We start from the raw sequence: 54953 nt of genomic DNA, 5'->3' as shown, positions 1-54953 counted from the left end.
TCGGCATCGAAATAGCCCCAGCCGTGGCGCATCTTGCGCCGGGTGATGCCGGGGGTCTGGTCTTCGACATAGACGATGTCGGCGCTGTCCATCGCACTTCCTTGGGCTGAGTCTGGGCAAATGCGCCGCAGCAACAATTCGTTCCGGAACAAGGTGAGGGGCCTTCGGGTTGGCCCGGCATATCTCGAACACGGGAAAGGATGCCCCATGGCCAATTTGCAGAATGCGCGCGTGCTGATGCTCGCGACCGACGGCTTCGAGGAATCGGAGCTGTTCGAACCGCGCCAGGCGCTGCTCGATGCCGGCGCGCAGGTGACGCTCGCCTCGATCAAGACCGATCCGATCACCGGCGAAAGCGGCGGCGAGAAGGGCAAGAGCATCACGCCGGATGCGACGCTGGATCAGGTGGAGCTCGATCAGTTCGACGCGCTGGTGCTGCCGGGCGGCGTCGGCAACCCGGACAAGCTGCGGATGAATACGACGGCGGTGGAGATCGTCCGCAGCTTCATGGATTCGAACCGGCTGGTCGCGGCGATCTGCCACGCGCCGTGGCTGCTGGCCGAGGCCGACGTCGTCGCCGGGCGCCGGCTGACCAGCTGGCCGTCGATCCGCACCGATCTCGCCAATGCCGGCGCCGATGTGGTCGACGCCGAAGTGGTGAGCGACGGCAATTTGATCACCAGCCGCAAGCCGGACGATATCCCCGCGTTCAACCGCGCGGTGATCGCCGCGCTGGAAGACGTGACCGCCCCGGCCTGAACCCGAGGCGGTTGATCCAGCGCTGTGCGGGGCGCTCCACCCAGCGGTGGAGCGCCACCGACGCGGCAAGGACCAGCAGCAGGTAGAGCGTGGCGCGCGGCCAGCCGATCGTCCCGGTGTGGACGAGTGCCAGCTTGAAGGCGAACCACAGCAGGAAGTGGCTGAGATAGGTGGCGTAGCTGATCTCGCCGAGCCGGTGGAGCAGGGCGTTCTCCAGCGGATTGCCCGCGCGGCCGGCGGTGAACGCCAGCCCCAGCAACAGGGCGGCGAGCCCGGCGGGGACCGCCAGCGTTTCCGGGACCCCCATCCACCAGGCGGCACCGAACAGCGTCGCGATGCCGAAGCTTCCAGTCGCCGCGCGGCGGCCCTGCCACCGCCGCCACAGGGCATGCAGCACGGTGCCCGTGGCGAACTCCAGCAGGCAGCGTACGAGTCCGAGAAGGGCGATGTCCCGCCCGAGCAGGTCGGCGCCGCGCAGTGCGAACGCTGCCCATAGGGACAACAGCAGGAACGTGATCGCACCCAGCAGCGCGGGCGTGGTGCGGCGGCGCCAGTCGATGGCCATCACCCAGAGCGGGAACAGCAGATAGGCGGCCAGTTCGCACGAGATCGACCAGGCAGGATCGTTCCAGCGCAGCGGATCGGCGACCCCCCAGGACTGGACGAGCAAGAGATGCGCCGGCAGGTCGCGCAACGGAAACTCCGCCACGGCGCGCCCGCTGGCGCGGAGGACCAGCATCAGCAGCAGCGCGAAGCCCAGCATCACCGCGTGCAGCGGCCAGATCCGCGCGATGCGACGGCGGAGGAAGCCGGGCATCGCCGCCAGCCCTCCGGCGCGCAGCCGCTCGCCATGGCTGAGCGCGAGCACGAAGCCGGAAAGCAGGAAGAAGAAATCGACCGCGAGGTAGCCTTTGGCAAACACGGCCTCCGCCGCGCTCGGCAGGTCGGAAAGCGATCCGCGCAGATGGTAGAGCACCACCCACCACGCCGCGATGCCCCGCGCCGAGGTGAACGCGCGCAGTTCGGTCCGCGCGTTCATTCCGTCGCGGCGCGGGCCTTGCGCAGCGGCCGCCAGTCCGCGGCGGCGCGCTTGCGGGCGCAATAGGTGTCGAGCCCGATCTGCGCGCCGATCAGCATGTAGATGAAGGGCTGGAAGGCGATCGCCACGAACGCGGCGCCGAGCAGGTAGACGAGATGCCCGTTCTGCAGCGCGGCGGCGAGCGGGGCGATCCACGCCGCGTCGCCTTCGGCACGGGCGTAGCGGCGGCGCAGCACCTCCATGCGGAACAGGCCGGACAGGTTGATGAGCAGCCACAGCGCGAGGCCGGGATAGCCCTGCTCGCCCAGCATCTCGAAATAGGCGCTGTGATAGGCGCGCGCCTTGTCGACCTCGAGCGAGCGATCGACCACCGCGACGCCGCCCTCGTCCGCCACCGCGACCTTCTCGTAGCGGATCTGGTTCTGGCGATAGGCCTCGAACCCGCCGCCCAGCGGGTGCGCGCGGGCATAGTCCATGGTCCATTGCCACACCGCGAGGCGCGTCGAGGCGGAGGCGTCGCCCTGATAGGTCTTGATCGTCCCCATCCGCTCGGTGAACGCAGAGGGCAGGAAGGGCAGGGCGATCAGCGCCAGCGCCGCCACCCCGCCGAGATAGCGCAGCTTCTTCTGCGAATCGCGCAGCATCAGCAGCGCGACCAGCCCGATGCACAGCAGCCCGGTGCGCGTCGCGGTACCGATCGGGATCAGCAGGCAGGCGAAGCACAGCGCGTACGCAAAGGCCTTCACCCGCCAGTCGGGCGCGAAGAGCGTGCCGTGCCGGGTAAACCACAGGATCAGCGGCAGGATCGCGATCGCGACGGTGGAGATGGTGCTGCCCTCGTACAGCCCCGAATTGTTCGCGACCATCAGGTTCAGCTCGCCATAGCCGCCGCCGGACAAGATCGTCTTGATCGCGCCGACGATGATGATCGAGCTGGCGGAAAGCACCATGAACAGCAGCAGCGCCTCGATCCGCAGCCGCGTGCGCAGCGTGAGCGGCAGGAAGGCGGCGAAGGCCAGCGCCTTCCACACCCAGTCCCATTTGTCGCGGGCCTCGACCGGGAAGTCGGCGTGGAGCGTGGTGAACCAGCAATAGCCGATCAGCGCGACGATCAGCAGCTGGCGCGGCGCCACGCGCACGTCGCGCTTGTCGTCGAACAGCAGGAACCCGCCCAGCGCCAGCGCCGCCGCCATCGCCGAAATGGGGAGGGAATTGAGCAGCAGATAGGTCAGCCGTTGCGGCGCGACGATGTCGATATAGGCATAGACCAGCACGAACAGGAACGGCTTGCGGAAGCCGCTGCCGAAGAACGCCGCCAGGAACAGCACGAAGACCCAGTCACGCACCGCGCTTGCCCCAGCGCTTGCGCGGCTGCTTCTCCACGGTGGCAGCATCCTCCTTGTCGAGATCGGGGCGGCGGAGCAGCAGGAAGGCCGCCAGCAGCATCAGCCCATGGGTGAGCGCGAGCGAGAGATTGTCGATCATCGGGCGTGCCGTTCCTTCCGCGCCCGCTCTACCGCAGGTGCAGTTGACGTGCCGTTAAGCGCGGCGTGGCATGCAGGCCGGCATGCGAGTTCTGCACCTTCTGGACCATGGCCTGCCGCTCCACAGCGGCTATGCGTTCCGCACCCGCGCGATCCTGAAGGCGGAGCTGGCGCGGGGCTGGGAGGTCGCGGCGGTCACCGGTCCGCGCCACGGACCGGCCCCTGCGAGCGAAGAGGTGGTCGACGGCCTGCGCTTCTTCCGCACGCCTCCCGTGGCGTCGCGGCTGCCGGGGCTCGGCGAGTGGCGCGAGATCGATGCCTTCGCCCGGCGCATCCGCCAGGTGGTGCAAAGCTTCCGGCCGGATGTGCTGCACGCCCATTCGCCGGTGCTCTGCGCGCTGGCCGGCCTGCGGGTGCGGCGCTGGAGCGGCGTGCCGTTGCTCTACGAGATCCGCGCCTTCTGGGAGGATGCCGCCGTCGGCAACGGCACGGGCCGCGAGGGCAGCCTCCGCTATCGCATCACCAAGGCGCTGGAGACCCACGCCGTGCGCCAGGCCGATGCGGTGGCGGTGATCTGCGAGGGGCTGCGCGGCGATCTGGTCGCGCGCGGCATCGATCCGGTGAAGATCGCCGTCTCCCCCAACGGCGTCGACATGGGGCTGTTCGGCGAACCCTTGCCGCACGACGCCGCGCTGGCCGCGCAACTGGGCCTGGAGCGGGCCGAGACGATCGGCTTCATCGGCAGCTTCTACGACTATGAAGGGCTGGACGTGCTGATCGCGGCGATGCCGGCGCTGGTTGCGGCGCGGCCGGCGATGCAGTTGCTGCTCGTCGGCGGCGGCCCGGCCGAGCCGGCGCTGCGCGCGCAGGCAGCAGCTTCGGGCGTCGCGGACCGCATCCATTTCCTCGGTCGCGTGCCGCACGACATGGTGGAACGCTACTACAGCCTGATCGACGTGCTGGTCTATCCGCGCAAGAAGATGCGGCTCACGGATCTGGTCACGCCGCTCAAGCCGCTCGAGGCGATGGCGCAGCAGCGGCTGGTCGCGGCATCGGATGTGGGCGGCCACCGCGAACTGATTGTCGACGGCATCACCGGCAGCTTGTTTCCGGCTGACGATCCGCTCGCGCTCGCGAAAGTGCTTGAAAATATTTTTTCCAAGCGCAATCAATGGGATGACCGCAAAAAGCGGGCGCGTGCGTACATCGAGGCCGAGCGTAACTGGTCTGTAAATGTTGCAGTCTATGACAGTTTGTATGAAAACCTTGCCATAAAGATGGCATGAGAACCACGTGGTCGCACACGTACCGGGTGAATGCATGAAGATGCCGCTCGTACCCCTGGCCGCCGTATTCCTCGGCGGCGCCTCGGCGCTGACAGCGTTCGCCCTTCCGGCGACGGCGCTGGAGGCCATGATATCGGCAAGTGACGGCGCGGGCTGGAGCACGCACGCCGCTCCCGCGGTGGCAGGCACCGCTCGTCTCGTGTTGGCGATTGCTACCGGTGCCATCGGCGCGGGCGCGGGGGCGCTCCTCTCCCACCGGCTGCTGCGCCGGGCCGAGCCCGCAGGGGCGACGGCCAGCCTCGACGTGCTGCCGATGCCGCGCATCCGCCGCGCCGATTCCCATCCCGACGCCCGCCCGCGGCCGCCGCTGCGTGCGACGCACGAACTCGACGCCCCCGCCTGGGCCGCGCCGGCAGCGCCCGCCGCCGAGGCCTCTGCGGCCGCCGAGCGCGATCTTCCCGCGGATCTGGACCAGCCGCTCGCGGCGTTCGATCCGCTGGCGATCCCCCAGGTACCGCTGCCGCCCCCCGTGCCGCCGCGCCGCGAGCGGGCGGCGAGCGCCGCGTTGCGCAACGCGGCCGGCCGCGACCCCGCCGATCGCCTCGTCCGCCCCGAAACCGACGCCACCGTCCATGCGCTGCTCGAGCGGCTGGAGCGGGGCGTGGTGCGGCGCAACCAGGTGGTGCCGGCCCGCGGCCGGGTACGCCCCGATCGCGGCCTGGACGATGCGCTCGCCGCGCTGCGGAGCCTCGCGCGCCAGGCCTGAGCGTCGATCAGCATTCCTCGACGGTCAGCGCCTCCAGAACGACGTGCAGCCGGCCGTTGCGGGTCTCCCGGGACGCGAGCTGCAGGTCGGCAACAAGATGACCGGGCAGCGGCAGATCCAGTTCGGGAAGCGCGTCAAGCCACGCCTGTGCCGCTGGCGTCCGCGCGAGGTCCAGTGCCAGCCGGTGCCGGGCCCCCGTGAAGGTCGCGCTGGCCCAGGGGATCCAGCTCGCTTCTGTCACCGACACCGTGCCTCCCTGCGCCGCGGCCGAGGCGATCAACGCCCGTTCGAGCCGCGCCCCGACATCGCGCCGCCGCGCCGCCCGGGCTGCCATGCCGGCGGGGCGGCGAGGAACGCGCGCAGCCGCGCCGCCAGTGCCGGCCCCGGCACGCGGCCCAGCCGCAGATCGCCGACCAGCCGCGGATCCCCGGCCGCCAGTCGCCCGAACCGTGTCGCCGGCATCCGCGTCCGTTCCAGGAACGCTTCGATTTCCCCATGCAAGGACATCCATGTCCTCCTCCTTCGACTCGGATGATCACGATATGTTCTCATCTAAGCCTTGCGTAGGAAAAATCCTAAGTGTAGGAAAGAGGGTATGGAAGCCGATGTGCAACGGGCAAATTTTGCGAAGCTGGTCACGGCGCGGGGACTGCGTCTGGCGACGCTTTCGCGCGTGCTCGGGCGCAATCCGGCCTATCTCCAGCAATATCTGATGCGGGGCTCGCCGCGCGAACTGGCGGAGCGGGATCGCGCGCGGCTGGCGGAATATCTGGGCGTGGACGAGACGCTGCTCGGCGGGCTGCGCCAGCCCGAGCTCGTCGTGGTGCCGCGGATCGACCTGGCGGCATCGGCAGGCCCCGGCGGATGGGCCGAGGACGAGGCGCTGCGCGCGCCGTTCGCCTTTCCCCCGGCGCTGTTGCGGCAGCTGGGCGTGCGGCCGGAAGCCGCGTCGATGGTATGCGTCGCGGGGGATTCCATGGAGCCGACGCTGCGCGATGGGGACGAAGTGCTGATCGATCGCGATCGCTGCCGTGCCGATCCGCGCGGCATCTTCGTGCTGCGGGTGGAGGGCGAACTGGTCGTGAAGCGGGTGCGCGCGGCGGTGGGCGGCGTGGAGCTGGTGAGCGACAATTCCGCGCATCCGGTGCGCTTCGCCCGCGCCGGCAGCTTCCAGCTGCTTGGACGGGTGGCGTGGCTGGGGCGCGTCCTGTGACGGACGACGCGGCGGCGGTCGCAGCGTTCATCCAGGCGCGCCTGCCCGTCACACCCGTGCCCGGCTTGCCCCAATTGTGCCTGCACAAGGCGGACCCGGCGAGCGGGGTCGGCCGCCTGGCCGATACCGCGCCCTATTGGGCCTATTGGTGGGCAGGCGGGCTGGCGCTGGCCCGGCACCTGCTCGCCCATCCGCATCTGGTGGCGGGGCGGCGCGTGTTCGATCTGGGTGCCGGATCCGGGCTGGTCGGGATCGCCGCCGCGCGGGCAGGGGCCGCGATCGTCACCGCGTCCGAGATCGACGTCCATGCGCGGACGGCGATCGGGCTGAATGCTGCGCTGAACCAGGTGGCGATCGCCGCCATCGTGGGCGACTGCACCGCCGGCCCCGTGCCCGATGTCGACCTGCTGCTGGTGGGCGACGTCTTCTACGCGCCCGACGTGGCGGCGCGGGTGATCGACTTTCTCGATCGCTGCGTGGCGGCGGGCGTGGAGGTGCTGGTGGGCGATCCCGGGCGCGCGCCGCTGCCCCTGGAGCGATTGACGCTGCTCGCCAGCTATGAGGTGGCCGAAGCCGGTACGGCAAGGCGCGCGGGCGTGTTCGCCTATCGCGCGGCGTGAGGCCGGGGGCGGGTAGCCCCCGGCGCTCGCTTACCAGACGTGTACCCGTGCCTCCGGCGCAAGGTACAGCGCGTCGCCCGGCTTCACCCCGAAGGCCGCATACCATTCGTCCATGTTCCGGACGATGCCGTTGACGCGATACTTGTCCGGGCTGTGCGGATCGGAGAGCAGCTGCGCCCGCACCGCGCCTTCGCGCGCCTTGCCCTGCCAGCTGGCGGCATAGGCGAGGAAGAAACGCTGGTCGCCGGTCAGCCCGTCCAGCACCTTGGGCTCGCCGTGGCGGGCGACATAGCGGCGATAGGCGGCATAGGCGACTTCGAGCCCGCCCAGATCGGCGAGATTCTCGCCCAGCGTCAGCTGGCCCTTGATGTGGACGCCGGGGATCGGCTCATAGGCGTCGAACTGCTTGACCAGCGCCTGGGCGTGGGCGGTGTAGCGTTCCGCCGATTGCGCCGTCCACCAGTCGCGCAGCTTGCCGCTGGCATCGAACTGGCGGCCTTCGTCGTCGAAGCCATGGCCCATCTCGTGGCCGATCGTGGCGCCCGTCTCGCCATAATTCACCGCCGGATCGGCGGCAGGATCGAAGAAGGGCGGCTGGAGCTGGGCGGCGGGGAAGGTCACCTGGTTCATCACCGGGTCGTAATAGGCGTTCACCGTCTGCGGGGTCATTGCCCATAGCGAGCGGTCGACCGGCTTGCCGAGCCGCGACAGCTCCAGCTTCCACTCGAAATCGTCCGATGCGAGGTCGTTCGCCAGCGGATCGGTAGCGCTGACCTGCATCGCGGCATAATCGACATATTTGTCAGGATGGCCGATGCGCGGATCGAACGCGGCGAGCTTGGCGAGCGCTTCCTTGCGGGTGGGCGCGTCCATCCAGGCGGCTGCCTTGATCTTGTCGGCATATGCCGCCCGCAGATCCTCGACCAGTTCCTTGGACAGCGCCTCGGCATCCTTGCCCCAATGGCGCTCGGCGTAGATCTTGCCGATCGCCTCGCCCAGCGCGCCGTTCACCAGGCGAACGCCGCGCTTCCAGCGCTCCGACTGCGCCTGCACGTCGCGGAGCGTGCGGCTGTAGAAATCGAACTGCGCGGCGTCGAACGCCTTGGGCAGATAGGCGGCATGATCGCTGACGAAGCGGAAGCGCAGCCAGTCCTTCCAGGTGGCGAGCGGCACGTCGCCCAGCCGCTTGGCGGCGGCGGTAACCGCCGTCGTCTCGCGCACGATGACGGTCGGCATCTTGCCCAGCCCCTGATGGGCGAGCACCGCGTTCCAGTCGAACTCCGGCGCCAGCTTGGCGAGCTGGGCGCGGGTCATCGGGTTGTAGGTCTTCTGCGGATCGCGGCGCGCCTCGGGCGTCCACTGGTCCTTGGCGAGGCTGGTCTCCAGTGCCAGGATCGCGTCCGCCTTGGCCTCGGCATCGGGGATTCCGGCCAGCTGCTGGATCTTCACGATATAGGCGCGGTAGGCCTTGCGGATCGTCTCGTACTTCTCGCCGGTGAGCAGATAATAATCGCGGCTCGGCAGGCCCAGCCCCGCCTGGCCGGCCATCACCGTGTAGCGGGTCGGGTCCTTCTCGTCGGCGGAGATGCCGATGCCGATCGGGCTGGCATAGCCATGATCGGCCATCAGCAGCTCGAGCCCGCGGCGATCCTGCACCGCGTCGATACGGGCGAGATAGGGCTTGAGCGGGGCGGTGCCGCGCGCCTCGATGCCGGCCTCGTCCATGAACGCATGGTAGAAGGTCGCGACCTGGCGGAGCACCGGGTCGCTCGGCGACGTGCCGGCATCCTCGATCAGCTTGCGCACCTCGACCTCGGTCTCGTCGGGCAGGTCGTAGTTATAGCCGATGCGGGCCTTGTCCGGCGCGATCGGCGCGTCGCGCAGCCAGCTGCCGAGCGCGAACGCATAGAAATCGTCGCCCGGCTTCACGGTGCGGTCCATCGTGGCAAGGTCGACGCCCCAGCTGCCATATTTGGCCTGGGATGCGGTCTGGGCGAGGGCGGGAGTGGCGAGCAGGGAAGTGCCGAGCAGCAACGCTGCGAGACGCGGGAGACGCATGGATCGGGTGGTCCTCGAAGTGATATATCTCGCTAGCACGGTGGAGGCGGCGACTCAATTCTTCGCGCGCGCAATCCCCCCCGTTCGTGCGGTGCCCGTTCCAGCCCGACGGACTCCGGCAAGCGGCGCCGCGCGGGCGGCCTCGCTTGCCGGTGTCGCTCGCATCGCTCAGGCGTGGAGGGGCCGCGCGCGCCGCCGCCGCAGGCCGTGGCCTGCCAGCCCCATGCCGAGCACCATGGTCGCCCAGGTGGCGGGCTCGGGCACGCCGGTGGTGGTGGTGATGATCGGCGTCTGCGTCATCGTCACGGCACCGCCCGCAACGAAGGTGAGGCCGGTCACGAAGGCGCCGCTGTCGGTCGGGTCGAGCGCCGCCGTCAGGTCGATGTCCTTCAGCTTGAACCCGGTGACGCCGCCCGCGAACAGCGTGGTGAAATCGAAGCTGTAGACGCCGTGCGCCAGCAGCACGTCGTTCAGGCCGTAGACGTCATAGCCATCCACGTCGCCGGCGATGGTCGGGAAGATCGCGCTGGCGATGTTCGGACCCGACAGCACGTCGTAGATATAGCCGGTCGCATAGTCCGGATCGATATAGATCGGCGTGGCCGGCGTGGCGACGAAATCGAAGGTGAACGCCTTCGTCACGGGGTTCTGGGGCGCGCTCGGCTGGAAGGGGCTGAACGGGGTACTGCCGGTCTGGGTGCCGTTCACGAACACGCCGGTAAATGCCATGCCGGTGTCGAGCGCCTGGTCCGACCAGTTCGCGGCACCGAACCGCAGCTGGTAATTGCCCGCCGCCGTGATGGTGTATTCGGACTTGATCCAGCCGGTATAGCCGCAGCCGACATCATAGCAGCTGCCGCTGCCGGGGCCGAGCGGCGACCAGATCGGGCCGCCGCTGATGATCGGCACGACCGACGGGGTCAGTACCGCAGTCACCGATGGCATGCTCTGGCCCGGAACGATCGTGCCGCTCGGCTTGGTGCGCGCCGTGAACAGGTTGATCGCCAGGCTGTCATCGGCGGCGCCGGCGGACAGCAGCTGCGCAAAGGCGTAATCGGCGAATCCGGCCCCGTCCGTTGTGACATAATTGAAGTAGAAGGATATCTTGTCTCCAACCCTCGCGGCAAAAGCCGATGACCGCAGCTCCGATCCGTTGGTGGAGCCGTTACTATAACCGGTGATCTTGGCGGCGCCGCTCTGCCCCAAATAGGTCGAAACCCAGTTCCAACTTGCCGCACCCCCCGGTGGCGCCGTGACGACGCCATCCGCAGCCGTTGCGGTGCCACAATTACCCGTGCAGGTGTCTGCCAGTGCTGCGCAAGGTGTAAATGCCACCGCGAGCGCAGGCGCAATACATGCGCGTTTCCAGTGCCCCATCAGGTCTCTCCAGGTTAATATATTATGTACGAGTACCCCCTGGACGAGGATATTCGAGCTGGGGCGGGGATGCTACCTGTTCTGTATTGGATGGCGGCGAATAGCTTCGGTACGGATATTGTTACGTGACTTGCGGCGTAAACGCGTTGCCCGGCCTGGTGCCGCAGGGCCGGAAAGCCCCAGTTCGGCGGTATCGGCAGCCCGCACCACCGGCTCCGACGTGCGAAGCGGATACCCGAAGCTGGGCGAAACGGAAAAGGGCGCCCGGATCGCTCCGGACGCCCCTTCCTGAAACCGATCCCGAGAAGGATCAGCTCGAATAGTACATGTCGTACTCGACCGGGCTCGGGGTCATTTCCCAACGGGCCACGTCGGCGCGCTTGATCTCGATATAGGCCTCGATCTGGTCCTTCGAGAACACGTCGCCCTTCAGCAGGAAGTCGAAATCGGCTTCCAGGCTGTCCAGCGCCTCGCGGAGCGAACCGCACACGGTCGGCACTTCGGCCAGCTCGGCCGGGGGCAGGTCGTACAGGTTCTTGTCCATCGGGTCGCCCGGGTGGATCTTGTTCTGGATGCCGTCCAGGCCGGCCATCAGCAGCGCCGAATAGCAGAGATACGGGTTGGCCAGCGCGTCCGGGAAGCGGAACTCGACGCGCTTCGCCTTGCTGCCCGTGCCGTACGGGATGCGGCACGAGGCCGAGCGGTTGCGGCTCGAATAGGCGAGCAGCACCGGCGCCTCATAGCCCGGGACCAGGCGCTTGTAGCTGTTGGTCGACGGGTTGGTGAAGGCGTTGAGCGCCTTGGCGTGCTTGATCACGCCGCCGATGAAGTAGAGGCAGGTGTCGCTGAGGCCCGCATAGCCGTTGCCGGCGAACAGGGGCTGGCCCTTTTCCCAGATCGACATGTGGGTGTGCATGCCCGAGCCGTTATCTTCCTTGATCGGCTTCGGCATGAAGGTCGCGGTCTTGCCATAGGCCTGGGCGACCTGGTGCACGACATACTTGTAGATCTGCATGCGATCGGCGGTGGTCACCAGCGTGCCGAAGGTCAGGCCCAGCTCGTGCTGCGCGGCCGCCACTTCGTGGTGGTGCTTGTCGCACGGCAGGCCCATTTCGAGCATGGTCGAAACCATCTCGCCGCGGATGTCGACGGCGCTGTCGACCGGCGCGACGGGGAAGTAGCCGCCCTTGGCGCGCGGACGGTGGCCGAGGTTGCCGGCCTCATATTCGCGGCCGGAGTTGCCCGGCAGCTCGATGTCGTCGATCTTGTAGTAGCTGGTCGAGTAGCTGTTCTCGAACCGCACGTCGTCGAACATGAAGAACTCGGCTTCCGGGCCGACATAGATGGTGTCGCCGATGCCGGTGGTCTTCAGGTAGCTCTCGGCGCGCTTCGCGGTCGAGCGCGGATCGCGGGCATAGAGCTCGCCGGTCGACGGCTCGACGATGTCGCACACCAGGATCAGCATCGGGGTGGCCGAGAACGGATCGATCCACACCGCGTCCAGATCCGGCTTCAGGATCATGTCGGACTCGTTGATCGCCTTCCAGCCCTCGATCGACGAGCCGTCGAACATCAGACCGTCGGTCAGCTCGTCCTCACCGAGGATCGAGGCGACCATGGTCAGGTGCTGCCACTTGCCCTTGGGGTCGGTGAAACGCAGGTCGATCCATTCGATCTCCTGGTCCTTCACCATCTTCAGGATGTCACTGGCCGAATTCGCCATCGTAGGTGCCCTTTCGCTCTCTTTCGTGTACCCGACGAATCGGGCAATAAAATTTCTCGTGCGGCGGCCTCATCGCTGTCGCCTACCGCTACGTCAAACGGCGTTTTCGTTCCGCTCCCCGGTGCGGATGCGCAGCGCGGTCTCGACCGGAATGACGAAGATCTTGCCGTCGCCGATCCGGCCGGTCTGCGCGGCGGCGGCGATCGCCTCCACCACGCGTTCGGCCAGCGTATCCTCCACCACCACTTCCAGCTTCACCTTGGGCAGGAAGTCCACGACATATTCGGCGCCGCGATAGAGCTCGGTATGGCCCTTCTGGCGGCCGAAGCCCTTGGCCTCGGTGACGGTGATCCCCGAGACGCCCACTTCGTGCAGCGCCTCCTTCACTTCATCCAGCTTGAACGGCTTGATGATGGCTTCGATCTTTTTCACGTTTTCCCCCAGGCAGCGGTTTCGGGCCGCGACAGGTATGATTCACGAGTGTTTAGCAACCTGCATGCCAGAACGGGAATAGCCAGCGTGCCGCCACGCGCCGAACGGATTTCGGCGCGGGAATCTGCCTGATTATCGGGCAGCACCTGCCCAATCGCGCGGCATTTCAGGCGGCGCGGACCTCGCTCAGGAAGCGATCGACCCCTTCGGACAGGGCCTCCGCCTCACCAAGCAAGGCGGTGGAGAGCTCGGCGATCGCCTGGGCATTGCCGGACGCCGCCTGGGCGGACGCACGGACGCGCTCGATATCGTCCTGCACGCCGCGCGTCCCGCAGACGCTTTCGTTGACGTTGCGGGCGATGCTGTGGGTCGCGTGGTGCTGCGCGTGTACGGCGTGTTCGATGCTGGCCGAGAGGCCGGCGATCCCGGTGATCGCCTGCTCTACCCGGCCGTGGTTGGTCGTGACCCGGTCCACCACCGCGCGGACGCCGGCGACCTTGGTGCCGATGCTGTGCGCGGCGTGACGGACCTGGCCCGACAGCGCCTTGATCTCCTTCGCCACAACGGTGAAGCCGCGCCCGGCTTCGCCTGCGCGGGCGGCCTCGATCGACGCGTTGAGCGCAAGCAGGTTCACCTGCCCGGCGATCTCCCCGATCGTCGACGTGACCGCACCCACCGTCCGGGCGAAGGCGTCGAGCTCGGCAGTGCCCAGGCGGCTGTCCTCGACCAGCGCCACGGCTTCGGCCGCCGACGCGCGGGCGAGCACCGTGTCGTGGCCGATCGCCTCCAGCGTGGCCGCCAGCGCGTCCGATTCCTGTGCGATCGCGGCCAGATTGTCGCGGCTCTGCGCGACGGCCGCGGCGAGGGCGGTTGCCGAGGCGCTGTTGGCGGCGGCGCGCTCGGCGGTGGCGCCGGCACTCGATCGCAGCGTGCTGGCAAGGTCGCGCAGCTGGCCGGCCATCGCGCCGACCTCCGCTTCTATCCGCGCCCCGGCGGCTTCGATGCGGCGCGCGCGTTCGGTCTGGAGAGCCGCCTCGCGAACCCGGTCCTCGGCGGCGAGCTGGATGATACGGCGGTTGCTGATCGCCGCGAAGAGCTGCCCGCCGCGCGTCAGGATCATGCCTTCCTGCCCCTCGGCGGCGGCATAGGCATCGACCAGCGCGCGCAGCGGCTGGGCATGATCGGCGGTGGGGCAGGGGCGCACCATCGACTCCAGCCGGCGCCCATAGGCGGGGTTGCGGAGCAGCGCATGGCCATAGGGGTTTAGCAGCAGCCGCCGCACATCCTTCTCGAACAGCGCCCCCAGCGGCCGGCGAGCGGAATCGAGCACCGGCAGCAGACGCAGCGACGGATCGTCCTGAAAGCAGCGCACGGCCTCGCCGAGCGGCGTCTCCAGCGTCAGCCAAGGCGGCGCACGCTCGGCGGCGGTGAGCCATTCGAAGAGGAAGCGGAGATGGGCTGGTGTGTCGAGCATCGGCGCCCCGGTAGGGCAGCGCGGTAAACGAGCGATTAGTGTTTGATGACAGGTTTACGACATATGGTATCAGATCTTCGAACATTTGCGGCCGATGCTCGTTGAAGGGCTTGGTGGGGTTTGGTCCCATCGCCCGGCAGGGGATTTCCGATGCGGTTGCCGCCGATGCATGCGCCAGCCGAATTGCGACGCCGGATCGCCGATACGGTGGCGCCGGCGGGCGTGCGCGTCGTCACCGTCGCGCGAGGTTCACTGGTGCTGATGGTGCACGGCTTGTGCGCGGTCGAGCCCATGCAGCGCAGCGACTGCTGGATCGAGGCCGGTGGCGGGACGCTGGATGCCGAGGACGCCCAGGCGCTGCTGCAGCACTGGACCACCGGTGCCCCGGTGGGGCGCTGCGTTTAGCGACCTGAAGCGCTACTTTCTGGACGTGGACGGCTTCCGGTGGCACAGGGCCGCCTTCGTGTTTTCCCATCCCGGCCCCGCATTGCGGCCGTCCGGGCGATAAGAGCGTTACGAGGACCCGCTTTCATGACCGTCGACACGCGCGCGCCCGCGCTGCTTCCCGAACATCCCGCCTTCGCCACCGCCAAGGTGCTGTGGGTCCGCCACTGGAACGAACATCTGTTCAGCTTCGCGATCGAGCGGCCGGCCAGCTTCCGCTTCCGCTCGGGCGAGTTCGTGATGATCGGCCTGCAGGGCGAAGGCGACAAGCCGCTGATGCGGGCCTATTCGGTCGCCAGCCCGTCCTGGGCGGAAGAGCTCGAGTTCCTCTCGATCAAGGTGCAGGACGGTCCGCTGACCTCGAAGCTGCAGAAGATCGTGGCCGGCGACGACATCTATCTCGGCAAGAAGTCGACGGGGACGCTGGTCGCCGACGCGCTGCTGCCGGGGCGCCGGCTGTTCATGCTGTCCACCGGCACCGGCCTGGCGCCGTTCCTCAGCGTGGCGCGCGACCCCGAGATCTACGAGCGGTTCGAGCAGGTGATCGCGGTGCACAGCGTGCGCCGGGTGAGCGACCTTGCCTATCATGAGGAGCTGTCCGCCAAGCTGGCCGAGGATCCGTTGATCGGCGAGCAGGCCGCGCAGCAGTTCCACTATGTGCCGACGGTGACGCGCGAGCCGTTCCACACCAGCGACCGAATCGGTACGCTGATCGAGAACGGCAAGCTGTTCGAAGGCGTGCCCGGCGATCCGGTGCTGCACCCGGAGACCGACCGCGTGATGCTGTGCGGGTCGATGGACATGATCCGCGATTTCGCCACGCTGCTCGAAGGCAAGGGCTTCAAGGAAGGCTCGAACAACGCGCCCGGCGACTTCGTCATCGAGCGCGCCTTCGTGGGGTGATCATTAGCGTCTCCTCCCCCGGAGCTGCGCTCCGAGGGAGGAAACGCTCTTGCGGTCAGGCCGCCAGCGCCGTCGTGTCGCTGACCGCGCGGATATCGGCTGCCAGCTGGTCCACCCGCGCCGGATCGGCATCCCAGGCGAACATGAAGCGGGCGCCGCCGCCGATGAAGGTATAGAAGCGCCAGCCCCGCACCCGCAGCGCCTCCAGCACCGGTTCGGGCGCGCGGACGAACACCCCGTTGGCTTCCACCGGGAACATCAGCTCGATGCCCGGCAACCCGTCGATCTGCCCTGCCAGCCGCTGCGCGCAGGCATTGGCATGGGCGGCGTTGCGCAGCCAGGCGCCGTTCTCCAGCATGCCGACCCAGGGGGCCGCCAGGAACCGCATCTTGGAAGCGAGTTGCCCCGCCTGCTTGCAGCGATAGTCAAAGTCCTGTGCCAGCACCGGATCGAAGAACAGCACGGCCTCGCCCACTGCCATGCCGTTCTTGGTGCCGCCGAAGCAGAGCACGTCGACGCCGGCGCGCCAGGTGATGTCCGCCGGATCGCAGCCCAGCGTCGCGACGGCATGGGCGAAGCGGGCGCCGTCCATGTGCAGCTTCAGGCCCAGTTCGCGGCATATGGCGGAAAGCGCCTTCACTTCGTCCACGGTGTAGATCTGGCCGGTTTCGGTCGGCTGCGTGATCGTCACCACGCGCGGCTTGGGAAAATGGATGTCCGATCGGCTGGTCGCCACGGCGCGCACGGCGGCGGGGGTCAGCTTGCCGTCCTCGCTCTGGGCGACGAGCAGCTTGGAGCCGTTCGAGAAGAATTCGGGTGCGCCGCATTCGTCGGTCTCGACATGCGCCGCCGCCGAGCAGATCACGCTGTGATAGGACTGGCAGAGCGCCGCCAGCGCCAGCGAATTGGCCGCGGTGCCGTTGAAGGCGAAGAACACTTCGCACTCAGTTTCAAACAGCGTGCGGAAGGCGTCGGCGGCGGTGTGCGTCCAATGGTCGTCGCCGTAAGCCGGGGCGTGGCCGGTGTTGGCGGCTTCCATCGCTGCCCATGCCTCGGGGCAGATTCCGGCATAATTGTCGCTGGCGAATTGCTGGGCTTCGGTCGTCACGCTCTACTGCCTTCTTGCTGTTGCGCAGGAGGCGGGTGACGACAGGAGATGTGGCGTGGACACCGTGTTGCCGGGTTCGGCCACATCCCTCCACTACGACATGGAGGCACCACCTTGCACGGGGCAGGTTGGTGCCGGGCGTCGGCCCGACTCTTGATGCTGGCGGCCGATTAGCGGAAGTTGCGGGGGAGCGCAAGATTGTTGCGGAGCGCTCTTGGGCGCTCCGCAATCCCAGCGAACGCCGGGATCTCCTACCACAAGCCCAGCAGCGTGAGACGGGAGCCCCCCAGCTTTCGCTGGGGCGACGAAATCAGAATCAGTAGGGCGGCTGGTGGAGGCCCTTCGGGCTGGTCGTGAAGATCTCGCAGCCGGTTTCGGTAATGCCGATCGAGTGCTCGAACTGCGCCGAGAGCGAGCGGTCGCGCGTCACCGCCGTCCAGCCGTCGTCGAGCAGCTTCACGTCCGGGCGGCCGATGTTGATCATCGGCTCGATGGTGAAGAACATGCCCGGGCGCAGCTCGGGGCCGGTGCCCGGGCGGCCGACATGCACCACCTCGGGCGCGTCGTGGAACACCTGGCCGAGGCCGTGGCCGCAGAAGTCGCGGACCACGCCGTAGCGATGCTTCTCGGCATGGCGCTGGATCGCGTGGCTGATATCGCCCAGATGGTTGCCCGGCTTGGCCTGTTCGATGCCGAGCATCAGGCACTCATAGGTGACGTCGACCAGCCGGCGCGCCTTGATCGGCACGTCACCGACCAGATACATGCGGCTGGTATCGCCGTGCCAGCCGCCGAGCAGCGGCGTCACGTCGATATTGACGATGTCGCCGTCCTTGAGGGCGCGGTCGCCGGGGATGCCGTGGCAGACGACATGGTTGATCGAGATGCAGCAGCTGTGCGCGTACCCGCGATAGCCGAGCGTCGCGGGCACACCGCCGCCGGCGACGGTCATCGCGCGGACGATGTCGTCCAGCTCCTGCGTCGTCACGCCGGGGACGACATGCGGTACCAGCGCGTCGAGGATTTCGGCGGCAAGGCGACCGGCCTTGCGCATGCCTTCGAAGCCTTCGGGGCCATGGAGCTTGATCGCATGGCTGCGCGCCTGCGGCATATCCGCGGTGACGGTCACATATTCGGTCATCCTGTCCATATAGGCGTTTGCACCCGGCTTTGCGAGAGCGTAGCGCTAGGCACATGCACGAGCGGATCTGGACAGCGGCCCTGGTAGTGATTGGCGACGAAATCCTGTCGGGCCGAACCCAGGACAAGAACATCGCGCAGCTCGCCACCTGGCTGAACGCGCAAGGGATCCGCCTCGCCGAGGTGCGGGTGGTGGCGGACAAGCAGGATGCGATCGTCGAGGCGGTGAACACGCTGCGCGCCCGTAACGATTATTGCTTCACGACCGGCGGCATCGGCCCGACGCATGACGACATCACGGTGGACGCGATCGCCGCGGCGCTGGCCGTGCCGGTGGTCGTCCATCCGGAAGCGCGTGCGGCGCTGGAGGCCTATTATGCGAGCAAGGGCGGGTTGACCGAGGCGCGGCTGCGGATGGCGCGGGTGCCCGACGGTGCCGATCTCATCGTCAACCGAATGTCCGGCGCGCCGGGCATCCGCTGGGGCAACATCTTCATTCTGGCCGGCGTGCCGCACATCGCGGCAGGCATGCTCGATGCGCTGACCGGTACGCTGGAGGGGGGCCTTCCGGTGGTGTCGCGCACGATCGGCTGCTGGGTCGCCGAGAGCGAGATCGCGGACCTGCTGGGCGAGACCGAGCGGGCGCAGGAAGGCGTGTCGATCGGCAGCTATCCGTTCTTCCGCGACGGCCGAGTCGGGGCGAACTTCGTCGTTCGCGCGACCGATCCTGTCATCGTGGACCGGTGCGTCGCGATCCTCGCCGAGGGGCTGGAAGCCCGCGGCTTCGACGCCGTCGACGGCGGGATCTGAGCGCAGGGCAAGCCTGCGGGCACAAAGAGGCCGCCTCCACGGCAGCGCATCGATCGCCATCCGCCCCGTCCGTCATGCACGGGCCTCGGATCGATGACGGGCGAGTCCTTGGCGCGATTCATTCGCCCGGCACAGGCGGCGGCCATGAACGGAGCAGCCCCGGGGCTGGTGTTCGTCAGGGAAGGGGGGAGAGCAGCGTCCTCGCTTGTGCGGCATCCAGGTCCATCTGCGCGGTCAGTGTCTCAAGGCTGTTGAACTTGGCTTCTGGGCGGAGGTATTCGATCAGCTCAACCTCCACGGTCTGGCCGTAGAGATCCCCGCTGAAATCGAAGAAGAAGCTCTCCAGCAGCTCTACCGGGGGATCGAAGCTGGGACGGATGCCCAGGTTCGCCACGCCGTTCAGCACGCGCCCGTCGGCCAGCCGCCCGCGCACCGCATAGATGCCGTACCGGGGCCGAAGATACTTGCCGACCCGCATGTTGGCGGTGGGGTAGCCGAGCTGGCGGCCCAGCTTGGCGCCGCCTTCCACTTCGGCCGCGATCGCGAACGGCCGGGTGAGGAGCAGGGCCGCGCCGCGCGGATCGCCGGCCTGGAGAAGCGCGCGGATACGGCTGGACGAGACGGTTTCGCCGTCCAGCGTTACCGGCGCCACCGTCTCCGCGGTGAAGCCGAGTTCGGCGCCCAGCGCGGCCAGCATCGCCACAGTGCCTTCGCGCCCCTTGCCGAAGGTGAAGTCCTCGCCGGTCACGACCCCGGCGGCACCCGCCGTATCGACCAGCTGCTCGGCGAACTGGCGGGCCGTCAGGCGCGCGAGGGTGGCGTCGAAATGGAAGACCAGCATGCCGGCCGCGCCCGCCGCGGCGAACAGCCGTTCGCGCTGGTCCAGCGTGGTCAGGCGGAAGGGCGGGGCATCGGGCTGGAAGAAGCGGCGGGGATGCGGATCGAAGGTCGCGACGATCGCCGGCCGCCCCTCGGCGCGGGCACGCTCCACCGCGCGGCCGACCACCGCCTGGTGCCCGAGATGGAAGCCATCGAAATTCCCCAGCGCAACGATCGCGCCCCGGAGGGGAGACGGAACCGCCGAGCCGCCATCCAGCCGCTGCATGGCGGTGGCTATAGGCATTGGCCGGGACGATGCCAATGGGTGAGCGCCCTGCGCCTTTCCTTCGGCAGAAGGCGCTTAGGTCCTGGTGGGCGCCAACCCCGCGCGCAGCACGCGCAGGACGTTGCCGCCCATCACCTTGGCGATCTCCTGTTCGGAAAAGCCGCGATCGACGAGCGCCTGCGTCACCACCACCAGCTGCGACGCATCAAAGCCCGACGTCACCGCGCCGTCGAAATCCGAGCCGAGCCCGACATGGTCGATCCCCACCAGGTCGCGGACATGGGCGATCGCTTCGGCCACCGCCGCGGGGCTGGTCGAGCAGACCGCCGCTTCCCAATAGCCGATTCCGACCACCCCGCCGGTGCGGGCGATGCCCTGGATCTCCGCGTCGGTCAGGTTGCGGTTGACCCTGCACGTCGCCTGTACGCCGCCATGGCTGGAGACGACCGGCCGCCGCGCGCCAGCCAGAATATCCGCCACCGCCGCATGGCTGGCATGGGCGACGTCGACGATCATGCCCAGCGCTTCCATGCGGCGCAGCACCTGCCGGCCCATCGGCGTCAGGCCGCCCTTGGCGCGCCCGTGCATCGATCCCGCCGCCTCGGTGTCGAAGAAATGCGCGAAGCCCGCCATGCGGAAACCCGCTGCATACAGCCGATCGAGATTGGCAGGCTTGCCTTCCAGGTCCTGCAGCCCCTCGATCGAGAGCAACCCGCCCGTCACTTTCCGGCCGCCGGCGCGATCCGCCAGCAGCCGGTCGAGATCGGCCGGGGTGCGGATCACCCGGAGCTGCCCGTTCGAGGCATCGGCGGCGCGCGCCAGCTTCGCCGCATGCCACAGGGACCGTTCGAGCAGCGAACCCCAGGTCCGTGGCGGCTGGAGCTGGGCGATCGCGAGCAGGGTGATGTTGTCGCTGTCCGCGTCGTTGGCGTCGTAGTTCTGGTGGCGCGGGGTCTTGGTGACCGAGGAGAAGACCTGCAGCGAAACATTGCCCGCCTGCAGCCGGGGCAGGTCCACCTGGCCGCGGTTCGCGCGGTCGAGCAGGTTGCGCCGCCACAGCAGCGTATCGGCATGGAGATCGGCGATGGCGAGGCCGGCATGGAGCGCCCGCGTCTGCGCCGTGATCCGGGGCAGGGGCGCCGGCGCCACCCGGTTCCTCTCCGCTTCCACCACGGCCGGCGCGATCCCGAAAAAGCCGAAGGCGGCGATGGCGAGCACCGCGGCAAGGCTGATCAGGATCGGCCGCTTCATTCGCGCCGGGTCAGCGTCACGAAGGCATAGCCGGGGCGATCGCCTTCGGCCGGATGCGCTTCCCGCGCGATTTCCGTCCACGCGGCCGGATCGAAGGCCGGGACATGGGCGTCGCCCTCGGCGTCGCAATGCACTTCGGTGAGCTCGATGCGATCGGCGCGGTCGAGGAACAGCGCGAAGATCTCCGCGCCGCCGATCACCGCGGCGTCCTCGCCCGCCAGCGCCAGCGCCTGCGCCACGTCGTGCGCCACCTCCGCGCCCTCCGCCTGCCAGCCGGCATCGCGCGTCAGCACGATATGGCGCCGGCCCGGCAGCGGCGCGGGGAAGGATTCGAAGGTCTTGCGGCCCATGATCATCGGCCGCCCCAGGGTCTGCGCCTTGAAGCGCTTGAGGTCGGCGGGGAGCCGCCAGGGCAGCTGGCCGTCGCGGCCGATCACGCCATTGTCCGCGCGGGCCAGGTGGAAGCTGATCATATCGCCACGGGCGCCTTGATGTGCGGCTGCGCGATATAGTCGTGGATCGCGAAATCCTCATAGTCATAGGCGTCGATCGACGGCGCCTTGCGGAGGATCTCCAGCCGCGGCAGCGGGCCCGGCGTGCGCGAAAGCTGCGCCTGCGCCTGCTCGAGATGGTTGAGGTACAGGTGGCAGTCGCCGCCGGTCCAGATGAAGTCGCCCACTTCCAGCCCCGCCTGCTGCGCGAGCAGATGGGTGAGCAGCGCATAGCTGGCGATGTTGAACGGCACGCCGAGGAAGATGTCGGCGGAGCGCTGGTAGAGCTGCAGGCTCAGCCGGCCGTTTGCGACATGGCACTGGAACAGGCAGTGGCACGGCGCGAGCGCCATCGCGCCCAGTTCGCCGGGATTCCAGGCGGAGACGATCATCCGGCGCGAGGCGGGGTTGGTCTTCAGCGTCTCGATCAGCTCGGCGATCTGGTCGACATGGCGTCCATCCGCCGTCTCCCAGTCGCGCCACTGCTTGCCATAGACGGGGCCGAGATCGCCGTTTTCGTCGGCCCATTCGTCCCAGATGCTCACCTTGCGGTCCTGCAGCCAGCGGACATTGGTGTCGCCGCGCAGGAACCAGAGCAGTTCGATCAGGATCGAACGGATATGGAGCTTCTTGGTGGTGAGCAGCGGGAAGCCTGCCGCCAGGTCGAAGCGCATCTGCGCGCCGAACACGCTGCGGGTGCCGGTGCCCGTGCGGTCCATCACCTCCACGCCGTCGTTGAGCGCGCGGGCCATGAGATCGAGATATTGACGCATGGGATGAGCCTAGCGAGGGCGGGCGCGCAAGTCATCCGCCTTCGCGCGTTCGGCCTTTGCTCCGCTTCGGAGCGGGTTGCGGTATGGGCCGCCGGACCGTGGTGGCATGGCAGGACCATGCCGGTTCTGTCGCAGGTCCCGTATATCGTCGACGCTCCGGCCGCACATGCATTGTTCGGCCGCCTCGGGCGGGAGCGCGTGGAAATCGCCGCGTTCGCCTATCTGGCGCGCGACGGCCGGCTGCTGGGCATGCGGCACATGCAAGGGGCGCGGGTGGATGCCGTCGACGTCCCGATCCGCCGGGTTGTGGCCGATGCACTCGCCTTCGATGCGGCGGCGGTGCTGATGGCGCACAATCACCCGAGCGGGGATCCCCGGCCCAGCGCTGCCGACCGGGAAACGACACGCCGACTGTTGCTCGCGCTGGCGCCGGTGGGCGTGCGGCTGATCGATCACCTGGTGCTGGCCCCTGGAGACACCGCGAGCTTCCGGGCGCTGGGCTGGCTCTAGCCGGCGCAAATGTGGGGGGCGGCCGGCACTGCGCATGGGGCCGACGCCTGACAGGGCGCCGGCCGGCGCCGAGACGTCCCGCGTTACTTGCGGAACGCCCCGGCGATGACGTTGCCGCGCGGCACGACGTTTGACTTGGTGCCGATGTGATAGGTGGGCGCCCGGTTCCCCTCGACCACCGCCGGCCCGTCGACGCGTATCCAGGGCGTGAAGTTCGGACCTCCGACGACTTCGTTCGAGCGGATCGTGACGTTCTTCGGGCGGCTGGACAGGCTGATCGCATGCCACATCGTCATGTAGAAGCGGTTGCCGGTGATCTCGATATTCTCGTACCCGCCGACGCGGTCCTCATCGCCGAAGAAGATCCCCTGCGGCTCGTGGCCGGGGCTGCCGATGATCTGGTTGTGGAGAATGCGCACGTTCTTGCAGCCGGATGGCTTGCGCGTCGTCCAGCACTGAACACCATCGGGATGCATGCCGGGATTCGTGCGGAAATCATGTATCGTGTTCTGCGAAATCAGCACGCCGTCGGAACCGGGAATCTCGATCGCGTCGTTGCCGATAAATCCGATGTCGTTGTTCCGGATCACGACGTTCCGGCTGCTGTCGGCCTTGATACCGGCATTGATCTCCAGAAACCGAGAATTCGTGACCGAGAATCCATCGACGTCGTACGCCCAGATCCCGTTCACATCCCGCGATACATCCCCATCGATCACCCCATGAACATAGGCGTCGTCGATGGTGACGTTCGATCCTTTGGTGACGCGGATCATCACCTGCCAATTCGGCTCGCCGGGAGCGGGGGTGTACGACACCTCGATCCCGGACAGGACCAGGTTGCGGGCATTGTTGATGGCGATGCGATCAAACTGTGCCCGCCGCCCGGGGTTGGCGCTCTTGATCGTCACGTCCGAGCTGGCGATCGTGACCGTCCCATATCTGCCAGGTGCAAGCTGGATGACGTCGCCGGGCTTCGCCTTCCTCAACGCGCTGTTCAATTCGGCGGGAGTAGCGACCGCGATGGTCGCGGCGATGAGCAGGAACATTACGCAGTCTCCTATGAACTAGGACCGGGACCCATAGGCAGGATTCCCGTTGCGCAGTTGGGCCACGGGCGTTTTCGTCTCGCGTTTCGCGCAGACTGGCCTCATGTTCGGGAGCTTTCCTGAAATTTGCGCGATCCTGTGAGCCGGACAATGCGCAGACTAGCGCAAATTTCCGCGGCGCACAAAGCTCCAGGCGGTGGGAGCGGCGAGGAGAGGAGAGGATCGGGGCAGCCTGAACGCCAATGTGCCGTCCGCCGCGTCGAGAATGGAAGATGCTTGCCGCGTCACCGCATCGGCCGGCTGCAATTCTGCGGGACGGTCAATCGCTTCCCCCTGCCTGGCGCATCAGCAGTGCCGAAGGGTGGCTGCCAAGCGCCGACGGCCAAGGGGTCGGGCGCTTGGCGATGTGTCGCAGTGGAACTTACAGTGCGACGGCCTCCGGCTCGCTGGTCGCCGACGTCTTGGGCGCCTTCACCTTCACTGCCGACAGCAGCTTCGGCATCTTGGTGGCGATGCCGCCGAGGCCCTTGCCCTGAAGCTCCACCAGCGCCGCCGCCAGCCTGAACTGCCCGATGCGGGTGGCCAGCAACGGATTGCGGCCGATGCCCTGCACCATCGCGGGCGCCTGCCCGACAAGCTCGGTGTTGCGGTAAATCCCGATCGCCAGGTTCGCCAACGCCGTCTGGATCATCTTCTTTTGCTCGGCATTGCCGGCATCATAGGCCGAGGACAGATCGGCGGCGAGATCCGCGCGACCGTTCAGCGTCGCCAGGTCGGAACTCAAGCTGGCCCGGTGCGCGTCGAGCTCCTTGACGTCGTGCGCGTTCTGCAGTGCCACGAGTTCGGCCTTGCGTCCCGCCAGATCGCCGCGGGTGGTGACCGCCTGGGCAAGCAGCGCGGCGGAGAGCATGACGTTCTTGGTCGAGCGGCTTGCGTTGGCCAGAAACGCGTCGGCATCCGCGGCGGGTGCCGAATCACCGCCGCCACCGCCGAGCACCTTCTTGCCCAGTCCCCCGAACTGGGCATGCGCCGCAACCGGCGCGAGCAGCATCGCTGCGGCAAATGCAATCTTCACGGTCTTCATCGGACGTCCCTCTGTGGTGGAAAATGAGTCACTGCGCCGGCTTGAGCGCCGCTGCCGCCTTGTCGGCGAGCACCGGAAGTTGCGCGGCGAGATCGTGCTGGAGCATCGCCGCCACATCTTCGGCGGCGGTACCGGCGGGCAGCCGGGTCGGCGTGAGCACGGAGCGCAGCCCGCTCCCGACAAGTTTCTGGTCGCCCCGCATCAGCTTGAAGCCGACGGTGAGGTCGTAGCCGGTGGCTGCAGGCGTCACCGCGAGAACCGGCACGAAACAATAATCGGGTGTGCGTTGCCGCGCCGGGGGGAACCGCCGCCAGCCGGAGAATTCCGCGCCGAGCGCCGCAAGCCGGGACGGCAGCGTCGCCAGCTGGACCACGCCGCCATATCGGCCGGCGAAGCTCGCATTGGCAGCAAGCGCCCAGACCGGCACGGCGAGGGGGCCGCGATCTTCCACGCGAATGCCGCCGTCGGGATCGGTGCACTGCGCCGCGGCCAGGCGCGAAGTGAGCGGCGCTGCCGCGTGCTCCCCTGCGTGCTCGATCGTCACGGTTTCGCCGCCCCTGAGGATGAGCGCAGTGGCCCCGGCGTCGCTCGCGGCAAGGCCTCCCGGCACCGGCGCGCCGGTGGTGACCTCGCCCACCGGCACGCGCACCCGCCCGGCGATGCCCTGGATCGTCCCGATGTCGCGCAGCACCGTCACCTGCGCGCCGGAGGGCAGGGCGCCGCTGGTATCGCGCACCAGCATGGCGCCGCGCTCCGCGACGATCGGCACGTCGATCGCTTGCGGCCTGAAGCGCGCCATGGCCGCCGCCGCGTCGAGCAGCGCGTTGCGTACCACCGTGTCGCGGCGTTGCTCCGGGGAAAAATGCATCCCGCCGGCAACCTCGTCCTGAATGCGCCCGGTGCCGTGGAAGGTGGCCACCACGCGGCCCGTCTGGTCCACCAGCGAGACGAAGGCATGCGCCTCGTGTCGCTCGAGGGTCACGCCAGGGACGTTGCTCGCAAAGCGCACCGAGGGCAGGGCAGCGATCGAGACGCTGGCCACATAATCGGGCAGGCTCCGCGCGTCCGCCGCCATCGCCGCCGCCTGGGCCTCGCCTAGCGCGCGCTGGCGCAGATCCGAGAAGCCGGGATTGACCGGCATCGGCGCGAAATTCGCGCGGGTGCCCAGCGCATCCTCGAAGATCTGTGACAGATAGGGGGCGGCATATTCTTTGGGCAGCGCATCCATGGCGACAAGAACGCTGGGCTTGGCGAGCAGCTCGGCCGGCGCCACGGCGGTGCGCGCGAGAACCTGCCCCGTCCGGTAGCGGCCGAGCGTGGGCTGCACGACGGCGTAGTTGGCCGCCGCATAGAGGATGCGGCCGTCGGCACCGATGGCGTCGTCCGTCCGCAGGCCGTGGCTGCGCCCCTTGTCGATGATCCAGCGATCGCCATCGGCAGCGACGACCACCGCCTGCTGTGCCCAGGGCTTCCACGCCGCGGCCGCCTCCGCCACCAGCGCCTGCAACGTGGCGTCGAGCCGGGCATCGAACTGCGCCACCAGCGCCGCGTCCACGCCATCGGCGGGGAAGGTACCTTGCGCGACATCGCTGCGCGTGCGGGTAAACACCACTTCGCCGGTCGCGGCGTTGGTGATCTGCAACGTCAGCGTGATCGGCAGATAGGCATCGACGCCGGCTGGCTTTTCCAGCCTCCACACCGTCGCGCGGGTGAGCCGCAGCGAGGCGACCAGCGTATGGGCGAGCTTCGCCCGGGCGGTAGCGTCGGCGGGCAGGCTTTCGGCGAAGCGGGTCTCGACCTGCGGAAAGGCGCGCGCCACCGCTGCCGCGAAGCGCTGGCCGATGGCGACGCGGTGCGCTTCGTCCAGCGAGGGGCAGAAGATCGGAGCGACCATCGCCCCGTCCCAGGCGGCGCTATCCCCCGCCGTGCCTGCGCAGGCGCTGCGCTCCAGCCCGTACAGGCCGGCGACCGCCCAGAGATGCGGAGCGTCCTGCGCCACCGCCGCGGAAGGCGCGGCGAGCAGCAGGCCGAGGCCGAGGACCCTCACCGCGCCGCACCGCAGCCCGACAGACACAGGGTGACGCTTCGGCCTTCCGCATTCGCCTGCATGTCGGCGAAGCCCGGCCGCCCGCGGAGCTTCTGGTAGATCGCGAGCTGCAACGGCATCGCCCCGGAATAGCGCACCGTGAAGCGCATCTCGGTGCCGGTGGCGGCGACGAAGTTCTGCCCCTGCACATCCGGCATACCCTGCAGCGCGTCGAGCACGTCTGCCTGCATCGCCATGTTCATGCTCGTCGCCCGCAGCACGAGCGCATATTCGGCAAGCTGGCTGGTATCCTGCCCCACGGCAGCACGCGCGACGCTGCGCCAGTGATTCTGGACCCGCGGCCCCAGACCCGCCGCGGCCTGCCTGCCCAGGGCTTCGGCCAGCTTCGACCCGCATTCCTGCGGGCTCATCCCAGTCGCCGTGGCGTTGAACATGCCGCTGGCGAGATCCCGTCCGTCAACGGTGGCGAAGGCGGTAGCGTCAAGGCGGCCCGAACAGCGCGCCTGACCGGTCGCCATGTCCTTGCCGGCATGCGTGACGGCGAAGGTGCCCCCCAGGAAGAAGGGCGCGTTTCGGCTGCTCAGCGACGTGAGAAATGCCTGGTACCGGGCATCCCGCTTCAGTGCGGCATAGCGCGGTGGCTGGTTGGCGAAATAGCCCGACAGCGCTGCCCAGGAATCGGCGGTGACGACGCCGTACGCGCCGAGCGAACCCTTGAGCGCGCTCATGATCGCATCGCCATCGGAATTGGCCGCCGGCCGCTGGTAGACGGTGCGCGTGTGGAAGCGGACATCGTCATGCACTTCGGCCTGGATGTCGGTCCGGTCGGCAAAGCTCGCGGCGCTGGACCGCGCGCTCGACGATGCCGACTGCGCGGCGCCCGCGGCACGTGCCGTATAGGCGCCCGCGGCGCTGGCGCTGTAGCCGCTGGCGCTGTTGCTTCGTGCCCGGCCTGCCGCCGAGCCGTCGGTGCCGGATGCGCCATAGGCCGCGGCGCCGCTGCTGCGCGCTGCACCGGCCGCCGACGAGCGAAACGCGCCCGAGCCGCTGTTGCTGTACGCGCTCGCCGAACGGGACGACGCGGCAGCGCTTTCCCGGCTCGATGCGGTGACGCTGGATCGGTCGGCAAAGGATCCGCCGGTCTGCCGCTCGTACGAGGTTTCGGTTTCGGCCGGTGTCGCAAAGTCGCTTGCCACGTCGTCGACCTGGTCGAGCATGACGAAGATGGTGGCGCGGTCGCCATCGGCGCGCCGCGAGGAACTGTCGATGTCGTGCGCGTCCAGCAGCCCGCGGAACCACGCGCCATCCACATCGGCGGTGAGTTCCACCACGAACATCGTGCCTTCGCGGCGACTGGACTGGCCGGTGATCATGTCGGCACGAAGCTGGGCGGCGATCGCCTCGATGGTCTGCGGCGCCACCTCGCGCAGGCGATCCGCGCCGATCACCTGGGTAAGCATCGCGACCACGATCTGGCGCCGGGCCTCGGCGGTCGCGACATTGCGCACCGTTTCCACATCCTTGGTGATCGGTGCGCGACCGGTGCCGTTGACCGGATCGGCGAGGGCAGGGAGGGCAGGGGTGGCCAGCGCCAGGGCGGTGGCGAGCGCGGAAGCACCCGCGCGAAGCGAAAGCGTCATGAAAGGCTCCGGAACTTAGAAGTCGGTGTCGAGGATGATGTTGCCGGCCCGGACCGTGTCGCGCCCCTGGGCGTCGGTCGTGATCGAGACTTGATCCGGGCCTTCCCCTGCGGTGAGGTGCTCGGCGCGGCGGCCGGCCGGCGAAGCCCGAGCCTCGATCGCGGCGAAGCGCTCCGTCTCGCGGATCCCGTTGAACGCGGGGTCGGCAAGTGCTGCCGCCACGTTCGGCAATCCCGCACGAACCGCCGCGTCCAGCGCGTCGAACGCGGCACCCTGATTGCCAAGCAACGCCTCCGCGCGCGCCAGTTCGAACTGCACGTCGGCATTTGCCTGCATGCGCTGCGCGAGTTTGCGCGCATGCTCCGCGGCGGTGCCGTAATTGTGCGCCGCGATTTCGGCGCGCACTTCGGAGAGCCCGGCGCCCTTGTGCGCCGGGTCGGTCGTGTTCGAGCACGCCGCCAGCAGCAGCAAGGCGGAAGCCGAAAGGCGCAGGTTCATCGATTCTCCCCATGCCTGCGACAGCCAGGCCCCCTGCCGGCGGATCGCGAGACGAACGGACGATCAGGTCCGCCGCTCGACTACGCAGCGGGCTCCGTTCGGCCTATCCGGAAAAAACCCGCCCCTCCTCCGGGGACCGGGTATTTTCCGGGTTCTGGCGCAAGGAGGCAGCTGCCACAGGCAGCGGAATGCCGACCTCGACGAACCTGTTCTTGCGTGTCGTTTCCTTCCTGTGCCCGCGCCGCTGGGACTGGCTGCTGCTGGCGCTGTATGCCGTGGGCTTCGCCCTTGCGCATTGGGTGGCGGGCTTCTGGGGCGGGCGTGGTTTCTACTCGCTCTGGTTCCCTGCTGCCGGGCTGCGGCTCGCGCTGCTGTGGCGCGCAGGGCCGCGACTGCTTCCCTGGGTCGCGCTTGTCGAACTGGCGAGCGATGCGGCGAGCGGCCTGCTCTGGTTCGGCATGCCCGATCTGGCGATGGCCGTCTTCGGCGTCGTCCGCCCCGTACTTGCCTATGGCCTTACCGTCGCGGTGATCCGGTGGCTTGCCGGCGGCACGCGCGCGAACGTGCTGATCGCGCCGATGCCCTTCGGCCTCGCCACCTTCTTCGCCCCGTTCGTGGCAGCACTCTTCGCGCTGCCGCAGGCGCTGTACCTGCCCGAACTCACCGGCGTGAGGGGCGCGCGGGAGGTGGTCGAGTCGCTGGCGGCGTTCACGGTCGGAGATCTGCTCGGCGTGCTCAGCGTCGGCCCGCCGGTGCTCTGGATCGGCGACCTGGTCACCGGTCGCGATTCGCCGCCCAAGCCGCCGCCGCCTGCGGCGGCACTCGAAGCAAGTCTGGTGCTGGGCGCCGCCCTGGCGGCTGGCAACCTGCTCCAGCAAATCGGTCTGGGAGACGCCACGACGCTCACTCTGCTGGCGGTCGTGTGGATCGGAATGCGCTTCGGGCGCGGTGCGGCCTGGATCGCGATCGCGCTGACGCTCCTGCTGACATTGCATCGTTCCGCCGGCGCGCTTTCCACGGGGGACCGGCTGGTCCTGCACCTTCATTTGGCGAGCCTTGCCGTCGTCGGCTATCTGGCGGGCAGCTTCGCCGAAGCGCAGCGTCGCGCCCGACGGGATCTCGAGCGGCGCGACCGGCTGCTCTTCCAGGCGGAGCGGCTCAAGACCTTGCGGGCGATGTCGGTCGCGGTCATCCACGAAATCAGCCAGCCGCTCTCGACGCTCGCGATCGAAGCGCGGCATCTGCACGCGATCACCCGCGATGCGGACCCGGAGGTCGCCGCCAGCAGCGCGCTGATCGATCGCAAGGCAACCACGCTTGCGGGGCTCGTCCGGCGCCTGCGTCGTTTCGGCGGTCGCGCTGCAGACGAGCCCAGCCCGCTGCCGGTCGCCGCCCTGATCGAAAGCGTTGCCGCGCTCGCCGCACCCGAAGCGAAGGCCGCGGGCGTAGCGCTGTCGATCGCGCCGATCGATCCCGACCTCGTCGTCCTCGGGCAGGAGGTGGAGCTGGCGCAGGCGATCATCAATCTGCTGCGCAACGCCATCCAGGCCTGCGAGGACGGACGGGTGGAGCTCAAGGTAAGCCGCGAGGCATCGCGCGCGCGGATCGTGGTAGCCAATCGCTGCACCGGCACGCCGCACGTCGCAGAGGGTATGGGCGTGGGGACGCACATCGCCCGCGCGATCCTGGAAGCCCATGGCGGCACCCTTGTGCGCGAGCGCCTTTCGAACGTCATGCGGGCTACGGTCACGCTGCCGCGCTTTGGAGAAGCCGTATGACCGACAAGGGCCCCGTCTACGTGGTCGATGACGATGCGGATCTCGGCGCGAGCGTCGCGCGCCTGCTGCGGCGGCACGGCTTTGCGGCAGAGGCATTCCTGGACCCGGCCATGCTGCTCCGATTCTATTCGGAGGCGCCGGCGGCGTGCATCGTCACCGACGTGATGATGGGCGATCTCGACGGCTTCGGCCTGGCGGACGCGATTCGGGCGATCGACCCCGCCGCCGCCATCATCTTCATGACCGCCTGGCCGACGACCGCCAACGCCGTCGACTCCGTCCGCCGCTATGGCGGGCTCGACTATCTCGAGAAGCCGATCGACGAGGACCGGCTCGTTGCTGCGGTCGAGGAGGGAGTCGAATGGGCCTCCCGGCGGCGATCGGCGCTCGCCCGCACCCGAGCCCTGACGCCACGAGAACGGCAGGTGTTCGACCTTCTGGTCAAGGGACACAGCAACAAGGTGGTAGCCGGCTTGCTCGGCCTCAGCCCGAAGACCGTCGAGGATCATCGTGCCGCCGTGTTGGCGAAGACGGGTGCGAACGGACTGGCGCAACTGATAGCATTGGCGCTCTAGGGCCGGGACCCACTAGAACCAAAGGGCGAGGGCGGCGAGCCGCGCCGCCACATGCCCTCCTGCTGGACCCCGGAAGGAGCCCGGGACGGTGCCCGGCACATGCCGGAAGCATGCGGCCCCGTTCGGGCAAACACGGTCGCAACGCGTGGTGGCTGAAATGGGAGCCTGTCCAGGCTTGGAGGGCCAGCGGACGAGCGGCCGTGCCCGCGGATGTCGCTCCATCGGCCGGGCCGATGATAGCCATCGAATAATAGCGGCTTCTTCGGTGCGAGCCGCCGTGGCACCACCAGATCGCGCTTGAAACGATCCAGTTTGAAGCTCCCGTTCGAAAGGCATTCGCTCCTTTTCGAAGGGGGCTCTGGTGCGTCGAGCAAGAGTATCTCCACCGGCGTGGCCGATGAGCAAGGACCATAGAATGCGCTCTGATGATGAAATGTCGAAGAACCGCCTGGACAGGCGCGATGTTCTTGCCGGTGGGGCTGCAACGCTCGCGCTGGTCACGGCCGGTGCAGCGGAAGCGAAAACCGCGGGGCGTGGCAACTTCGACGTCATCATCGTCGGCGGCGGTTCCGCAGGCGCCGTGCTCGCCAACCGGCTGAGCGCCGATCCCGCCCGCCGGGTGCTGCTGATCGAAGCGGGCAAGGCCTATCCGCCCAACGCCTATCCCGATGCGGTGCGGCGCCAGGACCTGGTCGGCGGCGATGCGCAGCATGACTGGGGTTTCCAGAGCGAGCCCGGCGTGCTGGGCCGCAAGATCCCGCTCAACCGCGGCAAGGTGCTCGGCGGCTCTTCGGCGATCAACGGTGCGGTGGCGATGCGCCTGCCGAAGAACGACCACGACCGCTGGGCGCGGAACCATGATCTTGCGGCGCTTAGCTGGGACGCGACGCACCCCTTCTACAAGTCGCTCGAGCGGACCTCGGGTACGGGCGGGGAGGGGCATGACGGCCCGTTCCCGGTGCACCAGCTGGGCGAGGAGGAAATCTCCGACCAGCACCGCGCCTTCATCGCCTCCGCGCTCGCCGCCGGCCATGCCCGCTCGGCCGGGTTCGCGACCGAGCGTCCGCTGGGCGTCGGGCCCTATGTGATGAACACCCGGATGGGCGTGCGGCTGAACACCGGCATGACGCTGCTGGGCGACGCGGTACGCGCGCGCCCGAACCTGACGATCCGCGACCAGACGCTGGTCGACGCGGTGGTGATGCAGGGCAGCCGCGCCACCGGCGTGCGGCTGGCGGGCGGCGAGGTCGTCACCGCCGGCGAGGTGATCCTGTCCGCCGGCACCTATGTCAGCCCCGCGATCCTGATGCGGTCCGGCATCGGCCCGGCGGCCACGCTGCGCGGGCTGGGCATCCCGGTGGTCGCCGATCTGCCGGTGGGCCGCCAGTTGCAGGACCATCCGCTGGTGCCGACCGTATGGTCGATCCGCAAGGAAGCGGTGGGGCTGCCCTATCCGCCGATCGGCGCGATGCTGTGGACCGCATCGGGCCATGCGCTGGGCGACGAGGCCGATCTCAACATCAGCACCGCAACCCTGCCCGAAGATCCCAAGGCGCCGCCGATGTTCCTGCTGTTCGCCGCGCTGGTACGCCCGCGCTCGATCGGCTCGCTTACCATCAACAGCCGCGATCCCCATGCGGCGCCGGTGATCGACCTGGGCTTCCTGAAAGACGCGAGCGACCGCGAGCGGCTGGTCGACGGCGTCGAGATGATCCGCGACATCGCCCGCAACAAGCCGTTTGCCGACATGATCGGCGGCGAACTCGCCCCCGGCGCGGCGGTGAAGGACCGGGCGGCGATCAACGCCACGCTGGCTGCTTTGGTGCTCACCTATCAGCATCCGACCTCGACCGTGCCGATGGGCGGATCAAAGGACCCGAAGGCCGTCGTCGATATCGACGGGCGCGTGCGCGGCATCACCGGGCTGCGCGTGGTCGATGCCTCGATCTGGCCGGATGTTCCCTCGGTTGCCACCGCCTTCCCGACGATGATGCTTGCCGAACGCATCGCCGCCACGATCGCCTGAACCTGTTGCACCCGAAACCAAGGAATAACCAATGACTGAAGTGCTCACCTCCGCGCAGCGCGTACAGCGCAGCCTCGACGCCTTCCTCGCCAAGGACATGAAGGGCTGGACCGAGCTTTGCGCCGAGGACGTCGTCGCCGAGTTTCCCTTCGCACCCCCGGGCGCGCCCGCGCGGATCGAGGGCCGCGCCGCGCTCTACGAATATCTTCGCGGCTATCCCGATGCGATCGACATCCGCGCGCTGCCCAGCGTGAAGATCCATGCGACCGACGATCCCGATGTGGCGATCGCCGACTGGAGCGCATCGGGCACGGTGCTGGCCAACGGCAATCCCTATGAGATGCGCTATGCCACCTTCGTGACGTTCCGCGACGGGCTGATCGTCAACTACCGCGAATATTGGAACCCGCAGGCGTTCCTGGCCGCGATGGGCGGCGGCAGCTTCTGATCCCCGCGCGGTCGGGCGCCCCGCGCGCCTGACCGTCCCCCTTATCGGCGGCCTGGCCGCCCACACCATCGCCCCGGCGGGATCGACTGCGATCCCGGCGACGGGAGCGTGCAACCGCGTAGCTTGAAAGGTTGACCATGAGCGAGATCGAAACCCACCGCCTGTATTCCGGTGGCGAATGGATAGACGCAGCGGACGGCGCCAGGTTCGACGTGCACGAGCCCTATAGCGGCAAGCTGATGGCGCGCATCGCATCCGGCGGTCAGGCCGATGCCATGGCCGCGATCGAGGCCGCCCAGGCGGCGTTTCCGGCATGGGCCGCGATGGCGCCGACCAAGCGTGCCGCCCTGTTCCTGAAGGCCGCCGCCCTCTACCGCGAACGCTCCGACGAGATCGCTGATATCCTTTCGCGCGAAACCGGCAGCACGATTTCCTTCGCCCGGTTCCAGCAGACGCTCGTCGTCGAAAACCTCGAAGCTGCGGCAGGCTGGGTGCATCAGCCCAAGGGCGAGACCTTCCCGACCGATGTCCAAGGCCGGCTCTCCATGAGCATCCGTCGCCCGCTGGGCGTGGTCGCCTGCTTCACCCCGTGGAACGGCGCCAACATCCTGTCGTGGCGCGCCGCGCTGGGGCCGCTGGCGGCGGGCAACACCGTCATCATCAAGCCATCCGAATTCGCGCCGGTCTCGGCGGGGCTGATGGTGGCGCGGATCGCGGAAGAGGCGGGCTTCCCCGCCGGCGTCATCAACGTCGTGCCGCATGCCCCCGGTGGCGCGGGCGCGATTGCGGACGCGGTGTTCGCCTCGCCGCATGTGCGCTGCATTAACCTGATCGGCGGCGTCGGCACCGCGCGCATCCTTGCCGAGCGGGCCGGCCGCACGCTGAAGCGCAGCGTGCTGGAATTGGGCGGCTATAACCCGCTGATCGTGCTCGACGATGTCGATATCGACTTCGCGGTACGCACCGCCACGTTCGGCGCGTTCTTCCACCAGGGCCAGATCTGCATGAACACCCGCAAGGTGATCATCGCGCGCCCGCTGTACGAGAAGTTCCTCGAGAAGTTCGTCGCCCGCGCGCGCCAGCTGCCGATGGGTGACCCGTCGAACCCCGCAACGCTGATCGGGCCGCTGATCAACAAGGCGGCGATCGAGAAGGTCAGCAAGGGCATCGCCGAAGCGGTGGCGCTGGGCGCCAAGATCGAGACCGGCGGCACGCATGACGGCCAGGTCTACCACCCGACCATCCTGACCAACGTGCCTTATGCAGCGACCATCTCGAACGAAGAGACGTTCGGGCCGGTGGTGATCGTGGAGCCGGTGGATTCGGTGGAGGATGCGGTTCGCGTCGCCAACCGCACGTCGTACGGCCTGGTTGCCTCGATCCTCAGCGGGGACAGCTATCGCGGACTGGAACTGGCGCCGCGCATCCAGGCCGGCGTGGTCAACGTCAACACCGCGACGGTCAACGACGAAGCGCATGTGCCGCTGGGCGGCGTGCGCGACAGCGGCTGGGGCCGCACCGGGCCGGATTGCATGAACGATTTCAGCGACACGATCTGGATCAACGCCCGCCACAGCGCGAACGAACCGCAATACGCATTCTGACCGAAACTGCGGCGCTGCCACGGGTTGGCGCCGCACCTTTCTCCCAACGCGAAGGCATTTCCATGAACGACCCAAGATTGAGCCATGAAGGCCGTGTCGCCATCGTCACCGGCGCGGCGCGCGGCATCGGCCAGGCGATCGCCGTCAAGCTCGCCGCGCATGGCGCCCGGCTGGTGCTCGTCGACATCGAGGAAGCGCAGGAAACGGCGCGGAGGATCGGCGACGAGAGCCTGGTCGCCACCGGCGACGTGACCAGCGCCGCCGACTGGGCGCGCATCGATGCGATGGTCCAGGACCGCTTCGGCCGCACCGACATCGTCGTCAACAATGCGGGCATCGGCAGCGACAAGCGCATCGACGAGCTCGACTTCGAGCAGTGGAAGCGCACCTTCTCGATCAACCTGGATTCGCATTTCCTCAGCGCCAAGCAGTTCGTGCCGCAGATGCGCCGCAACAACTGGGGCCGCTTCGTCAACATCTCGTCCAATTCGATCGGCATCGCGATCCCCGGCATGAGCCATTACATGGCGTCGAAGATGGGCGTGATCGGCTTCGTGCGCGGGCTGGCCAACGACGTGGCGGATTCGGGCATCACCGTGAACGCCGTGCTGCCCGCGATCACCAACACGCGCCTCACCCAGGACATGCCCGAAGAGGTCAAGCGCCAGACCTGGCAGCAGCAGGCGATCAAGCGCTTCGCCGAACCCAGCGATATCGCCGGCGCGGTGTGCTTCCTGTCCAGCGACGACGCAGGCTTCATCACGGGGCAGGCGGTTCCCGTCGACGGCGGCCAGTACAAGATTTCCTAGGCCTGTCCCGTTCCCCGCTTCCGGCGCCTCGGGTCGAGGTCCGGCGGCCAAAAAGGAGTCCGTGCCATGGCATCGGGCAAGATCGACACGCATCAGCATTTCTTCCCCAAGGCCTATGTCGATGCCGTCGGCATGGACGTGCTCGCCGCGCAGATGCCGAACAAGCGCGCGCCCGACTGGTCGCCGGAGCGGGCGATCGCGATGATGGACGCGGCCGGGATCGCGGAAGGCATATTGTCGGTATCGTCGGTGCCCAGGATCGCCGATCCGATCCGCGTCGCCCGCGACTGCAATGATGCCGCCGCCGCGCTGCGCCAGCAGTATCCGGGCCGGTTCGGCGCCTTTGCCAGTCTGCCACTGCCGGACATCGACGCGAGCCTGGCCGAGGTGTCGCACGCGCTGGATACGCTGAAGGCGGACGGGTTCATCCTGTTCACCAGCTATGACGGCGCCTATCTGGGCGACGACCGGTTCACGCCGCTGTGGGAAGAACTGGACCGGCGCGGTGCGGTGGTGCTCATCCATCCCAACGCGCCGAGCTACGCCTTGCCCGCCGTCGCGCCGGCATCGGTGCTGGAATTTCCGTTCGAGACGACGCGCACCGCCACCAGCCTGATCCTCGCGGGCGTGCTCACGCGCTTCCCGGCAATCCGCTTCATCCTCTCCCATGCCGGGGGCGCGCTGCCCTATCTGTTCCCGCGTATCGCGCTGTCGCTGAACATGATGCCCGGCGTGATCGAGCGGGTGGGCGATCCGGCGGCGGCGTTCCGCGCCTTCTATTACGATACGGCGCTGGCGGCCGGCGCGCCTGTCTTTGCCGCGCTCGAGCAGATTGCCGATCCCACGCACATCCTGTTCGGCACCGATTTCCCGATGGCGCCCGATTTCGGGCTGAAGACCTTCGCGGCCGAACTGGAAAGGCTGGATGCGCCGGGCCTGTCACGTGCCGCCATCTACCGCGGCAACGCTGCCCTGCTGCTCGACCGCGCTGCCTGAGGTGCGGCCGAACTGTTCGATTTCATCGATCGTTCCGTTCGACCTTATTCGGCTGTTTCGGAATCGGCGATGGGCCCAGTACGTCCCTGCGGCCAAGGCGCGCCGCGGCTGACGGAAAGGACTTGCGACATGGCGTATCTGGATCTGGCGTTCGACCTTCCCCGCGCCGCGATCGCTGCGCCGGCACCCCGCCACGATGCCGTGCCGCACATCGCGCCGCTGGAGCGCCAGGTGGTGCAGCTGTCCCGCCTCGACGGCCGCGCGACGCTGCGCGCACCGGGCCGGATCGACGCACTGATCGGCCTGCTGTTCGGCGGCCAGCGGACCAACGGCCTTGCCGACCCCCGGCTGGAGGCGCTGCGCCGCTACGCCGTGATGTTCCGCCTGCAGGGCGAGGCGCTGCCGCAGGCGGAAACCGATCGGCTGCTGGGCGCGGGCTTCCTGCGCGAGGCGATCGAGGAGATCCGCGAGCTCGTCCGCAACCCCCGGCCGTTCGCCGCCTGATCCGCCTGGCCAGGAGACCCGCAATGACGACCTTCACCCTCCGCAGCGGCGCCCACCACAACGCGAAGCGCCCGCCGATCAACCCGCTGCACCTGCTGGTTCGCGGATTCTACGTTCTTGCCGGCATCGCCGCGCTCGCATCGGTCTATGCGCGGCTACAGCTTGTGCTGGCGGATCCGATCTTTTCCGCGATCGCAACGCTGATGCTGGCGATGGCGTTTATCGTGGTCACGGCACCGCGCGCGCGCCGGCCATGATCTGGCTGCCGCTGTTCCTGATCCTGTGCGGCTTCACGCCGTCCCAGGCATCGCAGATCGCGACCGCGCTGGACATCATCGACCAGACCGGGTCGGTCTGCCCGGGCACGGGCGATTGACCGCGACGCGCTGCTACGCGGGTTGCTGGTTCCGCAGCCGCTCGATCAGCCATGCGGCCGCGGGCCCCGGCGGCGTGTCGCTGCGGTGGATGGCGTGCATCGTATAGTCACCCGGCGGCGCATCGGGCATGTCGAGGATCACCAGGCGCTCCGCCTCGAGATCGTCGTGCACCATCGGTTCGGGCATATAGCCCCAGCCGATGCCGGCGTTGAGCAGCATGTGCTTGGACGACACATCGGCCAGCCGCCACGTCTGGCTGCTCATCACCGCAAAGTCCTTGCCTTCGGTCAGCGGCGAACGATCGGTCAGCACCAGCTGGATATGCGCGCGCCCGGCACCGGGCAGCGTGCGCCCGGCCAGCGCCAGCGGATGGTTCTTCGCCGCGACCGGCACCAGCCGCACGGCGCCGATGGCGATCCGATCGATGCCGGCCATCGTGTCCAGCGGCCCGCTCACGCCGATGCTCGCACGACGATCCATCACCCGCTGCGTCACCGCGCCCAGCGTCTCGACCGACAGATGCAGCGACACGGTGGGGAAGGTCTGGAAGAACGCCGTCAGCGCATCGACCACCCGCGCCTGGGGCAGGAAGGTGTCGAGCACCAGGTGCAGTTCGGATTCCAGCCCCTGCAACAGCCCCTTGGTCTTGGCGCGCAGCGAGTCGATCCCGCTCGCCACCAGTCGCGCTTCGCCGACGATCATCCGGCCGGCCTGGGTTAGCTGCGGCTTGCGCGTGCCCTCCCGATCGAACAGCCGAAGCCCCAGCTGCGCCTCCAGATTGGCGATCGTATAGCTGATGACCGAGGTGGCACGGTTCAGCTTGCGCGCGGCGGCGGCGAAGCTGCCCGTCTCCACCACGGCTACCAGCACACGCAGCTGGTCGAGCGTCGGGGTTCCGGGATCCGAGATCATCGCATGTCCTTGGGCAACGCCGCGGCACCTGCCGGGTCGATCAGCATACCGATTTCATCGAATAGTTCGATCGAAACTTGGCCAGTTTTGGTGACCCCGAGCGCGCATTAGATCCCGTTCCAGAAGGCGACGAACGCATCGCGCCCGGCACCAAAGGATCTCCCCATGAAGCTTCTGCACATCGATTCCAGCATTCTCGGCGGCTATTCGGTCAGCCGCCAGCTCTCGGCCGAGGCCGTCGCCCAGCTGACCGCCGGCCGCAGCGACATCGAAGTCACCTATCGTGACGTGGCGGCCAACCCGATCCCGCATCTGTCGGGCGGCTATCTCGCCGCGTTGCAGAGCGCCGAGGCCGATCGCACGCCCGAGCTCCAGGCGGACATCGCGCTGGGTGCCGACGTGCTGGAAGAGTTTATCGCCGCCGACATCGTCGTGATCGGTGCCGGCCTGTATAATTTCGGCATTCCCAGCCAGCTGAAGGCATGGATCGACCGCGTGCTCGTCGCCGGCAAGACGTTCAGCTATGTCGACGGCAAGCCGACCGGTCTGGTGCCGGGCAAGCGCATCCTCCTCACGATCGCGCGCGGCGGCTTCTACGGCAGCGAATCGCCGATCGCGTCCTTCGAGCACACCGAAAGCTATCTGAAGACCGCCTTCGCCTTTATCGGCCTGAACGCCGAGGCGATCGTCGCGGAAGGCATTGCCGTCAGCCCGGAACACCGCGCCACGGCGGTGGAGGCAGCGCAGGCGCAGATCGCGGCGCTGCACGCCTGATTTCCGCCAGCCGCAGGTACATACGCCAGGGGAGCCGTCACGTTGGTGGCGGCTCCCCTGGTCGTTTTCACTGCAGCGCTCCAGGGCCCGCCGTCCCGGTGGGAACGGCGGGGCGAGGCCATTCAGATGCGCACGAGGTTGTGCATGGCGAGCGCACCAAAGGGCAGCGAGGCGAGCGGACCGCCGACGTCCAGCGTGCCCAGGTCGATCGGGAAGAAGCCGATCGTCTCCAGGATGGCGCGCACCTGCGTCTTGGCGTCCGCATCGTCACCCGAATAGAACAGCACACGCTGGCCACCGGCGGCTTCGGGCTCGGGCAGGACGTTGACGTCGAGATGATTGAACGCCTTCACCACGCGGGCGCCGGGAACCAGCTTGGCGACCAGGGCGCTCGAATGGGTATCGCCCAGGTCGACGGCCTTGATGCCATAGGCGGCGAGCGGGTTGCTGGGGTCGCTGGCCTCAGGCGAACCGGGTTCGAGGAAGATCACCGGATTGGTGCCGTCGATCACGATGCGGTTGTTCCAGGCAGGCAGTCCGCCGAGCACGTCCTCCAGCGCGACCCAGGGCATCGCCAGCACGACGATGTCGGCGGCGGCCGCGTCGGCTACCGTGCCCGCCGTCACCGTGTCGCCGAGTTCCGCGACCAGCGAGGCGAGCGAATCCGGGCCGCGCTTGTTGGCGAGAATGGTCGGCACGCCCTTGCTGGCAAGGGCACGGGCGACGTTCGAGCCGAGTGCGCCCGAACCGATGATACCGATAGTCATGTCATGTCTCCTGAAGAAATGGGGCATGCGAAAGGGAACGGCAGCGCCCCATGGGCTGGCCGTAACCGAAGGTGGAAAGGGTAAGGGTTGCGCCGGCTTGGGCCGGCAGATCAGCCCCGTCTGAGCGGTAGTGCGAACTTGCCCAGCCGGGCGACGTCGGCGGCGATGTCGGCGATCGTCACGCGAGCCAGTTCCGCCTCCATGGCGGCGCGGGCACCGTCGAGCACCGGGCGGAGGGCTTCCTGGATGTTCCCGCCCACCGCGCAGCCGCCCAGCGGCGGCATGCGGTGCAGCGTGAACAGCGCGGTATCCTCCACCGCTGCATAGACATCGAGCAGGCGGATCCGGGCTGCCGGCTTGGCCAGCAACGCGCCGCCGCCGGCCCCAAGCTGCGAGCCGGTGAGCCCCGCCTGGTGCAGCCGGGACAACAGCCCCCGGATCACGACCGCGCTGGTATTGGCCGATGCCGCCAGATCCTCGGATCGCAGCGGCGCGCCGTCGCCCACTGCCATGGCAGCAAGCGCGTGGACGGCAACGACGAAGCGGGAACTGGTGGGCACCTGACCGATCCTTCCGATGGTGTGTAACGATCACAGTGACAATTCACCGGGCAGGAACACGTCGTTTTGAGCGCCGCTTCCGCGGAAATCGAAGCGTCGTTGCTCCCTGCCGAGACCCAGATCGCACGCTTGCAGCGGCCGGGGCAGCCTCTATTATCCGATCGCACCCATCGAATTCCCCGATGGAAGGAGCTGCCGATGATCGACGCCATTTCGCTGGGCCAGTTGCGCGCGTTCATCGCGGTGGTGAACGAAGGCAGCTTCTCCTCGGCGGCACGTGCGCTGCGGCGGACGCAGTCGGCAGTCAGCGAATCGATCGCCAATCTGGAAGCGCAACTGTCGGTGGCGCTGTTCGATCGCACCGGCCGTTACCCGCGACTGACGCCGGAAGGCGCGGTGCTGATCGCGGATGCGCGCGCGGTGGCGACCGCGCTCGACGAGCTGCGCGCCCGCGCCAAGGGCATGGCGGGCGGATTGGAGCCCGAACTGATCGCGGTGATCGACGTGTTCGTGCCGATCGGTGTCGTGGCCGACGTTGCCGAACAGTTCGGCGTCGAATTCCCCTCCACGCCCCTGCGGCTGTATGTCGAGGCGCTGGGCTCCGCGATGCAGCCGGTGCTCGAGGGGCGGGCGGGCTTCGCCCTGGTAGGCTCGATGCCCGTGCTTCCGCCCGATGTCACCGCCGAGCGCATTGCCGACGTCAAGATGATGATGGTGGCAGCGGCGACCCATCCGCTCGCCGCGTATCGCGGCGTCATCCCGTCGGAGGAACTGGCGCGCCACACGCAACTTGTTCTCACCGATCGATCCAGCCTGTCCGAGGGCCAGCAATTCGGAGTGATAGCCCCCTCGACCTGGCGGCTGGCCGATCTCGCCGCCAAGCATGCGTTCCTGCTGCGCGGTCTCGGCTGGGGCGGGATGCCGTATCACGTCGTCAAGCAAGACCTGGAGGAAGGGCGGCTGGTCGAACTGTCGATCCAGAACGTGCCGCCCGGCGGCGCCGCGCTGCCGATGTTCGCCATCTATCGTGCATCGACGCCCCCGGGACCGGCGGGACGCTGGATGATCGAGCGGCTGAAGCATTGCGCCCAGCACGTGGAGTAGCGGCATCCATCGGGCCTACCGATAGCGGCGATCGAATATCAGTGGCTTCTGCGATAGGCGATGATCCGGCATTCCTTTCGCATCGCTCCAGAACGAGCAACGAAAGGAACGCCGCCATGAACGCACCCGCCATGATCGCCACGCAACGACGCGTCCGTTTCAAGACGTCTGGCCAGGGCCATCGCCCGATCATCCGCCTGATGAGCCCCGGCGATCTCGGCCAGGTGCTCAAGCCGTTCGTGTTCCTCGACCTGTTCTCGCCCGAGGCCGCATCGATCGGCGACATGCCGATCCACCCGCATTCGGGCATTGCCACCGTTACCGTGCTGACCGAAGGCGACCTGCATTTCGACGATCCGATCTCGGGTTCGGGGTCGATCGGCTATGGCGGCGTCGAATGGATGCGCGCCGGTGGCGGTGTGTGGCACGGCAAGGAAATGTCCAAGGGCAGCTCGCCGCGGATCAAGGGCTTCCAGCTGTGGCTGGCGCTGCCGCCCGAACTGGAGAACGCGGCGGTCGACAGCCAGTATATCGAAGCACAGGACATGCCGGTGGTCGGCCCGGCGACGGTGATCCTCGGCGAACTGGACGGCGCGGTGAGCCCGGTGCGCGCGCCGGCCGGGATCAACTATCTGCTGGTGACGCTCGCCCCGGGCGAGCGCTGGACCTACACACCGCCTGCCGATCATGATGTGGCCTGGCTGGCGATCAGCCACGGTGCGCTGGTCGGCGACCTCACGGTGCATACCGGCGAACTGGCGCTGCTCGAGGGTGCGGGGGCGATCCCGCTCGTGGCCTCGGCAGAGGGCGCCCGCTTCGTGGTCGCCTCGGCGATCGAGCATCCGCACGATCTGGTGACGGGCTATTATTCGGTCCACACCAACAAGGCGGCGCTGATCCAGGGCGAGGCGCGCATCGCCGCGCTGCGCGAGCGACTGCCGGCGCAGCGCAGCTCGGGCCCGACGCCGGTGTTTCGCGGCTGATCCGCGCGCCGTTGCCGGATACTGATCGATGGGAGCATGCGCACGCCTGTGCGGATGCTCTTTTCGTTTGTCCCCGCGCCAGTTGTTCCGCCTGGGAATAACTGAAACAACGTCTGGCCCATAGCTGCCGATTGCAGCCACTTCTACATGATGCTCGGCAGACGAGGAGGAGTAACCTCCAGATCCTGCGCCTGATGTAGGAGGATTATGACAATGGAAGTGCTTGGCTATGGCATCGGCAAAATCAATGCCGAAGCTGCGATGACGTCGGATATTGTGATGAAGTCCGATATTCCGTTCGACATGCTGAACGATTTCGTCGAGATCGAGCGGCGGGTGATGGATATTCATGCGGGCATGAACCGCAAATACACGCCGTTCCAGCATGACCCGGTGACAGGCGGGCCGCTGTGCGGCGGGCGCTATGTGTTCGACACCTGGGACAACGTGCAGAAATACTTCAAATGGACGGTCGAAGCGCTCGAGTTCGAACCCGGTGTGAAATTCTGGAACCGCGAGATTTTCCCGCAGGTCGACAAGCATATCTGGAAGGTCGTCGGCGCGCATGACTTTGCACCCGTAGAGACGCACGGCGTCAACCGCTTCGAGCGCTGGCACTATACCGGCGATGCAGACGCCACCCGGGCCGCGCTGGATACTCTCTGGCCGGTGCTGCGCGCCGCAGCCGAGCGCGCCGGTCTCGGCACGGTATGGCTGCTCGACCAGCCGGACGAAAAGCAGATCGCGATCCTCACCACCAACCGGTCTGCGCTGCTCGATACCGACATTCCGGCCCTGCGTGCTTCGGTCGAGGCGATGATGGCGATGCCGTCGCTCGGTACGCTGCTTCCCGACGGGCTTGGCCTCACCAAGGCCTTCGACCGGACAGCGCCGATCTTTTCGACATGGTTGCCGCTGTCCCGCCAGCTTCGCGGTGCGCCGGTGGCAAACCCCAGCTCGCCGGCGCTGCCCTTCCCGCGCGTTGCCGCGCAGGAAGTCTGATCGTCGATTACGCCGGTTGTCCTGGCCGGGGCGCTTTCACGAGCGTCTCGGCCAGGAAGTCGATGAACGCGCGCAGCTTGGCCGGCTGGGTGATGCCATCGGGATAGATCAGGTAGAACGGTCGAGTCGCTCCGCCATAGGCCGGTAACAGCTCGATCAGGCGTCCCGCTGCCAGGTCTTCTTCCACGGCGAACCGGTACATCTGATAAATGCCGGCACCGGCCCGCGCCAGCGCGATACCCCCCACATATTCATCTTCGCAGACGAGATTGCCGTTGGTCGCAATCTCCTTGCGGACGCCGCCCTCCCGGTAGCTCCAGGTCGAAATCCTGCCGCTGCCCGGAAGCCGGAACTGGATGCATTGATGCTGGAGCAGGTCCTGCGGGCGGTTCGGCGCAGGCGCCCGCGCGAGATACTCGGGCGCGGCGACGATCACCAGTTCGGCATCTTCCAGCTTGCGCGCGACCATGCCTGAATCCGCAAGCTCATGGCCGCGAATGGCAATGTCGAAGGCATCGTTGCCAAGGCTCACCGAACGATCGCTGATGTGCAGCCTCACCTGGATGTGCGGGAAGCGCGCCTGGAATGCCGACAGCAATCTGGGCAGTCGCCAATGGGCATAGGGGGTGGGCAGGCTCACCCGCAATTGCCCGGCCGGTTCGGCCTGCGCGTCCGCCGCTGCCTGTTCCGCACGATGGAGCAGCGCCAGCGCTTCCCGGCAATCGGCCACATAGCGATCTCCAATGTCGGTCAGACGCATCGTCCGCGTGCTCCGCAGGAAGAGCGGAACGCCCAGCCGCTGCTCGAACCGCATGATCGCCTTGCTCACCGCCGCAGGAGAAAGGCCGGACGCATTCGCCGCCTGGGTGAAGCTGCCCAGGTCGGCTGCGCTGAGCAGCAGCTTGATATGGCCGATCGTCAGGTCGTCGAAGGCGTCGTGCATGCGCTCTGTCTGCCACAATCGCCGGGCCGATGCATGCGCCCGGTCACCAGCCCTTCAGCCGCCGCCCTCTCTTGCCATCGAGCGTGTGGTGGCGACCAGCATGTCGACAAAGGCGGTCACCTTGCGCGGCCGGAAGCGCGCGGCCGGGTAGACGGTGTAAATGCCGCCGGACGGCAGCTGCCATTCGGGCAGCACATGGTGCAGGCGCCCCGATGCGAGTGCGTCCGCGACGAGATAGTCGGGCAGAACCGAAAGCCCGCCACCGCCCAGCACCGCGGCCAGTACGCCCGGCGTCGTATCGATGGCGATGCTTGCGCGCAGGCGGACCGCCTGCTGCTCGCTGTCGCCGCGCGCGAAGGTCCAGGCCAGCGGATCGCGCAGCGCCAGGTTGGCGATGAAGGGCAGGGCGGCAAGGTCGTCCGGCCGGTGCACCGCCGCGATCTGGTCGACCAGGCGCTCGCCACCCACCAGCACTTGCCGAAAGCTGCCGATCCGCCGGGCCAGCAGGCTGGAATCGGGCAGCCAGCCGACGCGGATCGCCAGGTCGATCCGGCCGTCGGCCAGATCCTGCGTCGTGTCGCCCAGCGTCAGCTCCACCCGGCAGCCCGGATAGCGAGCGGTAAAGGCCGTCACCACCGGCACGATCGCGGCGATGCCATAGTCGTTGGGCGCCGTGATCCGCAGCACGCCGGTGGGCTCGGCGACCGTCAGCGCCAGTTCGTCCACCGCCTCTTCGGCTTCGCGCAGGATCAGCACGCAGCGCGCGTGCAGCATCCGGCCCGCCTCGGTCGGCTGCACCCGCCGCGTCGTGCGGACCAGCAGGCTCGTCTGGAGGTCCCGCTCCAGCTGCGCGACCTGCTGGCTGACGACCGCCTTGGTGATGCCCAGCCGCTCGGCCGCGCGGGTGAACGAACCCGTGTCGACCACGGCGGCGAAATAGGAAAGGCGATTCAGGTTCATGATCGGCGCTCAGGCAAGGTTGATTGTTAGCCTATAGCATATAGTCTGTATCGTTTGTCGGTCTTCTTCGATCAGTCGCCGCGTGGCATATCCTGGCGCTAAGGAGACCCCGGCATGGCCCAAGTTGCACACGCCACCTATCTGTTCGATCCGCTGTGCGGCTGGTGCTACGGCGCCGCGCCGGTTCTCGCACGGCTCGCCGCCGATGCAGATCTTGCCATCGCGTATCTGCCGACCGGCCTGTTCGCCGGCCAGGGCGCGCGCGCGATGGACAAGGCCTTTGCCGCATTCGCGTGGCGCAATGACGAACGCATCGCGGAGATGACCGGCCAGCCGTTCAGCGCCGCCTATCGCGATCAGGTGCTGGGCACGCCCGGACGCTTCGATTCCGGACCTGCCACCCTGGCGCTCACCGCCGTCGCGCTGACCGCAGCCGATCGCGAGGCGGAGGCCTTGCAGGCGATCCAGGCCGCGCGCTTCGTGCAGGGACGCGATGTGACCGATCTCGCGGTGCTCGCCGAGACGCTGCGCGAGCTCGGCCTCGTCGAGGCAGCCGATCGACTGGCGCGACCCGACGACGCGCTGCACGCCGCCTGCCAGGCACGCATCGCGCAAGGCCAGGCGGCAATGCGGCGGTTCGGCGCCAATGGCGTGCCCGCCATGCTCGCCGGCAGCGGCGAGGCGCGCCGGCTGGTGCCGGCGAACGCGCTGCTCGGCGACGCGGCCGCCCTCATCGCCTCGCTCAAGACTGCCTGATCCAACGCTTTCCCCTGTTCCCGGAGACCGACCATGTTCACGAGGAGGAACGTCATGAAGACCGTAGCCGCCACCGGCGCTCTCGCCGCCGCGAGCGCCGCCGGCATCGCCAGGGCTGCCGGGCCGCTGACCTGGCACCACTTCCCCGCCGGCGAGAACGGCTTCTACCGCGCGCCGGTGCTGATCAGCGGCGGCACCGAGGCCGTGCTGATCGACTGCGGCTTCACCTTTCCGGACGGGCTGAAGGTCGCCGAGGCGATCCGCGCCACCGGCAAGACGCTGACGACCATCTATGTCAGCCAGTCCGACCCGGATTACTATTTCAGCCTCAAGCCGATCGTCGCCGCCTTTCCGAAGGCGCGCGTGATCGCCGCTTCCGCAACCGTCGCAGCGATCCGCGCCAGCGTCGAGAAGAAGCTCGCCGTCTGGGGCCCGCAGCTCAAGGAAAACGGCCCGCAGGCGCTGTCCGACATCGTGTTTCCCGAAAGCTTCGACGGCGCGACGCTGCAGGTGGACGGCGAGACGATCGAGATCCTCGCAGCGGATGGCCTCGCCAATCGGCGGACGCTGTTCGTGCCCGCGCTCAACGCGGTGGTCGGCGGCGTGCTGGTCTTCTCCGGTGTCCATGTCTGGACCGCGGACACGCCGACCACCGCGCAGCGGGCAAGCTGGCGCGCGAACCTGGCGGCACTCGCCGCGCGCAAGCCGGAAATCGTCGTCCCCGGTCATATGGCAGCGACGGCCACGACAGACAGTTCCGCCATCGCCTTCACCATCGCCTATCTCACCGCGTTCGACGAGGAACTGCCCCGCGCCGCCGATGCCGCCGCGCTCAAGGCCGCGATGGAAGCGCGCTTCCCGGGCCTGGGCATGGGCGTCGCGCTCGACATCGGTGCCAAGGTCGCCACCGGCGAAATGCAGTGGGGTTGAGATGACGAGCAATCTGGACGTGATCCGGGCGACCTATGAAGGCGCGTCGGAAGATAATGGCCGGGCGCTGATGGCGGCACTGGCGCCCGACGCGCGCTGGACCGAAGCGGCCGGCTTTCCCTATGCCGGCACCTATGTGGGGCCGGAGGCGATCGCCGCCGGCGTGTTCCAGCGCCTGGGCCGCGAGTGGATCGGCTACCATGCGGAGGTGCACAGCTACCTGGCGGATGGCGATCATGTGGCCGCGTTCGGCGTCTATTCCGGCACCTACAAGGCGACCGGCAAGGCGATGCGCGCCACCTTCGCGCACCTCTACCGGCTGAAGGACGGCAAGATCGTCAGCATGGAGCAGGTGGTCGACAGCGCGATGGTGCGGGCCGCCATGGCGTAGGACGCATACCCGCGCACGACAAATCTCTACCCGGTCAACAGCGCCCGACAACCGCTGCAGCCGGAAGCCGGCTGGCGATACGACGAGGAACAGGGCCGTTTCGTCCTGTTCCCGTTGCGTCGAGAAATGGTGCCGAGGGTGCGCGCGTTCCTGGAACTTCTGGCGGCCGAAATGCCGCCCGTGCTCTCGATGGCCACGCACTGTACCAGGTTCCGCGATTGTCGTGCGCTAGCGGCACCTGCCGACCAGCTCAAGACATTCAGTGTCGTTGATGTGAGCGTCGGCTTTTGCTGAAACCCGCCAATCGGGTCGCGCAAACCGGCCGGTCGGCTTTGCGCGCCAGTTTCAGACATTGTTGCTCTGCTAGCGACCGCCTGAAAGCGGACATAAACTCGTCACCGGTGGCAAGCCCAGACACTTGCGAACGCCCGGTTCCGCGGCAATATCAACCGATGCAGTCCAATGCGGAGAATCACGAAGCCTGTCTGCATGGTTCCGGGGTCGAGCTGGTAGAAGCGCAGCTTCGCGAGGGCGCGTTTTCGCCGCACCGCCACGATACCTATACGATCGCGCTGACCACAGCCGGGGTGCAATCGTTCAATTATCTGGGGAAGCGTTGGCAGTCGCTGCCCGGGCAAGCGGCGGTCCTGCACCCTGACGAAGTACACGATGGATATTGCTGCGACCAGACCGGCTTTTCCTATAGGGCGGCCTATGTGCCACCTGCTCACATCCAGAACGTGATTGGGGGAGCGGCGCTGCCATTTCTGGCTGAAGGTGTTTCAACCAACGCCTATCTCGTCGCCTCGGCGCTTGGCCTGATCGCGATGTGCACCGCCGAGGTTGATCTGTTCGGTTATCAGGATGCGCTCCACCAGTTCGTGTGCGCGATGCAGCGGTGCGAAGGGCGCGCGCCGCCGGCCAGGAAGAATGTCAATCGCGAAGCGGTAATGCGGGTGCGCGAATTCCTTGACTGCGTTCCGGCGCCGGGGACGAATCTCGCTCAGCTCGAAGAACTCGCCGGTTATGACCGCTGGCAGCTTTCTCGCGACTTCCGTACACTGCTGGGGACCAGTCCCTATCGCTATCTGCAATGCCGCAGGCTTGAGCGGGCTGGGCGGCTGCTGCGTGCCGGGCTGGGCATGGCCGAAGCGGCCCACGAGGCCGGATTCGCAGACCAGAGCCACTTTGGTCGGATCTTCAGGCGGACTTTCGGGACGACACCATTGGCCTGGCACCGGTCCGGGCAGCCGCGCACAATCGTTCTATAATCCGGATTGGCCCGTGGGCTAAGGGGCCGGGATGACCAACACGATCTTCTCTTCCGAACCGCATCGCGGCTGGCTGCCCTGGGCCTGGCTTTCGCCAGTGATCTGCATTTTGCTCGTCGCACTCTCCAGCCTCCCGCTCGATTTTGCCCTCGAATGGGTAGGCGCAATGAATGCCAATGGGCAGCCACGGTCCGCCGCCGGATTTTGCCTGAACCTGGCGCTGCCATTCGCGGGGATGGGGGCTGCGGTCTGGGCCTGGTCGCGGTTCGTGGAACGCCGCAGCCTCGCGACCTTGGGTTTGACCGGCACGCAAGGATTGCGAAAGTATCTGGCGGGACTGGCGATCGGGGTTGGCATGATGGTCCTAGCGGTCGTGTCGATCTGGCTCGCCGGCGGCTATGTCAGCAACGACGTCCTTCCCGCCTTTTCCTCTCCCGCATCGCTGTTCTGGATCGCGATCCTGCTGCTCGGGTTCATGTTTCAGTCGGGTGTGGAGGAATTCATCTTCCGTGGCTGGCTGCTCTCGACGGCGACGCGTCGTTGGAACCTGCTGGCGGGGTTCATCGCCAGTTCGGTAGCGTTCGCATTCCTTCACTTCTCGCCACACGAGCCGATTAGCATAACCATCTTGGCGTTCATCTTTGGGCTATTTGCTTGCACCTGGGCCTGGCGCGCCGGCAGCATCTGGGGTCTGATGGGATGGCATGCGGGCTGGAACTGGATCACAGGCGCTGGCTTTGCGTTGCCGATTACCGGGTTCGATCTGAACCTGTCGGCCCTGCTTGTGAAACTGAAGCCTGTTGGCCCGGATTTCCTGACCGGCGGCAACGCTGGGCCGGAAAGCAGCGTGCTGACGATGGCTCTGCTGGCGGTGGCAATGCTGATCCTGCTGGTGTGGCCGCAAGGTTCCCAGGCCGCTGTGCAGCCGACGCCAGCACGAGCCAATGGATCGGCAACACAAGAATCCGTGTGAAGCGCGCCGTTGAGCGCGCTTTGTCGGAGCCCCCGACCGGCGTACCGCCCGCCCCCCGATCGGCAATTTGACCCGTTACTGCGCCCGTAAACGGACAGTCCGCAATCGCCCCAACCCTTGTCGTTCCCCGATCGAGGTCCGTCGCGCGTCTCTTGTCCGCTTCAGCCGAGAGCCGACGTTCGCCGCTGGACCTGCGAACGACCGCTTCGTCCCAAGACACGTCGATTAAGGTTCGACAGATCCCGACCACAGCCGGTCATTCCTCGGCCGCGGCTGGAGGGGCTCCTTCCGCCGAAAGCGGACGAGGTGCAGTGACGCCCCATCGGACAGCCGCACCTCGCAGCACATGCCCGAACGCGGCTTCACTGGTCGGCGGCGGTGCGCCGGTGAAACCGCGTGCGGAAACGCCTTACTTCTGCGCCGGCCGATAGGCATGTCGCAAAAAGTCGAACGCGGGCAGCGCCTCGTGCTTCTTGAGATCGAACCAGGCCGCGTTTTCCCAGTTCGAGCCGGTGCCCCAGCGTGTCTTGCACGGGGTGGAGACCCAGGCCGGCTCCCAATAGACCACGCCGATGCCGCCGCTGGTCACCACCTGTTGCGTCAGGTCGATCAGGTAGCGGCGCTGGCCGTCCGGCGTCGCCGGATAGCCGGGGATCAGCGTGTCGGGGCCCAGCAGGTTGGGCGAGGCGTCGGCGCCGTCGTTGGTGAACGGGTAGGCGGTCTCCACCACGATCACGTCCGCCTTGTAGCGCTCCTTGGCCTTGGCGATCACCGTGCCGAGGCCGTCGATGCCGAGCTTCGACCATTTCCGGTAATAGCTGATCCCGATCACGTCGTAATCGAGCACGCCCGCCACCGTCGCCTGGTCGAACCACGGCATCACATTTTCCGGCTGGGCGATGTGCAGCATCACCTTCGGGCGGGTGCCGCTGGCCTTGCCGGCGTCGCGCACCGCCTTGATGCCGGCGTTGAACAGCCTGGCATTGCGTTCCCAGTGGATGGCCTCGCCGATCACGCCGCCCATCAGTTCCGGATTGGTCTCGTTGCCGACCTGCACCATCTCCGGCATCAGGCCTTGTGCGGCGAGCCTGGCCAGGATCTCGCTGGTATAGGCGTAGACGGCCTTCACCTGCGCATCGGTGTCGAGCTTCGCCCAGGCGGCCGGCGGGCGCTGCTTCTCGCCATCGGCCCAGTCGTCCGAATAATGGAAGTCGAGCAGCACCTTGAGGCCCGCCGCATGGGCGCGACGGATCGTCTTCAGCACATCGTCGTAATTGCTGTAGCGCGTCCAGTCGGGCGCGTTCCACAGCCGCACGCGGACGATGTTGCCGCCCTTGGCCTTGAGTAGCGTGAAGGGGTCGACCGGCTTGCCGCGATCGCGATAGACCGCGCCGCAATCCTCCATCTCGTTCACATAGCTGAGGTCTGCGCCCAAATAGAGCGTGTCGTCCTTCGCCGCCGGCGAACCGGCGGCGAGGGCTGTAGCGGCGAGAAGCTGGCCCAGCATCAGAAGCTGTAGCTCACGCCGGCGAGGAAGCGACGGCCGAACCGCTCATAGCGGCCCTGCAGGCGGGGATCGCCATAATAGGTCTCGAACGGCTCGTCGGTGAGGTTGTTGGCCTGGAACAGCAGCTCGACGTTCCTGAGCGGACCGTTCTGGAACTTGTACGAGGTCTGGAAGTCCAGCACGCCTTCGTTGCGCGTGTAGAGCAGGCGATCGGTGTCGCCCAGCTCGGTCGCATAGTTGCTGCGGTAGCGATAGGCGATCCGCGCCTCGAAGCCGTGCTTGCTGTAGTAAAGCGTGGCGTTGCCGACATGCTTCGAGAGGCCCGGCAGCGCCGTCGCGCCGATCGCGTTGTCACGCTCCTGCACGGTGATGTCGCTGTCGGTGTACGAATAGTTCAGATAGGTGCCGAAGCCGTCGAACGGCGCCGGCAGGAAGGTGAACGCCTTCTGGAAGGCCACTTCCACGCCCTTGATCGTGCCGCCCCGGCCGTTGATCGGCTGGGTGAAGGTGCCCTGGACGATGTTGCCGCCCGCATCGGTGAAGTTGCGGGTGGTCGTCTGGGTGGCGATGAAGGTGTCGAGGTCCTTGTAGAAGCCCGAGATCGTCAGCGCGCTGTCGCGATCGAAATACCATTCGAAGGTAAGGTCGAGCTGCTTGGCGCGGAACGGCTCGAGCAGCGGGTTGCCGCCGCTGGCCGAGGGCGCGCCGCCGCTGGTGAACACGCCCACGCCCGCGTTCAGGTCGTCGAGCGGCGCGCGCGCGATCGCCTTGCTGGCGCCGAAGCGCATCTGCAGCTTCTCGGTCAGCTTGAAGTTGAGGTTGAGGTTGGGCAGCCAGTCGGTGAAGGCATTGTCGAACCGCACCGGCGTAGCGACGGCAACCGCGCCCTGGCCGTCGATCTGGGTGCTGCGCGAGCTGGTGTCGGTGTGCACCATCCGCACGCCCGCATTGCCGGTGAGGGGGATGCCGAACAGCGTGCCTTCCAGATCGGCCTGGGCATAGGCGGCGACCGTCGATTCGCGCACCTTCCAGCTCGACGACTGGTCGAAGAAGCTCTGCTGCGGATCCAGCGAGCCGAAATAGCGGTCGATCGCGGCCGGGATGTCGATCGACAGGGTCTGCGGCACGCCGCCGAAGCCGCTGGGGAAGGTGACGTTGCCGTTGATCAGGTTCGAGGGAATCGCGACGCGGTTGGCCGCGTCGATGAAGCCGAACTGGGTGCGCTGGGTATAGTCCTTGTCGCGATCGGTGAAGCGGCCGCCACCGGTGAGGCGCTTGACGAAGCCGCTGTCGAACTCGCGCTGGATCTCGCCCTTCAGCGTCCAGAGATGGTCGTTGATCAGCGGCGCGCCGCCGCCGTTCGTCGGGATCTGGAATTCCGAGATGCGGTTGACGTTCGGATCGGTCAGCGAATGGTTGAAGCTGAAGCTCGCCGCCTGGCCCGGGGTGGTCAGGAACGTGCCGGTCGAGCCGAAGCGGTCCTGGAAGGTGAAGCCGTTCGCGCTCGCCGAGAACTCGGTGCGCAGCGTCAGGAACTGCTGGCTGCGGTGCGTGGTCGAATAGCCGGCGTCGAGGATGCCCGTCCAGCCGTCCTTCGACCATTTGCCGTTGAGGCCGCCGGCATAGAGATCGTCGGTGAAGAAGAAGCTCTCGTTCACGTTGCGCACGTCGAGGCCGAAGTCGACGCCGGTGTTGGTCGCGGTGATGCCGGTGACGTTGCCGTCGACCACGGTCGGCTTCGAGAAGCTGTTGCCGAAGGGCAGGCCCTCGGCGCGCAGGCCGCGCTGCGTCTCGGTGAACTTCACATGGCTGTAGAAGAAGTCGCCGTTCAGCTCGAACAGGCCATGGCCCGGGTTCCACTGCACCGCGGCGAGCGCGCCGTGGCGGATGTCGTCGCCGCCGCGCACCAGCGCCTCATAGCCATAGGGGATGTTGTCCTGCGCGCCGCTGTTGCCGGCCGCGCCCTTGCCGTCGCCGTTCAGGTCGGCAAAGCTGTTGGTATAGCGGAACACGTTGGTGCGCGCCGTCGCGTTCGCCTGGCGCCGACCCGAATAGCCGAGTGCCACGCCCAGCGTGTTGTCGAAGAACTGGTCGACATAGGAGATGCTGCCGATATAGCCCCATGGCTTGGCATCGGCGATGTCGGGCGCGAGATCGTTGTAGCTGGCGCGCAGGTTGATCGCGATGGTGCGCTTGCCGAAATCGAGCGGGCGCACGGTCTGCAGGTTCACCTGGCCGGCGATCGCGCCTTCCACCTGCGAGGCGGTGGGCGACTTGTAGACGAAGGCGCCGTTCAGCAACTCGGTCGGGTAATCGTCATAGCGGATGTTGCGGTTGGCTTCGGCCGAGACGACCTCGCGGCCGTTGAGCAGCGTGTTGACGAGGTTGGGGCCCATGCCGCGGATCGAGATCTGGGTGCCGTTGCCGCGATCGCGGTTGGTGGCGAGGCCGGGCAGGCGGGCGAGCGACTCGGCGATCGAGGCTTCGGGCAGCTTGCCGAGATCCTGCGCCGAGAGGGTTTCCTGCACGCGATCGGCATCGCGCTTCGATTGCAGCGCGGTGCGCAGCGAGGCGCGGTAGCCCTGGACGACGATTTCCGCCGTGTCCTGCTCGTCGGCGGCTGGCGCTTGCGGCGTGACGGCGTCCTGCGGTTGGGCATTCGTCTGCGCGAACGCTGGCGTTGCGATCGCAATCGCAAGCAGGCTCGCCGCGGCCTTGGCCGCGCCGTTGATCTTCATGGGGGTCCTCTCCCTTACCCGTGTAACGGGTGATCAATAATCGTATAAATCAGCTCTCGGGAAGAGGGCGCGGCCGCGGAGAATCAGCAATTTCCGTGAGCGTGCTAATTTTGTCACGCTTCGGGAATGAAACCTGCGCCTTGGGCGTGGACCTATGGGAGTACCTAGGGAGGGGGCCCAG

Annotated in this window: 57 protein-coding genes and 1 riboswitch (1 of these 58 running past the window's edge); of the genes, 28 read left to right on the top strand and 29 right to left on the bottom strand. The window is 67.7% G+C overall.

From position 1 onward, the window contains the following. On the bottom strand, positions 1–92 hold the 5' end (the start) of the coding sequence (locus SPI01S_RS05080; RefSeq protein ID WP_066719145.1) for a DNA topoisomerase IB. 925 nt of this gene lie to the left of the window's left edge; only the first 92 of its 1017 coding nucleotides appear in the window; the start codon lies at positions 90–92; its stop codon lies off the left edge, out of view. Between the two features lie 115 nt (positions 93–207). On the opposite strand from SPI01S_RS05080, the gene SPI01S_RS05075 reads away from it, so the two are divergent. Further along, positions 208–759 (top strand): type 1 glutamine amidotransferase domain-containing protein, encoded by a 552-nt coding sequence (locus SPI01S_RS05075; protein ID WP_066719144.1) that lies wholly within the window; start codon positions 208–210, stop codon positions 757–759. On the opposite strand, the gene SPI01S_RS05070 is transcribed toward SPI01S_RS05075, so the two are convergent. The 3 genes from SPI01S_RS05070 to SPI01S_RS22605 are packed head-to-tail and all read right to left on the bottom strand — an operon-like array spanning position 710 to position 3283. Further along, positions 710–1798: an acyltransferase family protein gene (locus SPI01S_RS05070; RefSeq protein ID WP_066719332.1), complete on the bottom strand. Its 1089-nt coding sequence runs from the start codon at positions 1796–1798 to the stop codon at positions 710–712. The genes SPI01S_RS05075 and SPI01S_RS05070 overlap by 50 nt on opposite strands. Further along, the gene (locus SPI01S_RS05065; RefSeq protein ID WP_066719141.1) at positions 1795–3144 is read right to left on the bottom strand and encodes a putative O-glycosylation ligase, exosortase A system-associated; all 1350 of its coding nucleotides are present in this window, start codon (positions 3142–3144) and stop codon (positions 1795–1797) included. The genes SPI01S_RS05070 and SPI01S_RS05065 overlap by 4 nt, the downstream gene beginning before the upstream one ends. Further along, positions 3137–3283: a hypothetical protein gene (locus tag SPI01S_RS22605; protein WP_169804464.1), complete on the bottom strand. Its 147-nt coding sequence runs from the start codon at positions 3281–3283 to the stop codon at positions 3137–3139. The genes SPI01S_RS05065 and SPI01S_RS22605 overlap by 8 nt, the downstream gene beginning before the upstream one ends. Before the next feature lie 82 nt (positions 3284–3365). Between SPI01S_RS22605 and SPI01S_RS05060 the strand changes: the two genes are divergently transcribed. Both SPI01S_RS05060 and SPI01S_RS05055 read left to right on the top strand, forming a co-directional pair. After that, positions 3366–4568 (top strand): TIGR04063 family PEP-CTERM/XrtA system glycosyltransferase, encoded by a 1203-nt coding sequence (locus tag SPI01S_RS05060; RefSeq protein ID WP_066719330.1) that lies wholly within the window; start codon positions 3366–3368, stop codon positions 4566–4568. A gap of 40 nt (positions 4569–4608) precedes the next feature. Continuing rightward, positions 4609–5334 carry a hypothetical protein gene (locus SPI01S_RS05055; RefSeq protein ID WP_157084569.1) on the top strand — a complete coding sequence of 242 codons (726 nt, stop codon included), beginning with the start codon at positions 4609–4611 and terminating at the stop codon, positions 5332–5334. Positions 5335–5341: 7 nt separating this feature from the next. Here SPI01S_RS05055 and SPI01S_RS05050 read toward each other — a convergent pair whose 3' ends face one another. Further along, the gene (locus SPI01S_RS05050) at positions 5342–5581 is read right to left on the bottom strand and encodes a hypothetical protein (protein ID WP_157084568.1); all 240 of its coding nucleotides are present in this window, start codon (positions 5579–5581) and stop codon (positions 5342–5344) included. A 29-nt stretch (positions 5582–5610) separates the two neighbouring features. Next, positions 5611–5841, bottom strand: coding sequence for a hypothetical protein (locus SPI01S_RS05045; RefSeq protein WP_066719133.1), 231 nt, complete (start codon positions 5839–5841; stop codon positions 5611–5613). Between the two features lie 100 nt (positions 5842–5941). Between SPI01S_RS05045 and SPI01S_RS05040 the strand changes: the two genes are divergently transcribed. Both SPI01S_RS05040 and SPI01S_RS05035 read left to right on the top strand, forming a co-directional pair. Further along, positions 5942–6547 (top strand): S24 family peptidase, encoded by a 606-nt coding sequence (locus tag SPI01S_RS05040; RefSeq protein ID WP_306305017.1) that lies wholly within the window; start codon positions 5942–5944, stop codon positions 6545–6547. Then, a complete protein-coding gene (locus tag SPI01S_RS05035; protein ID WP_066719127.1) occupies positions 6544–7167 on the top strand; it encodes a class I SAM-dependent methyltransferase in 624 nt (207 codons plus the stop codon). The genes SPI01S_RS05040 and SPI01S_RS05035 overlap by 4 nt, the downstream gene beginning before the upstream one ends. 30 nt (positions 7168–7197) lie before the next feature. Here the strand turns inward: SPI01S_RS05035 and SPI01S_RS05030 are convergent, their stop codons facing one another. The 5 genes from SPI01S_RS05030 to SPI01S_RS05010 all read right to left on the bottom strand — a co-directional run bounded on the left by SPI01S_RS05030 (position 7198) and on the right by SPI01S_RS05010 (position 14231). Then, entirely contained in the window at positions 7198–9225 is a 2028-nt protein-coding gene (locus tag SPI01S_RS05030; RefSeq protein ID WP_066719124.1) for a M13 family metallopeptidase, read from the bottom strand. A 168-nt stretch (positions 9226–9393) separates the two neighbouring features. Continuing rightward, positions 9394–10602: an NF038132 family protein gene (locus tag SPI01S_RS22600; RefSeq protein WP_245653483.1), complete on the bottom strand. Its 1209-nt coding sequence runs from the start codon at positions 10600–10602 to the stop codon at positions 9394–9396. 310 nt (positions 10603–10912) lie between these two features. Then, positions 10913–12325 carry a type I glutamate--ammonia ligase gene (gene glnA / locus SPI01S_RS05020; RefSeq protein WP_066719114.1) on the bottom strand — a complete coding sequence of 471 codons (1413 nt, stop codon included), beginning with the start codon at positions 12323–12325 and terminating at the stop codon, positions 10913–10915. Between the two features lie 93 nt (positions 12326–12418). Then, positions 12419–12757, bottom strand: coding sequence for a P-II family nitrogen regulator (locus SPI01S_RS05015; protein WP_010544265.1), 339 nt, complete (start codon positions 12755–12757; stop codon positions 12419–12421). Between the two features lie 166 nt (positions 12758–12923). Next, positions 12924–14231 carry a methyl-accepting chemotaxis protein gene (locus tag SPI01S_RS05010; protein ID WP_066719110.1) on the bottom strand — a complete coding sequence of 436 codons (1308 nt, stop codon included), beginning with the start codon at positions 14229–14231 and terminating at the stop codon, positions 12924–12926. Positions 14232–14381: 150 nt separating this feature from the next. On the opposite strand from SPI01S_RS05010, the gene SPI01S_RS05005 reads away from it, so the two are divergent. Together SPI01S_RS05005 and SPI01S_RS05000 are read left to right on the top strand one after the other, a co-directional pair. Then, positions 14382–14636: an SDR family oxidoreductase gene (locus tag SPI01S_RS05005; RefSeq protein ID WP_066719106.1), complete on the top strand. Its 255-nt coding sequence runs from the start codon at positions 14382–14384 to the stop codon at positions 14634–14636. Positions 14637–14762: 126 nt separating this feature from the next. Continuing rightward, a complete protein-coding gene (locus SPI01S_RS05000; RefSeq protein ID WP_066719104.1) occupies positions 14763–15578 on the top strand; it encodes a ferredoxin--NADP reductase in 816 nt (271 codons plus the stop codon). 55 nt (positions 15579–15633) lie between these two features. Here the strand turns inward: SPI01S_RS05000 and SPI01S_RS04995 are convergent, their stop codons facing one another. Together SPI01S_RS04995 and map are read right to left on the bottom strand one after the other, a co-directional pair. Next, positions 15634–16686, bottom strand: a complete 1053-nt coding sequence (locus tag SPI01S_RS04995; protein ID WP_066719102.1) for a threonine aldolase family protein — start codon at positions 16684–16686, stop codon at positions 15634–15636. 53 nt (positions 16687–16739) lie between these two features. Next, positions 16740–16851, bottom strand: a riboswitch (SAM-I-IV-variant riboswitch). Positions 16852–17002: 151 nt separating this feature from the next. Next, positions 17003–17827, bottom strand: a complete 825-nt coding sequence (gene map / locus SPI01S_RS04990; protein WP_066719100.1) for a type I methionyl aminopeptidase — start codon at positions 17825–17827, stop codon at positions 17003–17005. Positions 17828–17880: 53 nt separating this feature from the next. On the opposite strand from map, the gene SPI01S_RS04985 reads away from it, so the two are divergent. Further along, positions 17881–18636, top strand: a complete 756-nt coding sequence (locus SPI01S_RS04985; protein ID WP_066719093.1) for a competence/damage-inducible protein A — start codon at positions 17881–17883, stop codon at positions 18634–18636. 175 nt (positions 18637–18811) lie between these two features. On the opposite strand, the gene SPI01S_RS04980 is transcribed toward SPI01S_RS04985, so the two are convergent. The 4 genes from SPI01S_RS04980 to SPI01S_RS04965 form a co-directional block, all read right to left on the bottom strand. Beyond that, positions 18812–19741, bottom strand: coding sequence for a bifunctional riboflavin kinase/FAD synthetase (locus tag SPI01S_RS04980; RefSeq protein ID WP_066719091.1), 930 nt, complete (start codon positions 19739–19741; stop codon positions 18812–18814). Between the two features lie 75 nt (positions 19742–19816). Continuing rightward, a complete protein-coding gene (locus SPI01S_RS04975; protein WP_066719089.1) occupies positions 19817–20992 on the bottom strand; it encodes a dipeptidase in 1176 nt (391 codons plus the stop codon). Next, positions 20989–21465 (bottom strand): dihydrofolate reductase, encoded by a 477-nt coding sequence (locus tag SPI01S_RS04970; RefSeq protein ID WP_066719086.1) that lies wholly within the window; start codon positions 21463–21465, stop codon positions 20989–20991. The genes SPI01S_RS04975 and SPI01S_RS04970 overlap by 4 nt, the downstream gene beginning before the upstream one ends. Continuing rightward, on the bottom strand, positions 21462–22256 hold the full coding sequence (locus SPI01S_RS04965; RefSeq protein ID WP_066719084.1) for a thymidylate synthase: 795 nt from the start codon (positions 22254–22256) through the stop codon (positions 21462–21464). Before SPI01S_RS04965 ends, SPI01S_RS04970 begins: the two co-directional genes overlap by 4 nt. Before the next feature lie 117 nt (positions 22257–22373). Between SPI01S_RS04965 and SPI01S_RS04960 the strand changes: the two genes are divergently transcribed. Then, entirely contained in the window at positions 22374–22766 is a 393-nt protein-coding gene (locus SPI01S_RS04960) for a JAB domain-containing protein (RefSeq protein WP_066719081.1), read from the top strand. Positions 22767–22849: 83 nt separating this feature from the next. On the opposite strand, the gene SPI01S_RS04955 is transcribed toward SPI01S_RS04960, so the two are convergent. The 5 genes from SPI01S_RS04955 to SPI01S_RS04935 all read right to left on the bottom strand — a co-directional run bounded on the left by SPI01S_RS04955 (position 22850) and on the right by SPI01S_RS04935 (position 29057). Beyond that, positions 22850–23815: a right-handed parallel beta-helix repeat-containing protein gene (locus tag SPI01S_RS04955; protein WP_066719078.1), complete on the bottom strand. Its 966-nt coding sequence runs from the start codon at positions 23813–23815 to the stop codon at positions 22850–22852. Positions 23816–24236: 421 nt separating this feature from the next. Further along, entirely contained in the window at positions 24237–24899 is a 663-nt protein-coding gene (locus tag SPI01S_RS04950) for a hypothetical protein (protein ID WP_066719075.1), read from the bottom strand. Between the two features lie 28 nt (positions 24900–24927). Beyond that, positions 24928–26946 carry a hypothetical protein gene (locus SPI01S_RS04945; protein ID WP_157084567.1) on the bottom strand — a complete coding sequence of 673 codons (2019 nt, stop codon included), beginning with the start codon at positions 26944–26946 and terminating at the stop codon, positions 24928–24930. Further along, positions 26943–28586, bottom strand: coding sequence for a hypothetical protein (locus tag SPI01S_RS04940; protein WP_066719071.1), 1644 nt, complete (start codon positions 28584–28586; stop codon positions 26943–26945). Before SPI01S_RS04940 ends, SPI01S_RS04945 begins: the two co-directional genes overlap by 4 nt. 15 nt (positions 28587–28601) lie before the next feature. Beyond that, positions 28602–29057, bottom strand: coding sequence for a TPR end-of-group domain-containing protein (locus SPI01S_RS04935; protein ID WP_157084566.1), 456 nt, complete (start codon positions 29055–29057; stop codon positions 28602–28604). Between the two features lie 215 nt (positions 29058–29272). Here SPI01S_RS04935 and SPI01S_RS04930 point away from each other — a divergent pair, with 215 nt between their 5' ends. From SPI01S_RS04930 to SPI01S_RS23220, 10 genes are all read left to right on the top strand, one after another. Beyond that, entirely contained in the window at positions 29273–30862 is a 1590-nt protein-coding gene (locus SPI01S_RS04930) for an ATP-binding protein (RefSeq protein ID WP_245653482.1), read from the top strand. Further along, positions 30859–31437 (top strand): response regulator transcription factor, encoded by a 579-nt coding sequence (locus SPI01S_RS04925; protein WP_066719066.1) that lies wholly within the window; start codon positions 30859–30861, stop codon positions 31435–31437. The genes SPI01S_RS04930 and SPI01S_RS04925 overlap by 4 nt, the downstream gene beginning before the upstream one ends. Before the next feature lie 415 nt (positions 31438–31852). Continuing rightward, positions 31853–33463 carry a GMC family oxidoreductase gene (locus tag SPI01S_RS04920; RefSeq protein WP_218017575.1) on the top strand — a complete coding sequence of 537 codons (1611 nt, stop codon included), beginning with the start codon at positions 31853–31855 and terminating at the stop codon, positions 33461–33463. 31 nt (positions 33464–33494) lie between these two features. Further along, positions 33495–33911: a nuclear transport factor 2 family protein gene (locus SPI01S_RS04915; protein ID WP_066719062.1), complete on the top strand. Its 417-nt coding sequence runs from the start codon at positions 33495–33497 to the stop codon at positions 33909–33911. 137 nt (positions 33912–34048) lie between these two features. After that, positions 34049–35515 carry an aldehyde dehydrogenase family protein gene (locus tag SPI01S_RS04910; protein WP_066719061.1) on the top strand — a complete coding sequence of 489 codons (1467 nt, stop codon included), beginning with the start codon at positions 34049–34051 and terminating at the stop codon, positions 35513–35515. A gap of 62 nt (positions 35516–35577) precedes the next feature. Continuing rightward, the gene (locus tag SPI01S_RS04905; protein ID WP_066719058.1) at positions 35578–36324 is read left to right on the top strand and encodes an SDR family NAD(P)-dependent oxidoreductase; all 747 of its coding nucleotides are present in this window, start codon (positions 35578–35580) and stop codon (positions 36322–36324) included. Between the two features lie 66 nt (positions 36325–36390). Further along, positions 36391–37320, top strand: a complete 930-nt coding sequence (locus tag SPI01S_RS04900) for an amidohydrolase family protein (protein WP_066719055.1) — start codon at positions 36391–36393, stop codon at positions 37318–37320. A 129-nt stretch (positions 37321–37449) separates the two neighbouring features. Beyond that, positions 37450–37824 carry a hypothetical protein gene (locus SPI01S_RS04895; protein ID WP_066719052.1) on the top strand — a complete coding sequence of 125 codons (375 nt, stop codon included), beginning with the start codon at positions 37450–37452 and terminating at the stop codon, positions 37822–37824. A gap of 23 nt (positions 37825–37847) precedes the next feature. Further along, positions 37848–38081 carry a hypothetical protein gene (locus tag SPI01S_RS04890; protein WP_066719049.1) on the top strand — a complete coding sequence of 78 codons (234 nt, stop codon included), beginning with the start codon at positions 37848–37850 and terminating at the stop codon, positions 38079–38081. Continuing rightward, on the top strand, positions 38078–38200 hold the full coding sequence (locus tag SPI01S_RS23220; RefSeq protein ID WP_281179426.1) for a hypothetical protein: 123 nt from the start codon (positions 38078–38080) through the stop codon (positions 38198–38200). Before SPI01S_RS04890 ends, SPI01S_RS23220 begins: the two co-directional genes overlap by 4 nt. 13 nt (positions 38201–38213) lie before the next feature. On the opposite strand, the gene SPI01S_RS04885 is transcribed toward SPI01S_RS23220, so the two are convergent. Further along, positions 38214–39110 (bottom strand): LysR family transcriptional regulator, encoded by an 897-nt coding sequence (locus SPI01S_RS04885; protein WP_218017577.1) that lies wholly within the window; start codon positions 39108–39110, stop codon positions 38214–38216. 168 nt (positions 39111–39278) lie between these two features. Between SPI01S_RS04885 and SPI01S_RS04880 the strand changes: the two genes are divergently transcribed. Further along, complete coding sequence (locus SPI01S_RS04880; RefSeq protein ID WP_066719045.1) at positions 39279–39887, top strand: FMN-dependent NADH-azoreductase; 609 nt, start codon at positions 39279–39281, stop codon at positions 39885–39887. Between the two features lie 122 nt (positions 39888–40009). Here SPI01S_RS04880 and SPI01S_RS04875 read toward each other — a convergent pair whose 3' ends face one another. Both SPI01S_RS04875 and SPI01S_RS04870 read right to left on the bottom strand, forming a co-directional pair. Continuing rightward, a complete protein-coding gene (locus SPI01S_RS04875) occupies positions 40010–40654 on the bottom strand; it encodes an NADPH-dependent F420 reductase (RefSeq protein ID WP_066719042.1) in 645 nt (214 codons plus the stop codon). Between the two features lie 110 nt (positions 40655–40764). Continuing rightward, positions 40765–41214 carry an Rrf2 family transcriptional regulator gene (locus SPI01S_RS04870; protein WP_066719040.1) on the bottom strand — a complete coding sequence of 150 codons (450 nt, stop codon included), beginning with the start codon at positions 41212–41214 and terminating at the stop codon, positions 40765–40767. Positions 41215–41412: 198 nt separating this feature from the next. Here SPI01S_RS04870 and SPI01S_RS04865 point away from each other — a divergent pair, with 198 nt between their 5' ends. From SPI01S_RS04865 to SPI01S_RS04855, 3 genes are all read left to right on the top strand, one after another. Further along, positions 41413–42318 (top strand): LysR family transcriptional regulator, encoded by a 906-nt coding sequence (locus tag SPI01S_RS04865; RefSeq protein ID WP_066719038.1) that lies wholly within the window; start codon positions 41413–41415, stop codon positions 42316–42318. 116 nt (positions 42319–42434) lie between these two features. Continuing rightward, a complete protein-coding gene (locus SPI01S_RS04860) occupies positions 42435–43301 on the top strand; it encodes a pirin family protein (protein WP_066719037.1) in 867 nt (288 codons plus the stop codon). Between the two features lie 213 nt (positions 43302–43514). Then, positions 43515–44303 (top strand): hypothetical protein, encoded by a 789-nt coding sequence (locus tag SPI01S_RS04855; protein WP_066719034.1) that lies wholly within the window; start codon positions 43515–43517, stop codon positions 44301–44303. A gap of 7 nt (positions 44304–44310) precedes the next feature. On the opposite strand, the gene SPI01S_RS04850 is transcribed toward SPI01S_RS04855, so the two are convergent. Both SPI01S_RS04850 and SPI01S_RS04845 read right to left on the bottom strand, forming a co-directional pair. After that, a complete protein-coding gene (locus SPI01S_RS04850; protein ID WP_066719031.1) occupies positions 44311–45246 on the bottom strand; it encodes a LysR family transcriptional regulator in 936 nt (311 codons plus the stop codon). A 54-nt stretch (positions 45247–45300) separates the two neighbouring features. Then, positions 45301–46206: a LysR family transcriptional regulator gene (locus SPI01S_RS04845; protein WP_066719028.1), complete on the bottom strand. Its 906-nt coding sequence runs from the start codon at positions 46204–46206 to the stop codon at positions 45301–45303. Positions 46207–46320: 114 nt separating this feature from the next. Between SPI01S_RS04845 and SPI01S_RS04840 the strand changes: the two genes are divergently transcribed. The 5 genes from SPI01S_RS04840 (at position 46321) to SPI01S_RS04820 (ending at position 50527) form a co-directional block, all read left to right on the top strand. Next, a complete protein-coding gene (locus SPI01S_RS04840; RefSeq protein ID WP_066719026.1) occupies positions 46321–46962 on the top strand; it encodes a DsbA family protein in 642 nt (213 codons plus the stop codon). Positions 46963–47016: 54 nt separating this feature from the next. Then, complete coding sequence (locus SPI01S_RS04835) at positions 47017–47892, top strand: MBL fold metallo-hydrolase (protein ID WP_066719022.1); 876 nt, start codon at positions 47017–47019, stop codon at positions 47890–47892. 1 nt (position 47893) lies between these two features. Further along, a complete protein-coding gene (locus SPI01S_RS04830) occupies positions 47894–48283 on the top strand; it encodes a nuclear transport factor 2 family protein (RefSeq protein ID WP_066719019.1) in 390 nt (129 codons plus the stop codon). A gap of 452 nt (positions 48284–48735) precedes the next feature. Next, the gene (locus SPI01S_RS04825; RefSeq protein ID WP_066719016.1) at positions 48736–49554 is read left to right on the top strand and encodes an AraC family transcriptional regulator; all 819 of its coding nucleotides are present in this window, start codon (positions 48736–48738) and stop codon (positions 49552–49554) included. 31 nt (positions 49555–49585) lie between these two features. Continuing rightward, on the top strand, positions 49586–50527 hold the full coding sequence (locus tag SPI01S_RS04820) for a CPBP family intramembrane glutamic endopeptidase (RefSeq protein WP_066719014.1): 942 nt from the start codon (positions 49586–49588) through the stop codon (positions 50525–50527). 409 nt (positions 50528–50936) lie between these two features. Here the strand turns inward: SPI01S_RS04820 and SPI01S_RS04815 are convergent, their stop codons facing one another. Further along, entirely contained in the window at positions 50937–52034 is a 1098-nt protein-coding gene (locus tag SPI01S_RS04815; RefSeq protein ID WP_066719012.1) for a glycoside hydrolase family 53 protein, read from the bottom strand. After that, positions 52034–54772, bottom strand: coding sequence for a TonB-dependent receptor (locus SPI01S_RS04810; RefSeq protein ID WP_066719010.1), 2739 nt, complete (start codon positions 54770–54772; stop codon positions 52034–52036). The genes SPI01S_RS04815 and SPI01S_RS04810 overlap by 1 nt, the downstream gene beginning before the upstream one ends. Between the last annotated feature and the right edge of the window lie 181 nt (positions 54773–54953).

It is taken from the genome of Sphingomonas pituitosa NBRC 102491 (genome assembly GCF_001598435.1).
Classification (GTDB): domain Bacteria; phylum Pseudomonadota; class Alphaproteobacteria; order Sphingomonadales; family Sphingomonadaceae; genus Sphingomonas; species Sphingomonas pituitosa.
This window is presented reverse-complemented; position numbering and strand designations above follow the sequence as displayed.

Coding starts and splice junctions, on each gene's coding strand:
- SPI01S_RS05075 (WP_066719144.1), top strand. CDS start 208: ATGGCCAATTTGCAGAATGCGCGCGTGCTGATGCTCGCGACCGACGGC.
- SPI01S_RS04910 (WP_066719061.1), top strand. CDS start 34,049: ATGAGCGAGATCGAAACCCACCGCCTGTATTCCGGTGGCGAATGGATA.
- SPI01S_RS04905 (WP_066719058.1), top strand. CDS start 35,578: ATGAACGACCCAAGATTGAGCCATGAAGGCCGTGTCGCCATCGTCACC.
- SPI01S_RS04820 (WP_066719014.1), top strand. CDS start 49,586: ATGACCAACACGATCTTCTCTTCCGAACCGCATCGCGGCTGGCTGCCC.
- SPI01S_RS05060 (WP_066719330.1), top strand. CDS start 3,366: ATGCGAGTTCTGCACCTTCTGGACCATGGCCTGCCGCTCCACAGCGGC.
- SPI01S_RS04970 (WP_066719086.1), bottom strand. CDS start 21,465: ATGATCAGCTTCCACCTGGCCCGCGCGGACAATGGCGTGATCGGCCGC.
- SPI01S_RS04835 (WP_066719022.1), top strand. CDS start 47,017: ATGAAGACCGTAGCCGCCACCGGCGCTCTCGCCGCCGCGAGCGCCGCC.
- SPI01S_RS04965 (WP_066719084.1), bottom strand. CDS start 22,256: ATGCGTCAATATCTCGATCTCATGGCCCGCGCGCTCAACGACGGCGTG.
- SPI01S_RS05000 (WP_066719104.1), top strand. CDS start 14,763: ATGACCGTCGACACGCGCGCGCCCGCGCTGCTTCCCGAACATCCCGCC.
- SPI01S_RS04985 (WP_066719093.1), top strand. CDS start 17,881: ATGCACGAGCGGATCTGGACAGCGGCCCTGGTAGTGATTGGCGACGAA.
- SPI01S_RS04850 (WP_066719031.1), bottom strand. CDS start 45,246: ATGCACGACGCCTTCGACGACCTGACGATCGGCCATATCAAGCTGCTG.
- SPI01S_RS04895 (WP_066719052.1), top strand. CDS start 37,450: ATGGCGTATCTGGATCTGGCGTTCGACCTTCCCCGCGCCGCGATCGCT.
- SPI01S_RS04915 (WP_066719062.1), top strand. CDS start 33,495: ATGACTGAAGTGCTCACCTCCGCGCAGCGCGTACAGCGCAGCCTCGAC.
- SPI01S_RS04975 (WP_066719089.1), bottom strand. CDS start 20,992: ATGAAGCGGCCGATCCTGATCAGCCTTGCCGCGGTGCTCGCCATCGCC.
- SPI01S_RS04840 (WP_066719026.1), top strand. CDS start 46,321: ATGGCCCAAGTTGCACACGCCACCTATCTGTTCGATCCGCTGTGCGGC.
- SPI01S_RS05055 (WP_157084569.1), top strand. CDS start 4,609: ATGCCGCTCGTACCCCTGGCCGCCGTATTCCTCGGCGGCGCCTCGGCG.
- SPI01S_RS04950 (WP_066719075.1), bottom strand. CDS start 24,899: ATGAAGACCGTGAAGATTGCATTTGCCGCAGCGATGCTGCTCGCGCCG.
- SPI01S_RS04940 (WP_066719071.1), bottom strand. CDS start 28,586: ATGACGCTTTCGCTTCGCGCGGGTGCTTCCGCGCTCGCCACCGCCCTG.
- SPI01S_RS04955 (WP_066719078.1), bottom strand. CDS start 23,815: ATGTTCCTGCTCATCGCCGCGACCATCGCGGTCGCTACTCCCGCCGAA.
- glnA (WP_066719114.1), bottom strand. CDS start 12,325: ATGGCGAATTCGGCCAGTGACATCCTGAAGATGGTGAAGGACCAGGAG.
- SPI01S_RS04920 (WP_218017575.1), top strand. CDS start 31,853: ATGCGCTCTGATGATGAAATGTCGAAGAACCGCCTGGACAGGCGCGAT.
- SPI01S_RS04880 (WP_066719045.1), top strand. CDS start 39,279: ATGAAGCTTCTGCACATCGATTCCAGCATTCTCGGCGGCTATTCGGTC.
- SPI01S_RS04860 (WP_066719037.1), top strand. CDS start 42,435: ATGAACGCACCCGCCATGATCGCCACGCAACGACGCGTCCGTTTCAAG.
- SPI01S_RS04825 (WP_066719016.1), top strand. CDS start 48,736: ATGCAGTCCAATGCGGAGAATCACGAAGCCTGTCTGCATGGTTCCGGG.
- SPI01S_RS04930 (WP_245653482.1), top strand. CDS start 29,273: ATGCCGACCTCGACGAACCTGTTCTTGCGTGTCGTTTCCTTCCTGTGC.
- SPI01S_RS04815 (WP_066719012.1), bottom strand. CDS start 52,034: ATGCTGGGCCAGCTTCTCGCCGCTACAGCCCTCGCCGCCGGTTCGCCG.
- SPI01S_RS22605 (WP_169804464.1), bottom strand. CDS start 3,283: ATGATCGACAATCTCTCGCTCGCGCTCACCCATGGGCTGATGCTGCTG.
- SPI01S_RS05030 (WP_066719124.1), bottom strand. CDS start 9,225: ATGCGTCTCCCGCGTCTCGCAGCGTTGCTGCTCGGCACTTCCCTGCTC.
- SPI01S_RS22600 (WP_245653483.1), bottom strand. CDS start 10,602: ATGGGGCACTGGAAACGCGCATGTATTGCGCCTGCGCTCGCGGTGGCA.
- SPI01S_RS23220 (WP_281179426.1), top strand. CDS start 38,078: ATGATCTGGCTGCCGCTGTTCCTGATCCTGTGCGGCTTCACGCCGTCC.
- SPI01S_RS04855 (WP_066719034.1), top strand. CDS start 43,515: ATGGAAGTGCTTGGCTATGGCATCGGCAAAATCAATGCCGAAGCTGCG.
- SPI01S_RS04900 (WP_066719055.1), top strand. CDS start 36,391: ATGGCATCGGGCAAGATCGACACGCATCAGCATTTCTTCCCCAAGGCC.
- SPI01S_RS04925 (WP_066719066.1), top strand. CDS start 30,859: ATGACCGACAAGGGCCCCGTCTACGTGGTCGATGACGATGCGGATCTC.
- SPI01S_RS04980 (WP_066719091.1), bottom strand. CDS start 19,741: ATGCAGCGGCTGGATGGCGGCTCGGCGGTTCCGTCTCCCCTCCGGGGC.
- SPI01S_RS04865 (WP_066719038.1), top strand. CDS start 41,413: ATGATCGACGCCATTTCGCTGGGCCAGTTGCGCGCGTTCATCGCGGTG.
- SPI01S_RS05005 (WP_066719106.1), top strand. CDS start 14,382: ATGCGGTTGCCGCCGATGCATGCGCCAGCCGAATTGCGACGCCGGATC.
- SPI01S_RS04830 (WP_066719019.1), top strand. CDS start 47,894: ATGACGAGCAATCTGGACGTGATCCGGGCGACCTATGAAGGCGCGTCG.
- SPI01S_RS05070 (WP_066719332.1), bottom strand. CDS start 1,798: ATGAACGCGCGGACCGAACTGCGCGCGTTCACCTCGGCGCGGGGCATC.
- SPI01S_RS05010 (WP_066719110.1), bottom strand. CDS start 14,231: ATGCTCGACACACCAGCCCATCTCCGCTTCCTCTTCGAATGGCTCACC.
- SPI01S_RS04810 (WP_066719010.1), bottom strand. CDS start 54,772: ATGAAGATCAACGGCGCGGCCAAGGCCGCGGCGAGCCTGCTTGCGATT.
- SPI01S_RS04890 (WP_066719049.1), top strand. CDS start 37,848: ATGACGACCTTCACCCTCCGCAGCGGCGCCCACCACAACGCGAAGCGC.
- map (WP_066719100.1), bottom strand. CDS start 17,827: ATGACCGAATATGTGACCGTCACCGCGGATATGCCGCAGGCGCGCAGC.
- SPI01S_RS04875 (WP_066719042.1), bottom strand. CDS start 40,654: ATGACTATCGGTATCATCGGTTCGGGCGCACTCGGCTCGAACGTCGCC.
- SPI01S_RS05045 (WP_066719133.1), bottom strand. CDS start 5,841: ATGTCCTTGCATGGGGAAATCGAAGCGTTCCTGGAACGGACGCGGATG.
- SPI01S_RS04845 (WP_066719028.1), bottom strand. CDS start 46,206: ATGAACCTGAATCGCCTTTCCTATTTCGCCGCCGTGGTCGACACGGGT.
- SPI01S_RS04960 (WP_066719081.1), top strand. CDS start 22,374: ATGCCGGTTCTGTCGCAGGTCCCGTATATCGTCGACGCTCCGGCCGCA.